Origin of the sequence: Streptomyces sp. NPDC097107 (assembly GCF_044762405.1) — a bacterium.
Lineage (GTDB): Bacteria > Actinomycetota > Actinomycetes > Streptomycetales > Streptomycetaceae > Streptomyces > Streptomyces thinghirensis.
In genome coordinates, this window is record NZ_JBIWEF010000015.1 from 112,710 (window position 1) to 164,584 (window position 51,875).

At 68.5% G+C, this 51,875-nt stretch carries 47 protein-coding genes, 5 pseudogenes and 1 riboswitch (1 of these 53 only partly in view); of the genes and pseudogenes, 34 read left to right on the top strand and 18 right to left on the bottom strand.

Going from position 1 to position 51,875, the window contains the following annotated elements:
• Window positions 1–259, top strand: partial view of a TetR family transcriptional regulator gene (locus tag ACIQ1J_RS30480; protein WP_403561844.1) — the end only. 431 nt of this gene lie to the left of the window's left edge; the window shows 259 of its 690 coding nt (coding positions 432–690); the start codon falls outside the window, past its left edge; it ends in the stop codon at window positions 257–259.
• Between the two features lie 7 nt (window positions 260–266).
• On the opposite strand, the pseudogene ACIQ1J_RS30485 reads toward ACIQ1J_RS30480, so the two are convergent.
• The 3 genes and pseudogenes from ACIQ1J_RS30485 to ACIQ1J_RS30495 form a co-directional block, all read right to left on the bottom strand.
• A pseudogene (locus ACIQ1J_RS30485) lies at window positions 267–1,246 on the bottom strand (helix-turn-helix transcriptional regulator).
• 28 nt (window positions 1,247–1,274) lie between these two features.
• Entirely contained in the window at window positions 1,275–2,135 is an 861-nt protein-coding gene (locus ACIQ1J_RS30490) for a thioesterase family protein (RefSeq protein WP_403561846.1), read from the bottom strand.
• Between the two features lie 130 nt (window positions 2,136–2,265).
• On the bottom strand, window positions 2,266–2,997 hold the full coding sequence (locus tag ACIQ1J_RS30495) for a TioE family transcriptional regulator (protein ID WP_403561848.1): 732 nt from the start codon (window positions 2,995–2,997) through the stop codon (window positions 2,266–2,268).
• A gap of 59 nt (window positions 2,998–3,056) precedes the next feature.
• Between ACIQ1J_RS30495 and ACIQ1J_RS30500 the strand changes: the two genes are divergently transcribed.
• Window positions 3,057–4,274 carry an erythromycin esterase family protein gene (locus ACIQ1J_RS30500; protein ID WP_403561850.1) on the top strand — a complete coding sequence of 406 codons (1,218 nt, stop codon included), beginning with the start codon at window positions 3,057–3,059 and terminating at the stop codon, window positions 4,272–4,274.
• 19 nt (window positions 4,275–4,293) lie between these two features.
• Here ACIQ1J_RS30500 and ACIQ1J_RS30505 read toward each other — a convergent pair whose 3' ends face one another.
• The 9 genes from ACIQ1J_RS30505 to ACIQ1J_RS30545 all read right to left on the bottom strand — a co-directional run bounded on the left by ACIQ1J_RS30505 (window position 4,294) and on the right by ACIQ1J_RS30545 (window position 14,489).
• Entirely contained in the window at window positions 4,294–4,953 is a 660-nt protein-coding gene (locus tag ACIQ1J_RS30505) for a trimeric intracellular cation channel family protein (RefSeq protein ID WP_210960214.1), read from the bottom strand.
• A 70-nt stretch (window positions 4,954–5,023) separates the two neighbouring features.
• Window positions 5,024–6,481: an ABC transporter ATP-binding protein gene (locus ACIQ1J_RS30510; RefSeq protein ID WP_403561852.1), complete on the bottom strand. Its 1,458-nt coding sequence runs from the start codon at window positions 6,479–6,481 to the stop codon at window positions 5,024–5,026.
• Between the two features lie 23 nt (window positions 6,482–6,504).
• On the bottom strand, window positions 6,505–7,602 hold the full coding sequence (locus ACIQ1J_RS30515) for an ABC transporter ATP-binding protein (RefSeq protein WP_121749299.1): 1,098 nt from the start codon (window positions 7,600–7,602) through the stop codon (window positions 6,505–6,507).
• Window positions 7,599–8,597 carry an ABC transporter permease gene (locus ACIQ1J_RS30520; RefSeq protein ID WP_403561854.1) on the bottom strand — a complete coding sequence of 333 codons (999 nt, stop codon included), beginning with the start codon at window positions 8,595–8,597 and terminating at the stop codon, window positions 7,599–7,601. Before ACIQ1J_RS30520 ends, ACIQ1J_RS30515 begins: the two co-directional genes overlap by 4 nt.
• Before the next feature lie 108 nt (window positions 8,598–8,705).
• Window positions 8,706–10,502, bottom strand: coding sequence for an ABC transporter substrate-binding protein (locus tag ACIQ1J_RS30525; protein WP_403561856.1), 1,797 nt, complete (start codon window positions 10,500–10,502; stop codon window positions 8,706–8,708).
• A gap of 70 nt (window positions 10,503–10,572) precedes the next feature.
• Window positions 10,573–11,580 carry an ABC transporter permease gene (locus ACIQ1J_RS30530; RefSeq protein WP_210960209.1) on the bottom strand — a complete coding sequence of 336 codons (1,008 nt, stop codon included), beginning with the start codon at window positions 11,578–11,580 and terminating at the stop codon, window positions 10,573–10,575.
• Between the two features lie 314 nt (window positions 11,581–11,894).
• A complete protein-coding gene (locus tag ACIQ1J_RS30535) occupies window positions 11,895–12,692 on the bottom strand; it encodes an enhanced serine sensitivity protein SseB C-terminal domain-containing protein (protein WP_403561858.1) in 798 nt (265 codons plus the stop codon).
• A gap of 282 nt (window positions 12,693–12,974) precedes the next feature.
• Window positions 12,975–13,742: an enhanced serine sensitivity protein SseB gene (locus tag ACIQ1J_RS30540; RefSeq protein ID WP_403561860.1), complete on the bottom strand. Its 768-nt coding sequence runs from the start codon at window positions 13,740–13,742 to the stop codon at window positions 12,975–12,977.
• A gap of 78 nt (window positions 13,743–13,820) precedes the next feature.
• Complete coding sequence (locus ACIQ1J_RS30545; protein ID WP_403561862.1) at window positions 13,821–14,489, bottom strand: AAA family ATPase; 669 nt, start codon at window positions 14,487–14,489, stop codon at window positions 13,821–13,823.
• Between the two features lie 179 nt (window positions 14,490–14,668).
• A riboswitch (glycine riboswitch) is annotated at window positions 14,669–14,762 on the top strand.
• Between the two features lie 157 nt (window positions 14,763–14,919).
• Here ACIQ1J_RS30545 and gcvT point away from each other — a divergent pair.
• The 5 genes from gcvT to ACIQ1J_RS30570 all read left to right on the top strand — a co-directional run bounded on the left by gcvT (window position 14,920) and on the right by ACIQ1J_RS30570 (window position 20,136).
• The gene (gene gcvT / locus ACIQ1J_RS30550) at window positions 14,920–16,053 is read left to right on the top strand and encodes a glycine cleavage system aminomethyltransferase GcvT (RefSeq protein ID WP_403561864.1); all 1,134 of its coding nucleotides are present in this window, start codon (window positions 14,920–14,922) and stop codon (window positions 16,051–16,053) included.
• Between the two features lie 136 nt (window positions 16,054–16,189).
• The gene (gcvH, locus tag ACIQ1J_RS30555; RefSeq protein WP_121749291.1) at window positions 16,190–16,567 is read left to right on the top strand and encodes a glycine cleavage system protein GcvH; all 378 of its coding nucleotides are present in this window, start codon (window positions 16,190–16,192) and stop codon (window positions 16,565–16,567) included.
• 14 nt (window positions 16,568–16,581) lie between these two features.
• On the top strand, window positions 16,582–17,844 hold the full coding sequence (gene glyA, locus ACIQ1J_RS30560; protein WP_403561866.1) for a serine hydroxymethyltransferase: 1,263 nt from the start codon (window positions 16,582–16,584) through the stop codon (window positions 17,842–17,844).
• A gap of 98 nt (window positions 17,845–17,942) precedes the next feature.
• Window positions 17,943–19,310, top strand: a complete 1,368-nt coding sequence (locus ACIQ1J_RS30565) for an L-serine ammonia-lyase (protein ID WP_403561868.1) — start codon at window positions 17,943–17,945, stop codon at window positions 19,308–19,310.
• 292 nt (window positions 19,311–19,602) lie between these two features.
• A complete protein-coding gene (locus ACIQ1J_RS30570; protein ID WP_403561870.1) occupies window positions 19,603–20,136 on the top strand; it encodes a hypothetical protein in 534 nt (177 codons plus the stop codon).
• 329 nt (window positions 20,137–20,465) lie between these two features.
• Here the strand turns inward: ACIQ1J_RS30570 and ACIQ1J_RS30575 are convergent, their stop codons facing one another.
• Window positions 20,466–20,657, bottom strand: coding sequence for a hypothetical protein (locus ACIQ1J_RS30575; protein WP_215168162.1), 192 nt, complete (start codon window positions 20,655–20,657; stop codon window positions 20,466–20,468).
• Between the two features lie 223 nt (window positions 20,658–20,880).
• Here ACIQ1J_RS30575 and ACIQ1J_RS30580 point away from each other — a divergent pair, with 223 nt between their 5' ends.
• From ACIQ1J_RS30580 to ACIQ1J_RS30590, 3 genes are read left to right on the top strand one after another with little or no spacing between them, the layout of a single operon-like run.
• Window positions 20,881–21,969 (top strand): hypothetical protein, encoded by a 1,089-nt coding sequence (locus tag ACIQ1J_RS30580; RefSeq protein ID WP_403561872.1) that lies wholly within the window; start codon window positions 20,881–20,883, stop codon window positions 21,967–21,969.
• A 7-nt stretch (window positions 21,970–21,976) separates the two neighbouring features.
• Window positions 21,977–22,378, top strand: a complete 402-nt coding sequence (locus ACIQ1J_RS30585; RefSeq protein ID WP_403561874.1) for a hypothetical protein — start codon at window positions 21,977–21,979, stop codon at window positions 22,376–22,378.
• Window positions 22,379–22,382: 4 nt separating this feature from the next.
• Window positions 22,383–23,573, top strand: coding sequence for a hypothetical protein (locus ACIQ1J_RS30590; protein WP_403561876.1), 1,191 nt, complete (start codon window positions 22,383–22,385; stop codon window positions 23,571–23,573).
• Window positions 23,574–23,840: 267 nt separating this feature from the next.
• On the opposite strand, the gene istB is transcribed toward ACIQ1J_RS30590, so the two are convergent.
• Together istB and istA are read right to left on the bottom strand one after the other, a co-directional pair.
• On the bottom strand, window positions 23,841–24,665 hold the full coding sequence (istB, locus tag ACIQ1J_RS30595) for an IS21-like element helper ATPase IstB (protein WP_403561878.1): 825 nt from the start codon (window positions 24,663–24,665) through the stop codon (window positions 23,841–23,843).
• Window positions 24,665–25,919: pseudogene (gene istA / locus ACIQ1J_RS30600) on the bottom strand (IS21 family transposase). Before istA ends, istB begins: the two are co-directional and overlap by 1 nt.
• A gap of 282 nt (window positions 25,920–26,201) precedes the next feature.
• Between istA and ACIQ1J_RS30605 the strand changes: the two are divergent.
• From ACIQ1J_RS30605 to ACIQ1J_RS30630, 6 genes and pseudogenes are all read left to right on the top strand, one after another.
• Window positions 26,202–27,197, top strand: a pseudogene (locus ACIQ1J_RS30605) (SCO6880 family protein); the annotation flags it as partial.
• 25 nt (window positions 27,198–27,222) lie between these two features.
• Window positions 27,223–27,675, top strand: coding sequence for a DUF6238 family protein (locus ACIQ1J_RS30610; protein ID WP_403561880.1), 453 nt, complete (start codon window positions 27,223–27,225; stop codon window positions 27,673–27,675).
• Window positions 27,676–27,700: 25 nt separating this feature from the next.
• A complete protein-coding gene (locus ACIQ1J_RS30615; RefSeq protein ID WP_403561881.1) occupies window positions 27,701–29,206 on the top strand; it encodes an ATP-binding protein in 1,506 nt (501 codons plus the stop codon).
• A gap of 32 nt (window positions 29,207–29,238) precedes the next feature.
• Window positions 29,239–29,934, top strand: coding sequence for a hypothetical protein (locus ACIQ1J_RS30620; protein WP_403561883.1), 696 nt, complete (start codon window positions 29,239–29,241; stop codon window positions 29,932–29,934).
• Window positions 29,935–30,063: 129 nt separating this feature from the next.
• Window positions 30,064–30,627 (top strand): hypothetical protein, encoded by a 564-nt coding sequence (locus ACIQ1J_RS30625; protein WP_403561885.1) that lies wholly within the window; start codon window positions 30,064–30,066, stop codon window positions 30,625–30,627.
• 97 nt (window positions 30,628–30,724) lie between these two features.
• Entirely contained in the window at window positions 30,725–31,486 is a 762-nt protein-coding gene (locus ACIQ1J_RS30630) for a hypothetical protein (protein WP_403561887.1), read from the top strand.
• 503 nt (window positions 31,487–31,989) lie between these two features.
• Here the strand turns inward: ACIQ1J_RS30630 and ACIQ1J_RS30635 are convergent.
• A complete protein-coding gene (locus ACIQ1J_RS30635) occupies window positions 31,990–32,871 on the bottom strand; it encodes a hypothetical protein (protein WP_403561889.1) in 882 nt (293 codons plus the stop codon).
• 624 nt (window positions 32,872–33,495) lie between these two features.
• Here ACIQ1J_RS30635 and ACIQ1J_RS30640 point away from each other — a divergent pair.
• The 3 genes from ACIQ1J_RS30640 to ACIQ1J_RS30650 all read left to right on the top strand — a co-directional run bounded on the left by ACIQ1J_RS30640 (window position 33,496) and on the right by ACIQ1J_RS30650 (window position 38,885).
• A complete protein-coding gene (locus ACIQ1J_RS30640; RefSeq protein WP_403561891.1) occupies window positions 33,496–35,589 on the top strand; it encodes a CHAT domain-containing protein in 2,094 nt (697 codons plus the stop codon).
• Between the two features lie 693 nt (window positions 35,590–36,282).
• Entirely contained in the window at window positions 36,283–36,672 is a 390-nt protein-coding gene (locus ACIQ1J_RS30645) for a hypothetical protein (RefSeq protein ID WP_403561893.1), read from the top strand.
• 8 nt (window positions 36,673–36,680) lie between these two features.
• The gene (locus ACIQ1J_RS30650) at window positions 36,681–38,885 is read left to right on the top strand and encodes a PQQ-binding-like beta-propeller repeat protein (protein ID WP_403561895.1); all 2,205 of its coding nucleotides are present in this window, start codon (window positions 36,681–36,683) and stop codon (window positions 38,883–38,885) included.
• Window positions 38,886–39,147: 262 nt separating this feature from the next.
• Here the strand turns inward: ACIQ1J_RS30650 and ACIQ1J_RS30655 are convergent, their stop codons facing one another.
• Together ACIQ1J_RS30655 and ACIQ1J_RS30660 are read right to left on the bottom strand one after the other, a co-directional pair.
• On the bottom strand, window positions 39,148–39,282 hold the full coding sequence (locus tag ACIQ1J_RS30655; RefSeq protein WP_403561897.1) for a hypothetical protein: 135 nt from the start codon (window positions 39,280–39,282) through the stop codon (window positions 39,148–39,150).
• 44 nt (window positions 39,283–39,326) lie between these two features.
• A complete protein-coding gene (locus tag ACIQ1J_RS30660; RefSeq protein ID WP_403561899.1) occupies window positions 39,327–39,713 on the bottom strand; it encodes a hypothetical protein in 387 nt (128 codons plus the stop codon).
• A 261-nt stretch (window positions 39,714–39,974) separates the two neighbouring features.
• Here ACIQ1J_RS30660 and ACIQ1J_RS30665 point away from each other — a divergent pair, with 261 nt between their 5' ends.
• From ACIQ1J_RS30665 to ACIQ1J_RS30735, 15 genes and pseudogenes are all read left to right on the top strand, one after another.
• Entirely contained in the window at window positions 39,975–40,994 is a 1,020-nt protein-coding gene (locus ACIQ1J_RS30665; protein WP_403561901.1) for an ISAs1 family transposase, read from the top strand.
• Window positions 40,995–41,876: 882 nt separating this feature from the next.
• The gene (locus ACIQ1J_RS30670; RefSeq protein WP_403561903.1) at window positions 41,877–42,236 is read left to right on the top strand and encodes a hypothetical protein; all 360 of its coding nucleotides are present in this window, start codon (window positions 41,877–41,879) and stop codon (window positions 42,234–42,236) included.
• Between the two features lie 575 nt (window positions 42,237–42,811).
• Entirely contained in the window at window positions 42,812–43,198 is a 387-nt protein-coding gene (locus ACIQ1J_RS30675) for a hypothetical protein (protein ID WP_403561905.1), read from the top strand.
• A 158-nt stretch (window positions 43,199–43,356) separates the two neighbouring features.
• Window positions 43,357–44,082 carry a hypothetical protein gene (locus ACIQ1J_RS30680; RefSeq protein ID WP_403561907.1) on the top strand — a complete coding sequence of 242 codons (726 nt, stop codon included), beginning with the start codon at window positions 43,357–43,359 and terminating at the stop codon, window positions 44,080–44,082.
• Window positions 44,083–44,173: 91 nt separating this feature from the next.
• Window positions 44,174–44,839: a hypothetical protein gene (locus ACIQ1J_RS30685; RefSeq protein WP_403561909.1), complete on the top strand. Its 666-nt coding sequence runs from the start codon at window positions 44,174–44,176 to the stop codon at window positions 44,837–44,839.
• Between the two features lie 95 nt (window positions 44,840–44,934).
• A complete protein-coding gene (locus tag ACIQ1J_RS30690; RefSeq protein ID WP_403561911.1) occupies window positions 44,935–45,375 on the top strand; it encodes a hypothetical protein in 441 nt (146 codons plus the stop codon).
• 79 nt (window positions 45,376–45,454) lie between these two features.
• Window positions 45,455–46,723: a type IV secretory system conjugative DNA transfer family protein gene (locus ACIQ1J_RS30695; RefSeq protein ID WP_403561913.1), complete on the top strand. Its 1,269-nt coding sequence runs from the start codon at window positions 45,455–45,457 to the stop codon at window positions 46,721–46,723.
• Window positions 46,720–46,950 carry a hypothetical protein gene (locus tag ACIQ1J_RS30700; protein WP_403561915.1) on the top strand — a complete coding sequence of 77 codons (231 nt, stop codon included), beginning with the start codon at window positions 46,720–46,722 and terminating at the stop codon, window positions 46,948–46,950. The genes ACIQ1J_RS30695 and ACIQ1J_RS30700 overlap by 4 nt, the downstream gene beginning before the upstream one ends.
• Complete coding sequence (locus tag ACIQ1J_RS30705; RefSeq protein WP_403561917.1) at window positions 46,947–48,119, top strand: DnaB-like helicase N-terminal domain-containing protein; 1,173 nt, start codon at window positions 46,947–46,949, stop codon at window positions 48,117–48,119. Before ACIQ1J_RS30700 ends, ACIQ1J_RS30705 begins: the two co-directional genes overlap by 4 nt.
• 152 nt (window positions 48,120–48,271) lie before the next feature.
• A pseudogene (locus tag ACIQ1J_RS30710) lies at window positions 48,272–48,373 on the top strand (DNA methyltransferase); the annotation flags it as partial.
• Window positions 48,374–48,494: 121 nt separating this feature from the next.
• Window positions 48,495–49,400: pseudogene (locus ACIQ1J_RS30715) on the top strand (DNA cytosine methyltransferase); the annotation flags it as partial.
• A 93-nt stretch (window positions 49,401–49,493) separates the two neighbouring features.
• Window positions 49,494–50,093 carry a DUF4913 domain-containing protein gene (locus tag ACIQ1J_RS30720; RefSeq protein ID WP_403561919.1) on the top strand — a complete coding sequence of 200 codons (600 nt, stop codon included), beginning with the start codon at window positions 49,494–49,496 and terminating at the stop codon, window positions 50,091–50,093.
• Complete coding sequence (locus tag ACIQ1J_RS30725) at window positions 50,090–50,860, top strand: glycosyl hydrolase (protein WP_403561921.1); 771 nt, start codon at window positions 50,090–50,092, stop codon at window positions 50,858–50,860. The genes ACIQ1J_RS30720 and ACIQ1J_RS30725 overlap by 4 nt, the downstream gene beginning before the upstream one ends.
• A complete protein-coding gene (locus ACIQ1J_RS30730; protein ID WP_403561923.1) occupies window positions 50,857–51,333 on the top strand; it encodes a hypothetical protein in 477 nt (158 codons plus the stop codon). Before ACIQ1J_RS30725 ends, ACIQ1J_RS30730 begins: the two co-directional genes overlap by 4 nt.
• On the top strand, window positions 51,330–51,863 hold the full coding sequence (locus ACIQ1J_RS30735; RefSeq protein ID WP_403561925.1) for a hypothetical protein: 534 nt from the start codon (window positions 51,330–51,332) through the stop codon (window positions 51,861–51,863). The genes ACIQ1J_RS30730 and ACIQ1J_RS30735 overlap by 4 nt, the downstream gene beginning before the upstream one ends.
• Window positions 51,864–51,875 lie beyond the last annotated feature (12 nt).

The window sequence follows — 51,875 nt, forward strand, 5'->3', positions numbered from 1 at the left end:
GGACCCCGTGTCGGCCGGCTGGAGCGACGCCGACCTGCTGATGCTCGCGGGTCTGTACGTAGACCAGATGCTCGTCACGGGCTCCCTCTTCCTGGAGGCGCTGGAGACCCAGGACGATCAGGGGGCCCAGGACGCTCAGGAGACCCAGGACGCTCAGGAGGCTCAGGACGCTCGGGAGGAGGCGCGCAGGCGAGCCGCCGACACCGCGACCCGGCAGATGCGGCTGATCAGTGTCGGCCGCAGGCATTGGCTGGACTGACAGGACGTCAGCCGCCGGCGGGCGGCCGGTACAGTTCCGCGGCGGCCGCCGCGGCCCGGGCCAGCTCCTCGCGGGCCTCGGGAGGGGCGACCACCTCCACCCGGTCGGAGAACGCGAGCAGTTGCCGGACCTCGACCAGAGCGCCGTACGTCAGCCGCACGGTCGGCCGCCCGTCCGCCTCGTCCGCGCAGACGTCCTCGGGCGGGGCGGTCAGGTACGCGGCGTTGAGGCGCAGGAACATGCCGAGGCGGTCGGGGCGGACCCGGCCGGTGACGTCCAGCCCGCCGGAGCGCTCCTCGACCTCGCGGCGCAGCACCTCCCAGGCGTCGGCGAGTTCCACGCCCGGCCGGCGCCGTACGGGGTCGGCCAGGACGGTCGCCGCGCGCGTCCGGTCGGCGCGGAAGAGGCGGGGGCTGCCGCGCCGGTCGGCGACGAGGCACCAGACACCGGCCTTGGCGACGAGGCCGTACGGGTCGACGGTGTACGTCCGGATCTCCCGCTCGCCGCTGTGCCGGTAGCGCAGACGCAGGCGGCGGTCGGCGAAGACCGCGTCCCGCAGCGCGTCCAGGTCGACGGCCGCCCCCGGCCCGCCCTTCCAGCGCGTGGCGTCGACGAGGATGCGGCGGGAGGCGGTCTCGGCGGCCGGCCGGTGCGGTTCCGGGAGTGCGGCCATCACCTTGCGCAGCGCCGAGCCGAGTGCGGCGTCCAGGCCCAGGGCGGCGTGCGCGCCCCGCGCGGCCAGTACGAAGAGGGCGCGCGACTCGTCGGCGGTCAGGCCGGTGACGTCGGTACGGAAGCCGGCGAGCAGTTCGATGCCGCCGTGCCGCCCGCGTTCGGCGTACACGGGGACGCCGGCGCCGGACAGCGCCTCGACGTCCCGGTAGACGGTGCGGACGGACACCTCGAGACGCTCGGCGAGTTCGCGGCGGGGCAGCGGCCGCGGGTCTGCAGGAGCAGCAGGATCGACAGCAGGCGGTCGGACTTCACGGCACCAGCCTGCCCCGGGGGCCGCGGGTCAGCCGAGCCGGGCGCGGGCGAGCTGGCGGGACTGGGCCACCAGTCGGTCGGCGCTGTCCCAGACCTCGGCGTCCTCCTCCAGGAAGCCGCCGGCGAGGTTGCGGGTGGCGATGGAGACGCGCAGGGGGCCCGGTGCCGGGCGGCACCGCACGTGCACGGTCAGCTCGACCGTCGGCACCCAGCCCTTGAGCCCCAGCTCGAAGGCGGTCGGGGGCAGCGCGTCCACCGCGAGGAGCATCGACAGGGGGTCGGCGTCGCGGCCGTCGGCGAGCCCGAACCAGGCCCGCATCTCGCCCCGGCCGGAGGGCTGCCCGAGCGCCCAGCCGAGCGTCGCGGGATCCAGCTTGAGCATCAGCCGGTCGGCGATGGACGAGCTGCCCTCCACGGGGGCGGGGCCGTCCTCCGGACCGAAGCACTGGTCCATCGGCGGGATCGCGGGCGGCGTCGCCGAGGTGCGGACGTCGTCGGGCAGCGTGTCGAGGTCGCCGTAGGAGGCGAGGACGCGGATGCGCTCGACCTCGTTGCCCGCGTCGTCGTGCTGGAAGAGGGAGGCCTGGCCGGTGGAGAGGGTGCGCCCCGTGCGGACGGCCTCCGTGCGCACGACCGCCGGGCCCGGCCGGGAGGCGGTGAGGTAGTGCGCCGAGATGGTGAAGGGGTCGGGGTGCGGGAGGGCGTCCCCGAGGGCGCGGCCCAGGACGGCCAGCAGATAGCCGCCGTTGACGGCGTTGATGATCGTCCAGCCGGCGGAGAGGTCGATGTCGTAGACGCCCGGGGCACGCCGGGCGACGGTGGTGTCCCGGTCGAACTCGCTGTCACCGATGGTGGCCCGCGTGGCCGCTGCGGAGGCTGCTTCTGGCATGGGGGCACGCTACAACATACGACTACTAAGCGGTAGCTTTCCCTTCCCCTCACACCTCACATCTCACACGTCACACCATGCCCCTCGCCCCCTCGCCCCCTCGCCCCCTCGCCCCCTCCTCACGCCGAGCTCATCCGCGCTCCCGGAGGTACGCCTCCAGCTCTGCGGCCCCCGTCAGCAACGCCCGTCCGCGGGCGGACACCCGGTCGTGCCAGTCGCGCAGGGTGGCCTCCAGCGGCTCCAGCCCGCCGGCGGACCGCACCTGCGCGATCACGGGGGCGATCTGCTCCAGCAGGTAGCCGCCCCGCCTGAGCTGGCGGGCCAGCCGGGCGTCCCGTACGTCGGCCTCGTCGTAGACGCGGTACCCGGTCAGCGGGTCGCGGCGCGGGCGGACCAGCCCGGCGCGCTCCCACTTGCGCAGCGTCGCGGGCCGGATGCCGAGTTCCGCCGCCAGCGGCCCGACGAACGTGCGGCCCGAACCGGACGCCACCGTCCCCGCGGGCACCGCGGTGGGCGCCAGGTCGCGCAACGCGCCCTCCACGGCCCGGAGGGTTCGCCGGTCTTCGAGCAGCTGGGCGTGGCTCTCGTCGATGAGCCGGTACGCCTCGTCCACGGCGCCCCGGTTCACGGCCCGCATGATGGACGCCGCCGCCCGGTGGCCGTGGCCGGACACCAGGGCGAGGAACGCGCCCAGCGCCCGCGCGTGCAGCGGGGTGTAGGTGCGGTATCCGTGAGCCGTACGGCCGGCGTCCGGGAGGATGCCGGCCTCCTCGTAGTTCCTGACGGCCTGCGTGGACAGACCGTACCCGCGGGCCAGATCGATCGGCCTGAGCGTGCCACCGCTTTGAAGCTTCCGAGCCATAGACCGGGACAGTATCGCCGCAAAGCTTCAACCGAAAGTTCAACGATACGGTTGAAGGCATGGCTAATGCTGGCATCAAGGACACCGCCCGCCCCGTCGAGGCCGCCGCCGTCATGAGGCTGCTCCCCGCCCGGCCCCGGCTGCTCGCCCTGGGCGAGCCCGCCCACGGCGAGGACGCCCTGCTCGAAGTGCGCAACGAACTCTTCCGGCAACTCGTCGAACAGGAGGGCTACCGCACGATCGCGATCGAGAGCGACTGCCTGGCGGGCCTGGTCGTGGACGAGTACGTCACCTCGGGCACGGGCACCCTCGACGAGGTCATGGAACACGGTTTCAGCCACCCGGACCTCGGGCTCGGGGCATCCGCGGCCAACCGCGAGCTCGTGCGCTGGATGCGCTCCCACAACGACGGCCGGCCCGCCTCCGAGCGGCTCCGCTTCGCCGGTTTCGACGGCCCGCTGGAGATCACCCACGCCGCCGGCCCCCGGGAGGCACTCACCGCACTCCACGACTACCTCTCGGCCCGGGTCGACACCGGTCTGCTCCCCTGCACCGCGGAAACGCTCGACCGTCTGCTCGGCGCCGACGACCGGTGGACCGAGCCCGCCGCGATGATGGACCCGGCCCAGTCCGTGGGACAGTCGGCCGAGGCCAAGGAGTTGCGGACGCTCGCCGAGGACCTGGTGTCACTGCTCGACGAGCACGCGCCGCACCTGCTCGCGGCGACCTCCCGGGACGACTGGGAGCGGGCGTGCCTGTACGGACGCACCGCGACCGGCCTGCTGAGCTACCACTACTGGATGGCCGACACCTCACCGGCCCGTATGAACCGGCTGCTGGGCGTGCGGGACCGGATGATGGCCCGCAACCTCCTCGCACTCGCCGCTCGGGGCCCGGCACTCGTCCACGCCCAGAACGCCCATCTCCAGCGGGAGAAGAGCACGATGCGGATGTGGCAGGGACCGGTGGAGTGGTGGAGCGCCGGCGCGCTGGTGAGCGCCCGGCTCGGTGAGGAGTACGCCTTCGTGGCCACGGCCCTCGGCACGATCCGGCACCAGGGGGTGGACACCCCGCCGCCGGACACCGTCGAAGGGCTCCTGTACGCGCTCCCGGAGGACCGCTGCGTCGTCGACGCGTCCCGGCTGGCCGCCGTCCTCGGCGGCACCCGGCCCGCGCCCCGCGTCTCCCCGTGGTTCGGCTACGCCTCGCTCGACCCGGCCCACCTGCCCGCGATCGACGGGGTGGTGTTCGTCAAGGACGTCCCGGACCGGCACTGAACGGGTCGGAACCGCGACCTCACTCCCCCTCCGACACCGTCGACCGCCGGTTCCAGGCGCGCGGCGCCCGCCAGTGGAACCGCAGGGCGAGCAGGCGCAGGACGAAGGCCGTGACCACCGCGAGCCCCGTGGTGAACGAGCTCAGGGCGTCGTAGCGGATGCACAGGGCGACCATGGTGGCGCCGACGATCGCCGGGACGGCGTACAGGTCGCGGTCCCAGCGCAGCAGCGAGGGCACCTCGTTGGCCAGCACGTCCCGCAGTACGCCGCCGCCCACCGCGGTGGTCAGGCCCAGGCAGGCCGAGGCGGTCAGGCCGAGCCCGTAGTCGTACGCCTTGGTCGTGCCGGCGACGCAGAACAGGCCGAGACCGGCCGCGTCGAAGATGTTCACGCCGGTCTGGAGGCGCTCCACATGGGGGTGGAGGAAGAAGACCAGCAGCGTGGCGAAGAGCGGGGTGATGAAGTACCCCAGGTCCGTGAAGGCCGCGGGCGGTACGGCGCCGATGACCAGGTCCCGGAACAGCCCGCCGCCCAGCGCGGTCACCTCGGCGAGGACGGCGATGCCGAAGACGTCGAAGTTCTTGCGTACGGCCAGCAGCGCGCCGGAGATGGCGAAGACGAAGATGCCGACCAGGTCGAGCGTGTGCTGGACGGTGGGGGTGAAGAGTTGCTCGTACACCCCGACATTCTCGCCTGCCGGTGAGCCCCCGCCTTACGAACGAAGGCGGGGGCTCACCGGCGGGGCGAGGTCACTTCTCCTTGGCGGGAGGCTCCTCGTCGGCGCTCTCGGTGCTCTCGGTGCTCTTGGCGCTCTCGGTGCTCTTGGCGCTCCCGGCACTCCCGGCACTCCCGGCACTCCCGGCACTCCCGGTGCTCTCGGCACCCCCGGCACCCCCGGCGCCCTCGGTGCTCCCGACGCCCTCGGCACCCCCGGCACCCCCGGCACCCCCGGCGCCCTCGGTGCTCCCGGCGCCCTCGGCACCGGCCTCGTCGCCGGTCGCGGCGTCTTGGGCACCATCGGTGCCGGCCTCGGCCTCCGCGGCCACCGCCGCCGAGGTCTGCGCCGACTCCGCCAGCGCCTTCTCGGACACCAGCTCCGCCGCCTCCTTGGCGTCGGAGAGCAGGACGACGTCCTGCGGGGCCTGGTCCTCGAAGTTCTCCGGGTGGTGGCAGGCCACCTGCTGACCGGGGCGCAGCTCCTTCAGCGGCGGCTCGGTCGTCTTGCAGATCTCCGTCGCCTTCCAGCACCGGGTGTGGAAGCGGCACCCGCTCGGCGGGGAGATCGGCGAGGGCACGTCGCCCTTGAGCAGGATGCGCTCGCTCTTGGCCGACTTGCGGGCCGGGTCCGGGATCGGGACCGCCGACATCAGCGCCTTGGTGTACGGGTGCATCGGCGTCTTGTAGAGCAGGTCGCGGTCGGCCAGCTCCATGATCTTGCCGAGGTACATCACCGCGATCCGGTCCGAGACGTGCCGGACGACGGACAGGTCGTGCGCGATGATCACGTACGTCAGGCCCAGCTCGGTCTGGAGGTCGTCGAGCAGGTTGACGACCTGGGCCTGGATCGACACGTCGAGCGCGGAGACCGGCTCGTCGGCCACGACCAGCTTCGGGTTCAGCGCGAGCGCGCGGGCGATACCGATGCGCTGGCGCTGACCGCCGGAGAACTCGTGCGGGTAGCGGTTGTAGTGCTCGGGGCTGAGACCGACCACCGACAGCAGCCGCTGCACCTCCTTCTTCACCCCGCCCTCGGGCTCGACGCCCTGGAGCTTGAAGGGGGCGCTGATGATCGTGCCGATGGTGTGGCGCGGGTTCAGCGACGAGTACGGGTCCTGGAAGATCATCTGCACGTCGCGGCGCAGCGGACGCATTGCGCCGACCCCGAGGTGGGTGATGTCCTTGCCCTCGAACTCGACCTTGCCCGCGGTCGGTTCGAGGAGGCGGGTGATCAGCCGGCCCATGGTCGACTTGCCGCAGCCCGACTCGCCCACGACACCGAGGGTCTCGCCGGACTTGACCTCGAAGTCGATGCCGTCGACGGCGCGTACCGCGCCGACCTGGCGCTGCAGCAGGCCCTTCTTGATCGGGAAGTGCTTCTGCAGCCCGGTCACCTTCAGCAGGGTCTCGCCGGGGGCGGCGTCCTTGGTGAGGGTGGCGGTGCCGGCGGCCTCGCTCCGTGTGCCGTCGCTCTGCGCAGGGATGGCCACTGCTTCGTCCTTGGCGTTCTCGCTCACAGCTTCGGCGCAATCTCTTCGGTCCAGATACGCTCCCGCTGCTCCTGCGACATGTGGCAGGCGGCCCAGTGCTTGCTGCCGACCTCGGCCAGCTCGGGGCGGACCGTGCGGGTGACGTCGTCCTTGGGCACGTCGGCGTACGGGCAGCGCGGGTTGAAGGCGCAGCCGGACGGCAGGTTGATGAGAGAGGGCGGGGAGCCCTTGACCGGGATGAGGCGTTCCTGCTGGTCGCGGTCGAGCCGCGGCATCGAGCCGAGCAGACCCCAGGTGTAGGGGTGCCGGGGCTCGTAGAACACCTTCTCCGCCGGGCCCCGCTCGACGCACCGGCCGCCGTACATCACCAGGAGGTCGTCGGCCAGTTCGGCGACGACGCCCAGGTCGTGGGTGATGATGATGACCGCGGAGCCGAACTCCGTCTGCAGATCGCGGATGAGGTCGAGGATCTGCGCCTGGACGGTCACGTCCAGGGCGGTCGTCGGCTCGTCCGCGATGAGCAGCTCGGGGTTGTTGACCAGCGACATCGCGATCATCGCGCGCTGGCGCATACCGCCGGAGAACTCGTGCGGGTAGCTGTCCACCCGCTTGTCCGGCTGCGGGATGCCGACGCGGTCGAGCATCTCCACGGCGCGGCGCTTGGCGGTCTTCTTGTCCACGTCGTGGTGGACGCGGTAGGCCTCCACGATCTGCTGGCCGATCGTGTAGTACGGGTGCAGCGCGGACAGCGGGTCCTGGAAGATCATCGACATCTGCCGGCCGCGCAGCTTGCGCACCTCGTCGGGGTCGGCGGACAGCAGCTCGGTGCCGTCCAGCCAGATCTCGCCCGAGATCTGCGCCTTGCGCCTGCCGTACTGGCCGGCGGTGTGCAGGCCCATGATGCCGAGCGAGGTCACCGACTTGCCGGAGCCGGACTCGCCCACGATGCCGAGGGTCTTGCCCTTCTCCAGCTGGAAGCTGAGCCCGTCGACGGACTTGACCAGGCCGTCGTCGGTCGGGAAGTGCACCTTCAGGTCGCGTACTTCCAGGAAGGCCTTCGGTGTGGGCGAAGTACCGGTGGGCTCGCCCACGGCGGCTCCGCTCTTGCTGAGGTCGGTCATGCGAGCCTCACTCGGGGGTCGATCACGGCGTACAGGATGTCCACCACGAGGTTGGCGATCAGCACCGCGAGAGAAGTGATCAGGACGACGCCCAGGATAAAGGGCAGGTCCTGGTTCTGGATCGCGTCCAGCACCTTCTGACCGAGGCCGGGGAGGCTGAACGTGGTCTCGGTCAGGATCGCGCCGCCCATGAGGGCGCCGAGGTCCATGCCGAGCATGGTGAGCAGCGGGGTCAGGGTCGACCGCATGGCGTGCTTGCGGATGACGACCTGCTCCTTGAGGCCCTTGGCGCGCGCGGTGCGGATGTAGTCCTCGCCGAGGATCTCCATCATGGTGGCCCGGGTGATCCGGGCGTACATCGCGGCGTACAGGAAGGCCAGGGTGAGCCAGGGCAGGATCATGCCGCCGAGCCAGCCGGTGAGGCTCTCCTCCAGGGGCACGAACTCGCCGTTGATCCAACCCAGTCCGTAGGAGAAGATCGCCAGGCTGAGCAGGCCGGTGAAGTAGATGGGGAGGGAGACGCCCGCCAGCGCGACGACCATCGCGCCGCGGTCCCACAGGGTGCCCCGCTTGAGCGCGGAGAGCACACCGGCGGCGAGACCGAAGATCAGCCACAGGACGGCCGCGCCGAGCGCGAGAGCCAGGGTCACCGGGAAGCGCTCGGTCAGCACCGGCCACACGGACTGCTCGGTACGGAAGGAGTAGCCGAAGCACGGCGCGGAGCAGTGGGTGACGTCACCACCGGCCGCGTAGGTGCGGCCCGCGAAGATGCCCTTGAAGAACTCCCAGGCCTGGACGAAGACCGGGTCGCTCAGACCCAGCTTCTGTCGCACCCCCTCGACGGCGGCGGGGTCCGCCTGCTTGCCCACGAAGCTCAGGGCGACGTCGACGCCGGCCCACTTGGGGACGAGGAAGAAGATGCCGAAGACCACCAGGATGATGACCACCAGCATCACTGCGGCGGCGAACAGCCGCCTGATGAGATAAGCGAGCACGGGTTGCGGCCCGCTGCGGATCGCGGGCCGCCGGAGGTCTTCCGGCGGCCCGCGGTCACGCCGCGCCGGCCTTCACCTGCCTTTCGTGCCGTACGGCGGGTGTACCGGTTACTTCGAGGACTTCAGACCGAGGTTGACGAAGTCGTACATACCGCTGTAGCCGTCGGTGGTGTACACGTTCGCCAGTCGGCTGGAGCGCCAGTTGATGAACTTCTCGAAGACGAAGGGCAGGTAGTACGCGCCCTCCATCACCTTGTGGTTGATCTCCGTGGCGATCTTGGTCTTGCCGGCGTCGTCCAGCTGCGTGAGGTAGTCCGCGAACAGACCGTCGATCTTCTTGTCGTCGATCATCGCGAAGTTGTTGTTCGCGCTGTCGAGGATGTAGCTGCTGTGCCACAGCGGCAGACCGTAGCCCTGGACGGACGGGAAGTCCGGGCCCCAGCCCATGATGATGATGCCGTAGCCCTTCTTCTGCACGTTCGAGGGGCTGCCGACGGTGCTGGCGTACTGGGCGCCGTCGTACTGGTCGATCTCGACGTCGATGCCGACCTTCTTCAGCGACGCCTGGAGCGACTCGGCGGTGGCCACCTCGACCGGCTTGTTGTTGCGGACGGCGATGGTGGTCTTGAAGCCGTTCGGCTCGCCGCAGGCCTTCAGCTCTTCCTTGGCCTTCTCGACGTTGCCCTTCTTGTTCGCACCGGCCATCTCGTACGGGTCGTACTTCTGACCCTCGGAGCCCGGGACGGACGGCGGCAGCATGTTGGTGCCGATGTCGCCACCGGCGACCGGGCCGCCGCGCGCGGTCTGCAGCGAGACGTGGTCGGCCCCGTAGAGCACGGCCTTGCGGCAGTGGATGTTGTCGAACGGCTTCACGTTCTGCGGGAACGAGGCGTACCGGATGTAACCCGAGACCGGGTTGTCCAGGTTGCCCTTGTGCTCCTTCAGGGCGGTGGTGCGGCCCTGCGGGGACATACCGGTCTGGGCCAGGTCGATGTCGTAGTCGCCGGCGAGCAGGCGGGCGTCCAGGTCGTTGGCGTTGGAGAAGAACTTGATCGTGATCTTGTCCGGGTACGCCTTGCGGACCGGGTCCGAATCCTGCTTCCACTCGGTGTTGCGGACCAGGGTCAGGTCCTTGCCGGGGTTGTAGGACTCGAACTTGTACGGGCCCGAGGAGAACGGGCGCAGACCGTACTTCGACTTGGTGTCCTTGTCCTGGCGGACCGGGGACGCCGAGGTCAGCGCGAGCATCTCCTCGAAGTCGGAGTTGGCCTTCGGCAGTTTGAAGACGATGGTCTTGTCGTCCGGCGTCTCGATCGCCTTCAGGCCGAGCTTGTCCTTGGACTTGTCCTTGTACGGGCCCTGGTACTCGCCCTTGGGGTCGAGGACGTCCTTCAGGTAGACCGGGCCGCCGGACAGCACGTCCTGCGCCCAGACGCGCTCGATGCCGTACTTGACGTCCTTGGAGGTGATCGGCTTGCCGTCCTCCCAGGTGACGCCGTCACGCAGGGTGTACGTGTAGGTTTTGCCGTCGTCCGAGACCTTGGCGAGCCCGCTGGCGAGGTCCGGCGTGACCTCGGCACCCGCCGAGCCCGGCTCCGTCTTGTTCGTGACGAGCTGGCGGCTGTAGTAGCGGGAGAAGTTCCACATGAAGCCGTAGTAGCCGCGCGTGGTGTCCCACGAGTCGGCGTCCTGCGTGCTGGCGAACTTCAGCGTTCCGCCCTTCTTGGCCTCGGAGGCCTGAAGGACCTTGTTGTTGGCCGCGTCGAAGCCGGCGGCGCCGTTCTTCGAACCGCCGTTGCTGTCGTCGCCGCCGCCGCCGCACGCCGCGGTGGTCAGCAGCGCGGCGACCACTGCGGCAGCGGCCAAAGCCTGCTTGCGCCGCCCTGAGGTGCGTTGGGTAGTCACGATCTCGGATCCTCCGGATTAGATGAGAGACCCCGTGCAGGTGCCACGGGTCGCTTGCCGGTACGGCAGGTCAGCGGGAGCCCTTCGGGTCCAGCGCGTCGCGCACGCCGTCCCCGAAGAGGTTGAAGGCAAGAACGGTGATGAAGATCGCCACACCCGGGATCACCATGTACATGGGATCCGACTTGTAGTAGTCGATCGCGCTCGAAAGCATCTGTCCCCAGGACGAGGTGGGCGGCTTGACGCCCACGCCCAGGAAGCTGAGTGCCGCCTCGGTCAGGATGTTGGTGGGGATCATCATCGTGGTGTAGACGATGATCGGCGCCACCAGGTTGGGCAGCAGTTCCTTGAACAGGATGTAGAACCGTCCGGCTCCCAGGGACCGGGCCGCCTCGACGTACTCCCGTTCACGCATCGAGAGTGTCTGGCCGCGGACCACGCGACCGATGTAGGGCCAGCCGAAGAAGCCGATGACCAGGATCATCATGAGCAGACGCACGCCCGTGCCGCTCAGCCCCAGCATGTCGTCGGGCATGACGGAGACCAGCGCGATGATGAACAGCAGCTGCGGGAAGGCCAGCAGACCGTCCATGACCCGGCTGATGAGGGCGTCGACCCAGCCGCCGAAGAAGCCGGCCAGGACACCCAGAACGGTGCCGATGACCACGGCGACGAGCGCGGACAGGAAGCCCACGAGCAGCGAGATCCGGGCGCCGTGGACGATACGGGCGAAGACGTCGCGGCCGTTGACCGGCTCGACACCGAGCCAGTGCTCGCCGCTGATGCCGCCCAGCGACCCCGTGGGGGTGCCGAACAGCGGGTCGATCGCATCCTCGTTGAACGAGTTGGGATCCTGCCCGTAGAGGGAGGTGATCGCCGGCGCGAGCACCGCGATCACGATGAGAACGAGCACCACGATGCCGCCCGTCAGGGCCAGCTTGTCCCGTTTCAGTCGCTCCCAGGCGATCCGGCCCAGGGAACGCCCCTGTACCGCCTTGGCGTCGGCGCCGGCAACCGCCGCTTCCTCGGCCGCACTCGGGGCCGCTTCCGCGGTCGGCTCGTGCAATGGTGCCGTCATCTGGCAGGGACCCCTCTCAACCGGCGGTAGCCGGCCCGCACTTGCCGCTGTAGCGGCGTGATCAGTCCGTCGTACACAGGGGCGAACAGCCACCCCTTGTTGCGGGAGTCTTCAACGCTTTGGCGATCAGTAGCCAGACTTGACGGGGAATGGATGCGCAACCGTGATGCTGTTTGAGGTGTTCCGTTATCCGGACACTGGGTAACGAGGGCCGGACGCGGACGAGTTGGGACATCGCGGACAGGGCGGTGTCTTACGCCCTCGTCTACGCGCGAAGATGTCCGCCCACGGTGGCGGGACGGGCCCTGCGACGGTCAGTACCGGCCCCCGGCCGGAGGGTATCCGTACCCGCCCGCGGGCGCCTGGGCCGGGGCGGCCACATGGGCCTCGCGGTCGTAGAAGGGGCGGGCGTGGGCGCGCAGCCACATGGCGACCGGGTCGTGGGTGTCGGTCATCGCCACCGTCGACACCGGCAGCCCGTCCGGCACCGCGCCGACGGACTGCTGCATCATCCCGCGCACCGCGTCGACGGCCGGCGGCGAGGTGTCGTACACGTCGAGACCGATGGCGAGATAGGGCGCGCCCAGCGCCGGCTGCACCCAGGCGCGGCGAAGCGCGCGGACCGCCGGGGTACGGTGTGCGTTCTGCGCGAGCAGGGCGTAGAACTGCGGGACCTCGATGGCCGGTTCGGACAGGCGCAGCGGTCCGGCGGGCTGCCGGTCCAGGCCGGAGGCGATGCGGCGCAGATCCAGCCAGGGGATACCGACGCCGCCGCCGGGGGCGTGCGGGTTGAGCCAGAGACCGTAGTGGTCCGGGTAGAGGGCGCGGGCCACCTCCAGGCCGTCGACCACCTCGTACGACCGGTTCCAGCCGCTGGCCGACAGCTCCTGGGCGGAGGTGACGCAGGGCGCGTAGCCGAAGCCTTCGACCTCCATGTTTCCGTACTGGGCGTCCGGGGAGCCGGCCTGGCCGTGCCAGAGCAGCATCCAGACCTGGCCGGAGGTGGGGGTGGCGAGGGCACGCAGCAGGGCCTCGTAGGCGTCGTAGCGCCCGGGCGTCACCTGGCGCAGCATGTGCTCGACCTGTCCGGTCGCGGTGCCGCTGGCGCTCACGTGTATCGCCCCTTCGAGAAGTTCCCGGTTAGGGAACCAGCTTAAGGCTCCGCCGGGTGGGGGGCGCCTATGAGCTCGGGGGGCGGTGTCCGTGGGCGGGTGCGGGTTCGCCGTGGCTTCGGGTGCGGGTTCGCCGTGGCTTCGGGTGCGGGTTCGCCGTGGCTTCGGGTGCGGGTTCGCCGTGGCTTCGGGTGCGGGTTCGCCGTGGCTTGCCGCGCCCGCGCGGCGGAGCCGCGGATGTCATGGCCCCGCGCCCCTTACCGGCGCTGGCCGCACCGGCGTTCACAGGTTCCGGTCGTAGAACGGGCGGACGTTCGCCCGCATCCAGTCGCAGACCGGGTCCTGGGCTGCTTCCAGGAGGACCAGGTTGACCTGGGTCTTCAGGGGGGCCTTGGTCAAGGCACGGCCCAGGGCGTCCAGGGGAAGGGCGCGGGCGTCGTCCTCCCAGTGGGTGAGTTCGACGCCGACGAACATGACGGGGTCGGCCGTCTCGACGGCGGCCAGGCAGCGGCGGGCGGTGCGCACGACGCCGACGGCGGCGAACTCGGCGGAGGCCGCGGCCAGGAAGTCCACCGGGTCGTCCTGCCAGTCCGGCTCGAAGAGGCGGACCCGGCCGCCGGACGCGGGTCCGTCCAGCGGGGTGCGGCCGGCCCGGCACAGCTCGGCCACGGCCGGCGGCGGCAGCGGGATGCCGACCATGCCGTCCGGATTCACGGCGATGCCGACCTGCGGGGGCAGGCCGCGGGCGAACTCCGCGGCGGGGGCGATGGTGTGCGCCATCTGCGCGCCGGCGGCCTGGCGGAGCTGCTCCTCCGAGCTGAACACCGGCACGTAGGCCTGGCCCTCGATCTCCAGCGAGGGGAGGTCGAGGGGGCCGCTGTTCGGGCCGCCCCCGTTCGGCAGGGGTATCCACAGGAAGCTGCGGCCGAGCACCTCCACGATCCGGCCGCCGGCGCCCGGCACGCCGAGGGAGGCGGACAGCACCTCCTCCAGCTCGTTGCCGGGCCACCCGCCGTGCGGGTGGGGGTGCGCCTGTGCCGGGAAGTCCATCTGCCTGCCTACCGCCTGCCTGTACCGCTGCTGTGGCTGAAAAGGCTAACCCGTTCGGCCCCGCCGCCCTACGGTGCGTCACCCCGTGAACCCGATTCGGCGGAGGGTGTCGGCCGCCGCCCGGTCCAGGAGGATCGCCGAGGTGCAGCCGGCGGGCAGGGTGCCCTCGGTCACCGCGCGCAGCAGGCGGGTGCTGGCCGTGCGGTGGCGCAGGAACGCGTACCGCGACACGCCCCGGCCGCGCTCGCGCTGCCCGGCCAGGGCCTCACCGGCGTCGACGTCGAGCAGCAGCAGGTGCAGGGTGCCGTCACGGCGGCGGGCCTCGCGGGCCAGCCAGCCGCGCACCCAGGCCTGGGTGCCGCAGTCGTGCACGACGACGCCCTCGCCGGAGCGCAGCGCCCTGCGCAGTCCGGCGTAGTGGGCGAGGCGGACGAGGGGGCGGTAGAGCCCGTACGGCAGGAAGCGCGGCATGCGGCGGTCCCAGCGGTCGCGGGTGTCCTGGGAGTCGATGCGCGGTCCGCGCACGGTGCGCTCCATCAGCGTGGACTTGCCGCTGCCGGGCAGGCCGGTGATCACCACGAGGTCCCGGGGCCCGAAGAGCAGGGCGTGCGGGCTGCGGCCGTCCCGGTCCCGCAGGTCGCGGACGACGGGTGCGGGCAGTTCGGCGCACGCCTCCGGTGCCGGGGCGACGGGCTGCTTGGGCAGCGCGAGACCCGAGTTCGTGGCGTACGCCGTGGTCCTGTTCACCGTGATCGTCCTCCCCTGGGGCGGTTCACGAGTCACCATCCCCGTCGAGTGTAAAGAGAAGGTAATGCGCAGGTCTCGCGTTTTCGTGCGCTTACTGCCACAGGCCGGTTACAGATCACGGTCTGCCATGGATCGGCCGGGCGTGCAATGATGGCGGCGCCAACTGCATACCGGCCGTTTGAATCCGCGCGGGAGAGTCCCCGGCCGCGCCGGGGCGCCGAAGGAGCAAGTCCCTCCCTTGAATCTCTCAGGCACCGTTACCGCGCGGGCGAGGCACATCTGAAAAGCGGGCCGCCCCTCGACGGGCTGCCCCACCCAAGGTGCAAGTCCTGGTCGCCGTACTCCGGTGGTCGTGGCGAACCTCTCAGGTTTCGATGACAGATGGGGAGGATCGACCTCGCCACGTCCTGTCCTGGGAGACGACCGACCGATGAGCAGTACAGAACTCCGCCGTACCGCGCTCGATGCCACGCATCGCGCGCTGGGCGCGACGATGACCGACTTCGCCGGCTGGGACATGCCCCTGCGCTACGGCTCCGAGCGCGACGAGCACGTCGCGGTGCGCACCCGGGCCGGGCTCTTCGACCTCTCGCACATGGGTGAGATCACGGTCACCGGTGCACAGGCCGCCGAGCTGCTGAACTTCGCGCTGGTCGGCAACATCGGCAGCGTGAAGCCGGGCCGCGCCCGCTACACCATGATCTGCCGCGAGGACGGCGGCATCCTGGACGACCTGATCGTCTACCGGCTGGGCGAGACCGAGGCCGCCTCTTCTCACTACATGGTGGTCGCCAACGCCTCCAACGCCCAGGTGGTGCTGGACGCGCTGACCGAGCGGGCCGCCGGCTTCGACGCCGAGGTGCGCGACGACCGCGACGCCTACGCGCTGCTCGCCGTTCAGGGCCCCAGGTCCCCGGGCATCCTCGCGTCGCTCACCGACGCCGACCTGGACGGCCTGAAGTACTACGCCGGGCTGCCCGGCACGGTCGCGGGCGTCCCGGCGCTCATCGCGCGCACCGGCTACACCGGCGAGGACGGCTTCGAGCTGTTCGTGCGGCCGGAGCACGCCGTGGAGCTGTGGCAGGCGCTGACCAAGGCGGGCGAGGGCGCCGGGCTGGCCCCGTGCGGTCTGTCCTGCCGGGACACGCTCCGCCTGGAGGCGGGCATGCCGCTGTACGGGCACGAGCTGACGACCGCGCTGACGCCCTTCGACGCCGGGCTCGGCCGGGTGGTGAAGTTCGAGAAGGAGGGCGACTTCGTCGGGCGTGCCGCGCTGACCGAGGCCGCTTCCCGGGCCGAGCAGAACCCGCCCCGCGTCCTGGTCGGTCTGGTCGCCGAGGGCCGCCGGGTCCCGCGCGCCGGGTACCAGGTCGTCGCCGGTAGCGAGGTCGTCGGCGAGGTCACCTCCGGCGCGCCGTCCCCGACGCTGGGCAAGCCGATCGCCATGGCGTACGTCGACCCCGCGCACGCGGCGCCGGGCACCTCGGGTGTCGGCGTGGACATCCGGGGCAGCCACGAACCGTACGAGGTCGTGGCGCTGCCGTTCTACAAGCGCCAGAAGTAGACACTGCACACTGGCACCGGGCGGCGGGGCCCTGTAGTCCCGCGCGCGTCCTCGCTGCTCACCAGCGGTGTCAGCAGTTCCCCTCATCAGCAGCCCCCTTCACCCGCACTCCCTCGCGTACAGGAGAATTTAGGCCATGAGCAACCCCCAGCAGCTGCGCTACAGCAAGGAGCACGAGTGGCTGTCGGGCGCCGAGGACGGCGCCTCGACGGTCGGCATCACGGAGCACGCGGCCAACGCGCTCGGTGACGTGGTCTTCGTCCAGCTCCCCGAGGTCGGCGACTCGGTGACCGCGGGCGAGACCTGCGGCGAACTGGAGTCCACCAAGTCGGTCTCCGACCTGTACTCCCCCGTCTCCGGTGAGATCACCGAGGTCAACGAGGACGTCGTCAACGACCCGTCGCTGGTGAACTCCGCGCCCTTCGAGGGCGGCTGGCTGTTCAAGGTGCGCGTCACGGACGAGCCGGCCGACCTGCTCTCCGCCGACGAGTACACCGCCTTCACCGCCGGCTGAGGAGTCACGACCGCATGTCGCTTCTGAACACACCCCTGCACGAGCTCGACCCCGACGTCGCCGCCGCCGTCGACGCCGAGCTGGACCGCCAGCAGTCCACCCTGGAAATGATCGCCTCCGAGAACTTCGCGCCCGTCGCGGTCATGGAGGCCCAGGGCTCGGTCCTCACCAACAAGTACGCCGAGGGCTACCCCGGCCGCCGCTACTACGGCGGCTGCGAGCACGTCGACGTGGTCGAGCAGATCGCCATCGACCGGGTCAAGGCGCTCTTCGGCGCCGAGCACGCCAACGTGCAGCCGCACTCGGGCGCCCAGGCCAACGCGGCCGCGATGTTCGCGCTGCTCAAGCCCGGCGACACGATCATGGGTCTGAATCTCGCCCACGGCGGGCACCTGACCCACGGCATGAAGATCAACTTCTCCGGCAAGCTCTACAACGTCGTCCCCTACCACGTGGGCGAGGACGGCCAGGTCGACATGGCCGAGGTGGAGCGCCTCGCCAAGGAGACCCGGCCGAAGCTGATCGTGGCCGGCTGGTCGGCGTACCCGCGTCAGCTGGACTTCGCCGCGTTCCGCAAGGTCGCGGACGAGGTCGGCGCGTACCTGATGGTCGACATGGCGCACTTCGCCGGTCTGGTCGCCGCGGGCCTGCACCCGAACCCGGTCCCGCACGCCCACGTGGTGACCACCACGACCCACAAGACCCTCGGCGGCCCCCGCGGTGGTGTGATCCTCTCCACGGCCGAACTCGCCAAGAAGATCAACTCCGCCGTCTTCCCCGGTCAGCAGGGTGGGCCGCTGGAGCACGTGGTGGCCGCCAAGGCCGTCGCCTTCAAGGTCGCCGCGAGCGAGGACTTCAAGGAGCGCCAGGGCCGTACGCTGGAGGGTGCCCGCATCCTGGCCGAGCGCCTGGTGCGGGACGACGCGAAGGCGGCGGGCGTCTCCGTCCTGACCGGCGGCACGGACGTCCACCTGGTCCTGGTGGACCTGCGCGACTCCGAGCTGGACGGACAGCAGGCCGAGGACCGCCTCCACGAGGTCGGCATCACGGTCAACCGCAACGCCGTCCCGAACGACCCGCGTCCGCCGATGGTGACCTCCGGTCTGCGCATCGGTACGCCGGCCCTGGCGACCCGAGGCTTCACGGCCGAGGACTTCGCCGAGGTCGCGGACGTGATCGCCGAGGCGCTGAAGCCGTCCTACGACGCGGAGGCCCTCAAGGCCCGGGTGAAGACCCTGGCCGACAAGCACCCGCTGTACCCGGGTCTGAACAAGTAGCACCCCGCATGTTCGGGGGCGCCGTGCCGGTCACGAGCGGGCACGGCGCCCCACCCCGAAGCACCACCTCTGCACCACCCCCGTTCTGAGGAGTCCCCGTGGCCATCTCGGTCTTCGACCTGTTCTCGATCGGCATCGGCCCGTCGAGCTCGCACACGGTCGGCCCGATGCGCGCGGCCCGCATGTTCGCCCGCCGTCTGCGCAACGAGGAGCTGCTCGGCTCCGTCGCCTCGGTCCGCGCCGAGCTGTACGGCTCGCTCGGCGCCACCGGTCACGGCCACGGCACGCCCAAGGCGGTGCTGCTCGGCCTGGAGGGCGACTCACCGCGCACGGTGGACGTGGAGACGGCGGACGAGCGCGTCGAGACGATCAAGTCCTCGGGCCGCATCCGCCTTCTCGGCGAGCACGAGATCGCCTTCGCCTACGACGACGACATGGTCCTGCACCGCCGCAAGGCCCTCCCCTACCACGCCAACGGCATGACCCTGTGGGCGTACGACGCGGCCGGCGCGGAAGTGCTCTCCAAGACGTACTACTCGGTCGGCGGCGGCTTCGTCGTCGACGAGGACGCGATGGGCGCGGACCGCATCGTGCTCGACGACACGGTGCTGAAGTACCCCTTCCGCACCGGCGACGAGCTGCTGCGCCTGTCCCGGGAGACGGGCCTGTCCATCTCCGCCCTGATGCTGGAGAACGAGCGGTCCTGGCGCGACGAGGACGAGATCCGCGAGGGCCTGCTGGAGATCTGGCGTGTGATGCAGGCGTGCGTCGACCGCGGCATGTCCCGCGAGGGCATCCTGCCGGGCGGCCTCAAGGTCCGCCGCCGCGCCGCCAACACCGCGCGCAAGCTGCGCTCGGAGGGCGACCCGCAGGCCCTGTCCATGGAGTGGATCACCCTCTACGCCATGGCCGTGAACGAGGAGAACGCGGCCGGTGGGCGGGTCGTCACCGCCCCGACGAATGGCGCGGCGGGCATCATCCCGGCGGTCCTGCACTACTACATGAACTTCGTGCCCGGCGCCGACGAGGAGGGCGTGGTCCGTTTCCTCCTTGCCGCGGGTGCGATCGGCATGCTCTTCAAGGAGAACGCCTCCATCTCCGGCGCCGAGGTCGGCTGCCAGGGCGAGGTCGGCTCGGCCTGCTCCATGGCGGCCGGCGCGCTCGCCGAGGTGCTGGGCGGCTCCCCGGAGCAGGTGGAGAACGCCGCCGAGATCGGCATGGAGCACAATCTCGGCCTGACCTGCGACCCGGTCGGCGGCCTCGTCCAGATCCCGTGCATCGAGCGCAACGGCATGGCCGCGGTCAAGGCGGTCACGGCGGCGCGGATGGCGATGCGGGGCGACGGGTCCCACAAGGTGTCCCTCGACAAGGTCATCAAGACCATGAAGGACACCGGCGCGGACATGTCGGTGAAGTACAAGGAGACGGCGCGCGGCGGGCTCGCGGTGAACATCATCGAGTGCTGAGGATTTAAGCCCTGACCAGCGCGTTTATATCTTTCAGCGCTGTCAGGGCCTTCCCTGCTTGCACGGCGGAAAGTCCCTGGATCGGCCCTGGGACAGACGCGAAAGTCCCTGAAAAGTCCCTGGGATATCCCTGCGCAAGCAGCCTTCCGGGGCCCGGGACCAGGGCCCCAATCCCTCGAAGGGACCGGCGAAGCCACCATTCGGCATAACGTTCAAGGCCCTCTCCTTCGCTCCACGCAGCGGGGGAGACGAACGCGGGACGTAAGCTGACGTGATCAGTCAGAGGGGGATCATGGAAGCGCCGAACGTCATCGGAGACTGGCAGGACTATCAGTCCGATGAGTGGGCCGGCCTGCGTGTACGGGTGCACACCCTCACGAGGGGAGTGCCTCCGCAGGGTCGTAGGGACGAGGCGAAGGGGCTGACGTACATCTCGTTCCAGGTGACGTTCGAGAACCACCGTTCCACACATCTCTCCATCGTTTTGTGCGACCATCCCCGCCACATTGACGTCCGTGTGGGACGAGACGGCCACGGCGCCTTCGTGGATGAGTACGGCTCCAGCGACATCCGAGGCTTCAACCTCTACCCGCAACGGCGGGCGACGGCCACCGTCTACGCCACCGCACCCCCCACGCAGTTGCGGCAACTGGACATCCAAATCAGTCCAGAGATCGACGGTGAGCAAGCGTTCGGATACGTCTGGGTCGGCGGACTTGGCATCCACGAGGGCTCAACGGGAAGGAACTCTCGCGCGTCAGCGGCTGATTCCGGCATGGCCCGCGAGGTGGAACGTTTCCTGGAGGAGACGGCTCCCGGTTCCTGAAACCACCATGTGCGACCGGGGGCGCCTGCAGCTCTGACCCTAACCGGGCCAGCACTGTCTTCAGGTTTCGAACCCGAGACCTACGCATGACGAGCACGCTAGTGATCGTGCCGGGCTGTGTCGGCTGGTGTTGCCGAGTACCGTTTTGCCTGATCAGACCACCGGTGCAGGTCCGGCGGGTGCCGGTCCGTGTTGCACTGTCCAAAGGCGTCCCCGCTCCCCGTGCGCTCCCCTGGTGGCTGCTCGTGACCGGCTATGTCCGGTCAGCGACTGGCCCGTGGCTCCGGAACGGTCCTTGTCGCCATCCCACAGACACCTGGCCGGGGAGGTCACAGGGTCCTGGAGAGGGGGAAGTGGCAGTCGAGGATCTTGCGGGCTTCCCGCCGACGGGCGCGGCGGGGGTGGAGCAGGGCGACGCCGACGATGACGATGTAGACGGTGATCCAGATGCACAGGGCGGTGATCAGTGTCCAGGGCAGGGGTCCGGTCGCGGGGAGGAGGTCGGTGAGAGTGGTGAGCATGGTGGTCTCCTGGTCGTTTGCCGGGCCGTGTGCTCCGGCGGTTCCCCTAGATCACCAGGCCCCGTGCGCCTCGCCTGGATGAAGGTGGGAGGGCTCTATGTCCAAAACTGCGTCCCGCTTCCGGCGGTGTGGGTAGGTTCGCGGCATGTCTTCTACGAATGATCCGGTTTCCGCTGATCAGCAGCTCATCGACCAAGCTCTTCGGCACGATTTGGTGGTGTCGGTGAAGCAGCTTGCGCTGTGGCGGCGGGCGGGTTTGTTGCAGGGGCACACGGTGCGGGCGCTGGGCCGGGGGCGCGGGAGTACGTCGGTTCCGAATGATGAGGCGTTCGGCCTGGTCGTGGCGCTCGCCCGGCTGGCACGGAGGGGTGCCCGGCCCTCGCATCTGGCGCTGGCGCTGTTCGGCGAGGGGCATCCAGTGCCGGAGGCGGCCGTACGAAATGCCTTCAAGAAGGCCGTGCGGGGGCACGGGACCGGCCTCGGCGAGGAGGATCCGGAGACCGGGGAGGACGAGGAAGAGTGGGCGGAGCGTGTCGCCGACGAGGTGGTCGCCTCCGGGCAGCGGGTCCGGCTGATTCCCGCGCGGGCGCGGCGGATCGACGAGGGCATCGCCCGGTACATGCGTGACCGTGGGGTGGTGTGGCCTCCCCCGGAGCTGGCCGGCCTGGACCGGAACCCGGAGCCGTCGAGTCCGTCCGGTGGGGAGGTGACGGCCGCGGCGGTGACCACGGTGCTGCGCGGGGGTGCTTCCGTCACGCCGCAGGGGATCGGTGATGTGCTGCGGGCCATGCAGCCGGCGGGGTGGGGTAACCCCGGGGCGTCCCTGGCCGAGTACACAGTCGAGGACGTTCCGGATGCCTCCCAGGAGGTGTTCCTCCCCGACGGCGGGATGAGTACCGTCCCCGACGGGCCTGTTCTCGACACCCTGGTCGGTCTGGCGGTGACAGCGAACCTGAACGATCTGCGGGGCGCCTGGGCGGCGAGCGGGGCGACCCGGGAGTGGGCGCTGGACCTGTGCGGCCGGGTCGAGACGGAGCTGGCGGCCAACGAGCTGGGCAATGCGGCCTTCGAGTGGCTGATGGGCAGGACCTTCGTGTCGGGGATGGTACTGATGGCCGAGGTGGGCGATCAGCACTGGTCCCCGTCGGACCGGGCGAGGGACTCCCTGATGCTGCTGCTGATGCGGCAGGCGCTCCGCGATCTCGACGAGAAGGTGCCGGGCTGCCAGTGGGAGCTGCTCGAGTCCCCCGGGATCATGCCGGGCTCGCTGGTGCCTTTCCTCCGGCCGCAGCACGTCTCAGAGATCCGGTAGGACGATCATGGACCAGGGCACTCGTGAGACCGTGGTGGTAGCTGTGGCCGAGATGGCGGTGCTGCGTGCTCTGCAAGTCGCTGGCCGCCGGCTGCTCGCGCGGCGGAGCCGGGCGGTACGGGGCTCTCTGCAGGCCGTCCCTCCGTGGGAGCTGCATGTCCATGTGCCGGTTGGCGATACCGATCTGGATCTTCTCCTGCGGGACGCGTGGGTCATCCCTGAAGCCGTCGGCCTGCCCTCGATGATGATCGAGAGACTGGATCAGCATGTTCGGATTCTGCTCGCTGCCGGGCTCGGGTACCGCCGGGGCGACTTGATCAAGACGGTGTCTCGTCTTCCGCTGCAACAGTTTGAACTGCCCTGGAACGCGCACGCTGGGACGGATGAGACTCATGCCCCGGGCGGGTGATCCCGTGGAGCTGAGGACGGCAAGCGTCCTCTGGCATTGCACCGGTGAGACCGTCGAACCGTATGACCATTGCCCTCGGTGTGATGACTTCCATGATGTACGGGCTGATCGCAACGGCCGCTACGACTTCATGTGCGGCAGTGACCGGGCGGTCGAGGTCACACTGGTGACCAGCAGCGTGGCCCAGCAGAACCTGAGCGCCTGGGAGCCGTACCTCACCCAGCGGGCGGTACCCGAGCTGGATCTGGGCTGGCATGTGGTGTTCGCGAGCACGGCGAAGGCGACCTACGGAGGCCGCAAGGAGAACCCCCGATTCAAGGACGCCCTGACCGTCATCACCCCGGCCCTGGCCGAGCTGGAGCGGCGGGGCGTGTCCCGCTTCGGCCCCGGCACGGCCTGTATCGAGCAGCCACTCCACGAAGAGGCGTGCCCGTACGGCACCCTGGGCACCGCTGGGGTGACCTTCGGTTGTTCCATGCGCAGCGAGACAGGTGCCGGCTACATCAGCGCCGGGTTGCTGACGGGGTACGACCAGATGCCGGCTTTCAACCCGGACCACTGGGCCAAGAAGGCTGGGAAGAACCGCCGCCAGGGGAAGCCTCCGCCGCCTTCTCCGGTCCCGGAACCTCCTCAGATGGGCCCGGTGCTGCGGTCGTTCGATCCGGGCTTCATCGCTTTGCTGGAGGGGCGCCGGGCCGAGGACGAACGGAAGTGGTCCGAGACGATGCGAGCCCTGTTTCCCGGTCGCTACACCGATGCCGAGCTGTCCGAACTGGCCCACCGGGAGGTTAGTGAGCGGATCGCATGCGCACGATCCTTGACCTGGCGGACCGCGCTTCCGGCGAAGCCGCCGCCCATCGCCGACGCCGATGGTGGAACGGAGCTGGTGGAGCTTCTGGAGGTCGAGTTCGAGCTGCACGAGGACCTGGCCCTGAAGCTCAACGCGGCTTCTGACCGGCCGTGCCGAGAGGTGTTCTTCTGGCTCAGCTGGATGCGTTCCTCCGCATGGCACCGCCTTGCCGACCCAGGCCTGCTGCCCCAGCGATCTCCGAACGTACCGGCCGGCATCACTGGCCTCTGGGTCGGCTGTCTGCTGGATAGAACCCACATCCTGCACTGGGACCGCGACGCTGGCTGGACGCGCCACCCGCTCCCTGACCCGCTGCCCACCCTCGAATTCCCTGGCTGCCCCTGACCAGGAGTCGAATGGCTTGGCGGCGTTCACGCATGCGGCCAGCAGGGTGGCCGCACTATCAGTTTGCCGTGCACCGAGGATCCGAACCCATGCAGTTTTGCCAGATAGGTATCGAACCGACCTGGTACGAGCCGATTGGGACGGTTGGTGTTGCAACATCGACACCGCCCTACTCGGACTGATGTCTCCGGAATTGTCGGCGTCGGTTGAACCTGGACCCACTTTGGGCGGTTGAAATCTGACCCGGGTGTCTTCGGTTTGGTCGTTTCAGTCGTTGTCGGTGGTGGTGGGGACGCGTCCGAGTTCGCGTCCTCGCATGCGGAATGAGTCGCCTTTGAGGGAGTGGACCTCGGCGTGGTGGACGAGGCGGTCGATCATGGCGGCGGCGACGGTCTCGTCGCCGAAGACTTCTCCCCAGCGTCCGAAGGGTTTGTTGCTGGTGACGATCACGGACGAGCGTTCGTATCGGCTCGAGATGAGCTGGAAGAACAGGTTCGCCGCCTCGGCTTCGAAGGGGATGTAGCCGACCTCGTCCACCACGATCAGCGGGTAACGGCTCAGCTTGGTGAGCTCGGCCTGGAGACGTCCGGTGTGGTGGGCGGCGGCCAGGCGGTCGACCCACTCGGCGGCGGTGGCGAAGGCGACGCGGTGTCCGGCCTGGCAGGCGCGGACGGCGAGGCCGATCGCCAGGTGTGTCTTGCCGGTGCCCGGCGGTCCCAGGAAGACGGCGTTCTCCTTGCCGGCGATGAAGTCCAACGTGCCCAGATGTGCGAGCTGTTGTCGCGTCATGCCGCGCAGATGGGTGACGTCGAGTTCCTCGATCGTCTTGATCGCGGGGAAGTGGGCGGCGCGCACTCTCGCCTCGCCGCCGTGTGATTCGCGGGCGGAGACCTCGCGTTGGAGGCAGGCGACGAGGTATTCAGCGTGGGTCCAGGACTCCTTGCGGGCGCGTTCGGCGAGCCGGTCAGCGGCGTCCAGCAGGGCCGGTGCCTTCATCGCGCGGGCGAGGAAGGCGAGGTCGGCAGCGGTCTGGGAGCCGGTCCTGCGGCCCGCTGTGGTGCTTTCGGCCGGGGCGGTTGTGGTGCGGGGCATCAGCCGGCCTCCCTGTCGCCGCCGCCTTCGATGACGGTGAACAGCCGGTCGTAGGAGCCCAGTTCGCGTTGCTCGACTTCGACGAGCGGGCGGGAGGGATCCTGGGCTGTGGCCTGGCGGGCGGCCTGCTGATGGTGCAGCTGTCCGCGCATTGTCTTGCCCGCCTCCGCGTGGTCGGGATCGGTGATGGTCTGGTGGCGGGCCCAGCAGCGGGGGTGGCGGGCGACGATCACGCCGCCGGGCGCCAGCGCGATGACCTCGTCGTTGTCGGTGAGCACGGTGACGGTGCGGCCGATCGCGTCGGGGTGCACGGAGTAGTCGTTGGTGTCGACGCGGACGTAGTGGTCGCGGCCGATCCGGGTCTGCATCCACCACCAGGCGGGCGGGTCGACGGGCGGCAGGGTGAGCATCCCGGCCCGGTCGGCCTCCCACCGCTCGGTGGGACGGGTCTGCAGTGTGCGGTGGATGCGCCGGTTGGCGACGGCCAGCCAGGTGGTCAGCTGGGTGTTGAAGTCGCCGGGGCCGCTGAAGGTGCGGCCGGCAGGAAACTCGTCTCCAGGTAGCCATTGGCCCTCTCGACCAGCCCTTTCGCTTCTGGATCACGCGGACGGCAGAGGTGGATCTTCGTGGCGAGCACGCCCGCGAACGCGGCGAACTCCGCCGTGAGCCTGCCGCGGCCGACCCCGGCCTCGTTGTCCCAGACGAGCGTTTTGGGCACCGCACCCCAGGGGGACAGCAGCCGCCAGTGCCCGTCGATCAGGTCGCCGGTAGTGCGGGAGGGCAGCATCCGTGCGGCGATCACCCGCGAGTAGCCCGACACCATCACCAGCACCGGAGGACGCCCCGTCTGCCCATAGCCGAGCGGGATGTCCCCTCGGGAAACCACAGGTCGCACTGGGCCAGCTCGCCCGGCTGATAGGTCGTGCGGGAGACCGGATCGACGGGAACGTAGGCGGGCCGCAGTTCCCGCACCCGCTCCTTGAGGACCGTCATCCCGCGTTCCCATCCGATCCGCTCGGCGATCACCGTGGCCGGCATCGTCGGCGTCTCCCTGAGCAACTCGCGGATCTGTACCTCGACGGCGTCGACCACTGAGCCCTTGGCCGGACGCTCGTACTTCGGCGGCCGGTCGCTGGCCAATGCCCGCTTGACGGTGTTCTTCGAGATGCCCAGATGCCTCGCGATCGCCCGGACCGGCATCTGCTCGGCCCGGTGCAGTCTGCGAATCTCTGCCCAGTCCTCCACGCAGATCACCCTCTCCCTCCTGACCTCAGATCAAGATCAGGTTCAGGCGAAGATCACCAAGTGGGTCACTTTTGATCCGCCGTCAGAGGGTCAGGATTCGAGCGACGCCGAAAGGAATCACTTGCCAGCACCCCCTGGGGCGATCCACGAGCAGCACAGCACCTCCGCTGGACTGCCCCTTCTCGGTGCCGGAGCCGCAGTACGGCGCGCTCTCTGTCCGACGCAGGGCCGCCTAGCAGCCTGGACCCGGAGCCCGCGAGCGAGTGCGGCGTGATGCCGCATGCCGGACAGGGCACCCAGCAGGCCAACGTCAGCGGCTGGGGACGCGCGCTGGCGGCCCTCGCCCGTACCGGACAGATCGCCCGCATCCAGGTGATCGAGCGCACCATCCCCGACTCCGGCGGCGCGCTGCGCCGCTACTGGGAAGAGCACGGCCGACCCGACACCCCGATGGCCGGCGCGATCTACAACGAGCTGATCCAGAGCGCCGGCCCCGCAGCCGCCCCGCACGAGGCGTACGTCGCGGTGTCCCTGGACACCAAGGCGGCCCGTCGGCTGATCAACCAGGCCGGTGGCGGTCTCACCGGTGCCTTCAGTGTCCTCGCCCAGCTCACCTCCACGTTCGACCAGGCGGCGCGGACCGCCGGTCTCACCCCGACGGGCTGGCTCACCGCCCGCGAGATCGCCGCCGTGGTGCGTACCTCCTACGACCCGAAGGCGCTGGCGACACTCGATCGCTGGTCCACGGCCGGTCGCCCCCAGGCCGAGCCCGCCGCCGCCGGCCCCGTCGTGGTCGTCGAAAAGGCGGACCACATCGCCACCGACTCCGCCGTGCACGCCACCTACTGGGTAGAGAACTGGCCGCGCACCGAGACGTCGGCCGGGTTCCTGCACCAGCTCCTTTTCACCGGCGGCGTCCGGCGCACGCTGTCGCTCTCCTATGAGCCGAAGAACCTCGACGCCGCCCTGCGCGACGTGCAGCGCAAGAAGTCCAGCGTGATCGCCGACGCCGCCGAACGGGCCCGGCGCGGTCAGGTCGACTCCGAGGCGGACTCGATCGAGTACCAGGACATCAAGTCTCGCGAACGCCAGCTCATCGCCGGGCACGCCGACGTCGCCCTGACCGGTCTGCTGACCGTCTCAGCCGACACCGAGGACGAGCTGCGCACCGCCTGCGCCGTCGTGGAGACCGCCGCTGTCGGCGCCCAGCTCGATCTGAGGCCCCTGACCTGGCAGCAGGCCGAGGCATTCACCGCCGCCGCCCTGCCGCTCGCGCTCGCTGCCTGACCCTTCCCTTCGAAAGAGCACCCTCATGTCCCGCACCGCCAGCCCGACCGCGCAGGACTTCGTGCCCTTCGCCACCGCCGCGCTCGACTTCCACCGGGCACTCAACATCCCGGGCGGCCCGCTGGTCACCACCCGGGCCGAGCTGGACGCTCTGCACGCCCACCTCGTCTCGCTGTACGGGCTGCTCGACGCCCACGCCGGTCGCACCGGGCAGCTCGTAGCGGTCGAGGGCGACCAGCTCCGTACCGCCCGCACCCGCATCTGGCAGGCCGCCGAGCACCTCCACGCCGCCTACCACGCGGCACCCCGGCAGGACTCCGGCGAAGTCCCCGAACCGGAGGCGTGCCAGGCCGGCCTTCCAGAGGGCGCACCGGAACTGACCATCTGCCAGCGCCACCAGCGCACCGCGCATCTCGTGCGGCTGCGCACCACCCCGGCCGACCTGCACGCCCCGTTCACCGGCCTCGTCCGCCGCTGATCCACCCCTCACCTGGAGAAACGTCATGCCCCGTACCCGCGCCAGTGCCTCCCCTCTGTTCGTGCCTCGTAAGACGACACGCGCCGAGCAGCGGGCCGCCCGAGCCGGTTTCACCGAGGCCCGCCGCCAGGCACGCCTCGCCGGAAGCCCGCCCAAGCACCGCGCCGAGCAGACCCTCGACCCGGATCTGCGGCCCACCTATCCGCTCGCCGGTCGCCCCGGTCCCGCGTCCGCCCGCGGCGGCAAGCTCGCCCTGCCCGCCCACCGGATGACCACCGCCACAGCCAGCGGCGCGTACCCGTTCGTGGCCGAGGGCGGCTTGGGCGCCGAAGGGGTGTTCATCGGCCGCGATGTGCATGCGGAGGCGGCCTTCTGCTTCGACCCGTTCTCGCTCTACAACAGCGGCAGGGTGGAGGGCTTCACCAACCCCAACGCGGTCCTAGCCGGGATCATCGGCATGGGCAAGTCGGCGCTGGCGAAGTCGATCGCCACCCGGTCGATCGCCCACGGCTACCGGATCTACATCCCCTGTGATCCCAAGGGGGAGTGGACCGGTGTCTCGCAGGCCCTCGGCGGATACAGCATCGCCCTGGGCTCGGGGCTCCCCGGCCGGTTGAACCCGCTCGACGCCCCGGCCCGCCCCACCTCCGTGAGCGAGGAGGACTGGTTCACGGAGGTCCGCAAGCGCCGTCTGCTGCTCCTGGCCAGCCTCGCCCGCACCGTGCTGAAGCGCGACCTGCTGCCGATGGAGCACACCGCCCTCGACCTGGCCCTGGATCTGGTCGTCGCTGACGCCGCCGCCCGGGGCACGGTGCCGCTGCTCGGCGAGATCGCGCACGTACTCGGCTCCCCCGAACGCCTCGACCAGGCCCTCGGCCACCAGGCGGGGCACCTCGGTTCAGCCGCCCAGGACCTCGCCCATGCCCTGCGACGTCTCGTGCATGGCGACTTGAGCGGCATGTTCGACGCGCCGAGCACCGTGTCGTTCGACCCGACAACACCGATGCTGTCCATCGATCTCTCCCGTCTCGGCGGCTCCGGGGACGACACGGCACTGGTGCTCGCGATGACGTGCGCGAGCGCGTGGATGGAGTCAGCCCTCAGTGATCCCGATGGTGGTCGGCGCTGGGTAATCTACGACGAGGCGTGGCGGCTGATGCGGCACGTCGGGCTGCTGGAGCGGATGCAGAGCCAGTGGAAGCTCTCCCGAGGGCTGGGCATCGCGAACCTGATGGTGATCCACCGGCTCAGCGATTTGCTCTCGGCGGGCGACGCCGGGTCTCGCGGCCGGGTCCTTGCCGAGGGGCTCCTCGCTGACTGCAGTACGCGCATCATCTACCGCCAGGAGCCTGACCAGCTCGCCGCCGCTGCGTCTCTGCTCGGCCTGACCGGCGTCGAGACCCAGGCGGTGTCCGCTCTGACCAAGGGCCGAGGTCTGTGGAAGGTCGCTGGCCGCTCGTTCATCACCCAGCACATCCTCCACCCGGCCGAGCGGGAGCTGTTCGACACGGACGCCCGCATGGCTGCCTAACCCAACGACCGGCACAGCAACGGGAATCGATCATGTCTGCTTCTTCCACTCCTTCCTCCGGTGACAACCAGCCGTCGCAGACCACCGACCCTTTGGCGTGGCGACGGCACCTCCCGGCACTGGCCTCGGCCGCCGCCGGGATCAACGAGGCGTGCGACGCCTGGGATGCGGTTTCGGACTCCCTCTGCGACGCGGACGGCTGGCCGCTGGACGACAAGGTCTACGGGGACGGGAAGGTCAAGCGGGACGCCGAAGCGTGGAAGCACGCCGAGGTGTTCCTCAACCACGGACCCGAGGTGCTGGCCGGGGTCCGCGCCGCCGCCGACGGCCCCGACTACGTCGAGGGGCCGATCAGTGACGACCTCCGTCGGATACGCGGGATCGACAACATCCTTTTCCGGGCGGAGGAGCTGCGGCACGAATGGGACGGCGTCATGGCGCTTATGGACGGTTCGCAGCCGAGCGTGCTCCACCTCTACAAGGAGCGTGCCGAAGAGCACCGCAACACCGAAGGCTGGCATTACTCACACGAACTGGGTGCCAAGGGGCCGGCGTTGGTGCGCGTCGGCGAATACCTCGCTCACCGAGCGGACACCGAACGGCCGACGCAGACCGAGCGGGCTCGCGTCGCCCTGACCCGCTCGCCGCACAACACCCCTGCCGTATCGCCTGCTTCACCCCAGGTCCCGCCGGCATCGCATCCGCCAGCTCCCGGTCGCTCGCGGTGATCCCTAGCACGCAGTCACGGCAGCGCCAAACTGCCCGATCACCAGATCCTCATGGACCACCGCAATCCTCAAGCTCCACGCCCCCGTCGGCTCCCGCCGTGCGGCGGGGCGTTCGCAACGGAGAACTCCATGCACCACGAAACCCCGCCCCCGAACGCCACATCCGATCCGCGTCGCCTTCAGGCTGCCCTCCGTTCAGCGCTCGGGCAGCGCGGCCTGGAGGGCACCGTCGAGTACGGCCTGAGCGACTACATCGTCCACGCCGAGCTTCCCGACGGCAGTTCGCTGATCATCTCGCCGCCGCAGGAGCCTCCCTCCGAGCACCCCGAGTCCCCGGAAAGCTGGATGGTCACCCGCCACCGGTCCGTCGAGCCTGCCGTCTACGAGGTGATCTACGACTCCGAGCCGGACGGTCCGCATGCGCGCCACGGCGTCAGCGTGCCGGATCTCCTCTCTGCTGTCGACGCCCACCTGGACCAGCTTGGCGTACCGACACGCCAGGAGCAGGAACGTTCCGGCAAGGCGCGCGCCGCCACCGTGCTCCCGCCCGACTCCGCTCCATCCCGGGCGAGGGTCGCTCTCGCCTCCTCACCGTCGGTCGGCCAGCGCGTGCTCCCGACCGGTCCGCCGCCGGAGTCTTCCGCGCGGGCCGCGCCGCCGCCGGCCAGTTCCTCATCCGCTCCCCGGCTCTGACCGACCGCGATCCAGGAGTCCTCCGTGCACCGCACCCTCAGAACTGATCCGCCCGTCGCCCGCACCTGCAACCGCACCCGCCTCGGATGGATCTGCCATGCCCAGCCACTACGACGTGCTGCCCGACCTGGCCTTCGGCCACCACCCCGTCCACGGCATCGTCGCCGCGAACCCGAAGAACCTCGCGGCCAGCACCTGGATGCTCAGGGGATTCGACTTCCATCCCGTCCCCGACCAGCCGACGTTGTACGCGCTGGCCGACCAGAACCGTGACGGGCACGGCCGTACGAGCCGGGCCATCGAGCTGCTGCGCAAGGCCGGCTACCAGGTCGATGTGGACGTCGCACTTGACCCTGCACTGGCGCCCGAAACGGCACAGGTACGCGACCGCGGTCCGCTCGGTGAACCAGACGTCGCCTTCGCCGATCACCCGCAGCTCGGCATCGTCGCAGCCCTCGACGACCGTGTCTCCGGCCTCAGCGGGCTCGCGCTGGTGGAGGACGGCTGGCGGCACAACTCGAGCCTGGACATCTACACGCTCCCCGCGACCACCGATCGCGCCGAGGCGCTAGGGAAAGTCGCCGACGCCACGGTGGCCCTGCACCGTTCGGGGCTCCAGGTCGCAGTGCAGCCCCGCCTCGCTCAAGAGGTGACGGCTCGGCCCCGCCCTGCTGCCACGCCGGCCGTCGGCCGTGAGCGCGGCCGTGGTCCCGCTCGCGCGTCTCCGTTGAGCGCCGCCGCGCTCGCCGCCAGCCCGGCCCGTGCCGGTATCCCGGGAAGGCCGCCGGTCCCCGCCGCCGTCACCACACCGGCGGTCCGGCCGGTTGACCCCCGCATCGCGTACTCCCGCGACCGCTGATCCAACTCCTCAAGGAGGCCCTTTCATGGCCGTTGCTGGTAATCCCGGCTATCAGAACTTGCGGAATGCCAGCCCGAGCGACCGCCGAGGGGAGCTCTGCGAGACGGACACAGACGGGAACGTTCAACCGCTCTTCCGCCCGTGCCATCGGCTCAAGACCCGCGAGGACTTCGGGGCCGCTGGTCCGCCGTTCTAGCAGCTAGACAGAGGGGAAAGAGAGTGAATCGCCGTCCCCAACTCTCGGCGGAATGGGCGGTATTTGTCCGTGAGGTCCACGGCGTCCGGGTCCGGGTGGCCGGCCTCCCGCAGGAACTCGACCACGTCACCCGCCTGGTAGGCGGTCCCGAGGATCTGCCCGTCATATCGAACCTTGCGCCACCCGCGCTCGTCGGGCGGGTAGACGACTACACGTCGCTCCATGCCCCAGCCTCTGAGAGGGCGGCTGGGGCCGCATCTCAGGGGCCTCCGCTCGAAGCGGTGTGCTGCGCATGCATGTTCTATTTTCAGGTGTCCCGCCCCAACTGCGCGCGCGTCTGCTTGGCGAGGTCGACGAATCCGTCCAGCCACTCCTGAGTCACGTGGCCCTCCCAAACCGGCAGGTGCAGGGACGACACCCACGGGCCGTGGACTCGACTGCCTGATCCGAGATCCCCGAAGGCACGGAACCGAGTGGGCACCCGCGCCATCTTGATCATCTCTTTGGCTAGTCTCCGGAGGTCGTCGGCGTCTGCGATCCAAACACTGTTCGACTGTGGTTGCAGTCGCCTCACCGGCTGATGCAAGCGATGCGCCGGAGGGAACAGGTAGGCCGAAAGTTGTCCGTCGAGGTCGAGATCAAAGCCCACGCCATCGACAGTGAAGTCGATGGCCCCCACGTTCGAGATCCGCACCCCGGGAAAGAATTCAACGGAGTCGACGTTGACCGGCTTAACGTCCTTGAGATTCTCGATCTTTGTGACGATGCCAACACTGCTGGCACTGACCGCTTCCGCTTCGGCCTTCGGCGTGGTGAACGCCTTGACGACCTGATCCAACTGTTTTGCGCTCAGGCCGGCACCTCGGCTCTCCGTAACCTGCCGCGCCTTCCATGCAAGCAGCTCCTCGGTCGGGTAGGACTCCTCATGGGCATCCACCCACCTGTGGTGCTTGAGGCACAGAAGCAGCAGGTTCTCCTCGGCGTTGAGCTTGCCGTTGGCCTTGGTGAAGTTCGGGTCGTACCGAGCCCCGCCGGGCTTCTCGGCCCGGATGTGCGCCACCTCTACGTTCGGGCTCTGGTGGCCACGGTGCTCCTCGATCAGAGGCTCTGAGCAGTCGGGGTACGCGCAACCCGTCGCGCGACCGAACAGGATCTTGCAGAGGCGGGCACCAGGGCTGAAGTCGCTCACCGGACTGACGATAGGTGGTCAAAGCCGCTCCGACCTGGGAAATCCAGCATCTCGCCGGGCTGCAGCCCAATTAACTGACGCACCGCCAGATCTACTCGAGTCAACCTGACGATTCCGTCCCTGCAAATCCTTAACCCCCGACGAAACCCTACGGCTTCGCCATACACTTCATCCCGTAACGCCCCTAATGGAAGGAGCACCCCTTTGGGAGTTGTCGGTAAGCTCCACTATCAAAAGTTGCGGAATGCCCTGGGGCGATGGGCGTGCCTGGGTCATCTGATCACGCGGTGCTATCACGGTCGCAGCTCGTGAATCTAAGCTTGGCCACGGCCTCGGCGACGTTGTTGCTTTCAGTGCAATGGTGACGATCTCGAGTACAGTGCCGCGTTCGTCACAGATCAGTCTTCGTGCGCTGGCCGTCCAGCGATGGGCGCATGTCACCTGCTGGTCAACACCCCAGCGCAGCCTGCTAGAGCGGGCGCAGACGCCCACAACAGCAGTCACAGACGCCGATAGGGTAGGACGTGTCGGGCTGACCGACGTTTCGCCAGCCCACTCGGCCCAACTGCCGAGTCAGGTGTGGGAGTGCGACGCCCTGCAGGGCAGAGAGCGAGTCTGACGCAGGTGCGACCCGATGAGTTGTTTCCTTCCGCTGCCGGATACCTCGACGTGCCTTCCAATCTGGACGTGGATCCCACGGATCCGACCAGTGTGGCGCAGTTGCTTGCCCATATCCGACTTCAACAGGATCACCTTCAGGACACCCCCCACGTGTGGGAGCAGTTCACCAAAGCGCTCCTGAGCGACATTCGAGGTGTTCCAGCTGTCGTTTCCCAGGTTCCTGAAGGGGCGCGTGTTGTTCTAGCACTGGGCGTCTGCTGGGCCCCCGCGCGGCTGGCGTTCGAGTGTGCGCAACCCTTAGCCATGTGGGAGTGGCTGCATCGGGCGGTGGCTACATCAGACAACGAGGGTGGATCGATCGACATTGACTTGGGGCCGGTCGACCGGGCCCTCAAAGACCCGCACTGGGCCAAGTCCGTGGAGCGAATCGTCATCTTGCTGGCGCCGATGGTGTTCTATCTGGCCAATAACCACAGTACCGGCGAGCACCTGGCTCAGGGCTTCCGTGCACCTGTATTCTCCATCTGCGCCCGCGCCTTGCCGACCGGGGACAAGCATGTGGTGGAGGCTGCCCTTCACCTGGCAAAACATTTGGTCTGGCAGGACTTGCGTCGGCCGGCGTGCCTCCTAGGACACGCCTTGGAGCTTCTCCTGCTGGCCAATCCTACTCACCCTCTCGCGGGGGCCATGGCTGCCTTTCTGGCCGGGGAACGGCCTCCGGTGACCCATCGCGACCCCACTGTAATCGCGGCGTGGGCGGCACAACATGTCTCCATGAATCCCTTCGCCGCCCTGAATCTTCAGGTGAGTCGATTCTTAGGGATGCCCAAGAACGAGGGTGACGCCGTCCTGCCTGAATTGTTGCAGCAGGTGGAGGAGGTCATCGCCATAGTGGAGAGTGAGAGCGATCCGGCGCAGGTGTCACGCGATCGAGGCATCGTTTTCTCCATTTTGGGCCAGCTTCAGTACCGGCTTCTCCAGTCAGGTGACGCGCTGCACCTGACCCAACTGCTGAGCATCTGGCGGGGTGTACCAGCGGATCAGGCTCGCAACGACCGGTGCCTTACGCTGGCGAACGCCGGAAGTAAGGTCTGGTTCCGGCCAGGTTCGGCCCCATCACCTGACCTCCCGGACTCGGGTAACCGTCTCACCACGGCCTTCAATAAGGCATTGGGGAAAGCCTTGGTTACCCGCGGCCAAGGCGACACCGCACTAACTCATCCTGCCACCGGGCGCAAAGATCTGACCCAGGCAGAGGAGTTGCACGACGCCCTGCACGCCCATCTCGACGTAGCGGATCTCGTGGAATTCGCCTTTAGTGAGGACGCCGCCGCCTTTATCTCGCTGCTGCCGAGCCTAACCCCGGTGCAAGCGATGCTGGCCCGCGCGCAAGGACCGGCCCTTCCGCTGGCCGTCAGTTTGCGAGCACCGCTGCCGGACCGTCCTGTGGAACGAGTGCAGTTGTGGTGTGGTGATGCACCGTCAGCTCGTACGGAAGCCGCCATCGTGGAGAGAGTCTTTTCCTACGCTGGTAAAACTGTCGACGCAATCACTGGCGATGACCTGTCCCGCGACCGATTCCTTGCCGAGTTCCAGCGCGATGACTACGACGTCATCTGGGTCGTCGCGCACGGGTCGCACCCTCCCTACGCGCCCGACCAATCTGCTGTCGTGCTCAGCGACAGCGAATACGTCTTCCTCGACGACCTCGCCCGCGCGACGCGGCCGCCAGCGTCAACCCGGCGCCTCGTTGTGTTCAATACCTGTGACAGCGCGGCCGCTGACACACAAGGCCCTTATGACGACCGGGGAATCGCCCGTTCCGTAGTCGGACCCGACCAAGCGGTCATTGGCCACTTGTGGCCAGTCGACGGAGATGCCGCCACCGTTTTCGGTGCGCTCCTCGCAATCGAACTCGCTGACGGAAGCGATTACGCGGAGGCATTCGCCAACGCTCTGCGTGATCTGCAACAGGATTGGGCCACGTTGGCCGGTCAGCTCGGTGACCGTGGTATCGGGTCCCTGGTAGCCGAGCCCTTGGACGGCTTCAGGCTGCCCACCATCTTCGACTGGGGAAGCGCCGCCTTCCTGGAATGACCGATGGTGCACGCAAGGGGCTACGGGGGCCAGGCATCGCCAGCGCACGGGCCGCCCAAGCTGGCAGGCTGAATTAGGATGATCCCTCATGGTTTGTCGGTAATCCCGGCTATCGCACCTTGCGGAATGGAGCTGCCGTCGGTGCAGACCGCACTGCAGAGGGTTTGCCAGCCACCATCTCCATCAACGGGGCGGCAAGTTCGTTCCACGGCCACCCTCTTCTTTCGGGCAGGCACGGTCGCGCAGATGAGCGCGGATGGCCGTGTCGAGGGGGTCGCCCCAGCCGTTGAGGAGCTCGGCAGAAAGTAGCCTGGGACGGTGGCTGGCTGGGGAGACAGGGATGCGGCTCGGGGCATCTCGGCTCTGGCGAGCCCTGCGTCCGGCCGGTCGACGGCCCATTCCGCGACCGCACTCAGAGAAGGGGACCGCGAGGGCCGTGCACCCGTCAAGGACGCGGTCAGAGGCTGGCGGGCTACTACGTCCGCAGCTCGGTCGCGGACCAGGGACAGAGGAGCGGGAGGCTCTCCCCGATGCCAGCTTCCAAGAGGTCCGACGCCATCCCCAGCGAACGGCGATCGCGTCCGACGATCACACAGGGATCTCATCCGGGGAAACGCTGCGAGGACGCTGGGTACCGTCCTACAGTGAGCGGCTGAACACCAACTTGAGCTGCCTTTTTGGGAAGTGGGGGGCATGGAATTTCGCATCAAGGTGGAGTGCGCCGATGTCGAAGATGCAACGGCGGCCGAGTTGACCGGGGAGTTCGCGGACTGGTTGGTCGAGGACCGTTCGGTTGGTGCGCATGCTGACATTCGGAAGATCCGTCCACCGTCGAGTGACGGTGGGATGTCCGGAGACGCCGTGGCCTGGATCGCGCTAGCGACGTCGTCGGGTTTCTCCGTAGCCACTTTGGTCTACGCGCACCTGGCCTTCCGCGCCTCGCTGCCGAGCAGACTCCGCGGCACAACGCGACTGATTGTCGAGCGTAATGGGGTGCGCGCGACCATCGAAGGCGAATCACCAGAGGCCGTCGCCCAACTCGCCCGGACCCTGCAAACGGGCGACTCCACCCCGCTGGTATAGGGCCAACCATGGCAGTTCCTGACCCGAAGGCGAGCCGGGCAGTACTAGTCGGCGTTCATGCGTACACCCGGCTGGAACCTCTCCCCCCAGTCGCCGCAGGAGTGACGCGGCTGGCCCAGCTGCTGCGTGACCCCTCGGTGTGGGGGCTGCCAGCGACGCACGTCACCGTGCTTGGGTCAGACGCATCCGGGGACACCATCCTCGGGGCCATTCGGGACGCGGCAAGCGAATGCACCGACACGCTGTTGGTGTACTTCGCCGGACACGGGTTGCGCGACCGCAGTGGTGAGCAGCTCTACTTGGCGTTGGCCGACGCCGATGATGACCACCCAGAGATCGGTAGTCTCAGGTATTCATCACTGCGCCTCGTCGTGGGCCGGGCCGGGTACAAAGCGCGGCGCCGGATCACCTTGCTGGACTGCTGTTACAGCGGCCTGGCTGGCGGCATGGGCGCCGGCACCCTAGCCCGCCCGGATCTGGCACAACTGCTTGATCAGGATCACTCCGACGACATAGATGACGAGACCGACGGCTACGGTAGCTGCGTCTTGACCTCTGCACCCAAGACAGGGCGATCATTCGCACCGCCGGGGGCCCGGTATCCCGAGTTCACCGGCGAGATGATCGATATTCTGGATCACGGGATCGAGGGTGCCGGGCCGACCCTGAGTCCAGACCGGATGTGGCGCCTCGTGCGCCGTCGGCTGCGGACGAGAAACAGTCCCGAACCCCAACAGTTCGGACACAACAGCGTCGTCCTACACGACTGGGTGTACAACCGTGCCCACCAGCCACCACGGATGCATGCACCCTTGAACTCACGCGCCACCGCGCCTTCACAGCCCGAAGCCTCCCAAACGCCAGAGACGCCTCTGCCTGCACGTGCGCAAATTGGTCCTCCCTCCACCATTCCTTCAGCCCGGGCCGAGGCACGCCGCTCACGCACTTCGTCCCACACCGGACGACGTGACGCTCCCAATATGACCCGCCGACGCGTATTGCAAGTGGGGACTGCAATAGCCACCGCAGGAGGGATCACCACTGCCGTCATCCTCAGCCGCGACGATGAACCTGGACCCGACCAGTGGCGCCTGCGCTGGCGTTTCACCGCCGGAGGAGGCCCCACTGCAGAACCGTCAGTGGTCGGCGGAGTGTTGTACACCAGTAACGACAACTACAACCTGTATGCGGTCACTGTTGCCACCGGCACACAGAAGTGGGTCTATAAACATAACGATTACGCCATTTCACCCCCCACGGCGGCGAACGGAAAGGTGTACTTCGGTGGGAAATACTCCCAGCTGTACGCGGTAGACGCCACGACGGGAACGCAGAAATGGGCCCTGGACGTCGGAACCGTCTCTACGGCGCCGGTCGTAGTCGATGGAGTGGTGTACGTCGGGACATCTTCGGGGAGCCCTCACGTGTACGCAGTGAACGCCACCACCGGCAGGAGAAAGTGGGCTCTTGCCGTTGAGGCGGCAATCGACGCGTCGCCTGCGGTGGCGAACGGTGTTCTGTACTGCGGCGACGCCAAGGGCAACGTATACGCGGTGGATGCCGCGACCGGCAAGCAGAAGTGGAGCACGCGCAAAGGCGACCAGATCCGCTCTTCGCCCCAAGTGGCGGGCCGATTGTTGTACGTCGCCAGCAAAGGAGGTCAGGGCCTGTACGCCCTGGATGTCACCACCGGGGCCCAAAAGTGGGTCTTCCCGATCCCAAGAGTCGACAGTCCGCCGTTCGTCGTGGCCGACGGGAAGATGTACGTAGTCAATCAGGAGGAGACGGTGTTCGCGCTGGACGCTGAAACAGGCGCGAAAAGATGGACGTACAGGATCCCCACGAACGAATACATCAGCGGTGGGCTCGCGATCGTTAATGGAGTAGTTTATCTCGGGAGCGACGACCACAATGTACATGCGATAGACGCTTCGACCGGGAAGAAACGGTGGATGTTCGCTACCGGAGGCGACGTGATGGGGACCCCAGCGGTGACGGATGGAATCGTTTACGCTGGCAGTACGGACAAGCATGTGTACGCACTGGATGCAGCTAGCGGAAAAAAGCTATGGGCATGCAAGACCGACACCGAGATCTTCTCAGTGATGATTGCTGATGGAGTAGTTTTCGCCAGAGACTACAACTCCGGCAGAGATTATGACGCGTCTATCTACGCATTGGACACCGGCCCCCGCCCATCCGTGACGAAGTAATACCAAAATTTTCCGATCGCCTTCGAGAAAGTTTTCTCAGAGAAAATCCAAAAAGCGCCACTGTCAAATTATGTGCGTCAGGCGTCAGGCCGCTACCGTTCCCGGATCGCTGCGGCGCTTTCACCATGGAGGAAAACGGCGATCACCTTGGATCGGCCAACTAGAACGCTGTAGCAGCAGTTTGCCGAGGGCACAGGATCTGCGAGGGACTGCCCACGATGGCGGCACGGGAAGCCTATTCTCGGATATGAATAACGCCGGGTCAGCGGCGGCTGACTTCTGCGGCGTAGTCGGGGCCGAAGCCCTGGCTTTCGCGGGTCCAGTTGTCTCCGGTGGACTGGTGGAATCCGAGCAGTCGGCTTATGACGACGGCGGGCAGCTCCGAAGCGATGTCCATCAGCAACACGTGGCGCGCGAGCTGGGGCGGGACGCCGATCGACTTCAGGCGCCGACCCAGGGTGTGCGGGTCGATCGGCTGTCCAGGTAGAGGCTGTGGAACAGCCACTTGGGTTCCTCGAGCGGGACGGTGGCCGCGCGGCCGTTCCGACGCTCGGCGAGCTGGCGGATCAGGTCGTCCAGGGGCGCGGGAATCTCCGCGGGTACGCGCCCGAGCTTGAGAGCGAGCATGTCGCCACGGTCGACAATGTGCTCGGTGGTGAGGCGGCTAATACGGCCAACGGGCTGGGCGAACAGCAGCAGGAGCAGGCCGGCGGCCCGGTCGGCGACCTGGAGTTGCTCGTCGTGGACGAGGCGGCGGACCAGGGCCCAGCGTTGGTCCTTGCCGATGATGCGCGCGGTGAAGTAGGTGCCGATGCAGGGCTGTTTCAAAGTCCCAGTGGTATAGGAAAGTTGCAGGTCACGGTGGTGTGACGCCTGCTGGCCGTCCCGTCTCGTACGCAACGAAGCTCCGGTTGGAGCGGGTGACCTACCAAGTCGCCCTGCCGAACCGGAGCTTCGATGTGTCGTCAGTCTGCCAGCGTCTGTCTGATCAAGTCGCCCTCGCGTCAGCACCGTGCCGATGCGGGACTGCCGCAGCGGCTGGCCACGCTGGCTGACCCGCGGCATCGGCGGGGCAAGCGTCACCCGCTCGTGAGTGTGCTGCTGGTCGCCTGCTCGGCCGTACTGGCCGGGGCCCGCTCGTTCGCCGCGATCGGGCAGTGGGCTCGCAACGCCCCACAGGACACCCTCGCCCGCCTCGGCGCCCGCACGACGACCGTGTTCAGCGCCCGGATCGCGCCGAGCACGGCGACCATCCGCCGCGTCCTGAACGCCGTCTGTCCCGGCGGACTCGCCGACCTGCTCGGCGCCGACCCGGCCGGAGCGCTCACCCTGGCCGTCGACGGCAAGAGCGCCCGTGGCTCACGCACCACCACCGACCCGGCCGCCCATCTGCTGGCGGCGATGACCGGTACCGGACAGACCGTCACCCAGTTGCGGGTGCCGGACAAGACCAACGAGATCACCTGCTTCGCCGCCCTGCTGAAGCCGTACGACCTGGCCGGCGTGACGGTGACCGCCGACGCCCTGCACACCCAGCGCGAGCACGCCCGGTTCCTCGTGGACGACAAGAAAGCCCACTACCTGCTGATGATCAAGGCCAACCAGCCCGGACTGTTCCGGCAGTTGAAGTCGCCGCCCTGGACGCAGGCCACCGCGCGGCGCTACGACCGCGAAACAGGGCACGGACGCAAGGAGACGCGGACGGCCAGGGCGCTGACCGTCACCGATCTCGGGCTGGACTTCCCCCACGCGGTGCAGGCCGCGAAAATCCTGCGCCACCGCACCGACCTGCGCTCGGGAAAGGTGACACCGCAGACCGTCTACGCACTCACCGACCTCACTGCCCGCAAGGCATCTCCCCAACGGCTCGGGCAACTGGCCCGCTCACAATGGGTGATCGAGAACCGGCTGCACTTCGTCCGTGACACCACCTTCACCGAGGATGCCTCCAAGATTCGCACCGGCCACGGCCCCGACAACATGGCCACCCTCCGCAGCTTCGCGATCAACCAGCTACGAGCGGCAGGTCACACAAATATCGCCGCCGGCCTCCGCGAGATGTCCTACCAGCCCTTCCACCGCCCGCTGGACCTCCTCGGCCTGGCCTGACCAGCGACGATCCGAGATCGTCAGACTTTGCAACAGCCCTGGGTACGAACCCGTCCGTCGATCGCGAGCCCGCTGGACAGAGACCGAGATGGAACGCTTTACAACCCAGCACCGCCGGCCCGCAGGTGGGCACGGGATGACGCTGGATTGCATGCACCTCACGGAGGCCGCAGACGTTAATTCGTACACCCACATGAGAAGCTGCCGTGATTGCAGTGAAACCGGAGGCAGATAAAGATTAGAGTTGAACCCGTCAATAGATTTGGAAGGGTTTCCGAATGGACAGTGGACGGCATCTTGTCGGCCACATCACAGCACCGATACAATCGCCCCCCATTGGGATTCGCAAAAAATTCCCCATCATCAAGGGCGGCGAAAATTGACCCTCCTCGATCATTCACTTCTAACCTTGACCGACGGACCAATCGCCGATTCCATGACATACGAGGAATTCGAGACATCCCTCATTCACGGAATACTATTCGAACCAGGATTCTATCTCATAGACGCCTACCTATTCGCCTCAGATCACCTCCGACGCCACATATTTGAATCTTCCCCTGGAAGTATCAGCTTATTCGAACTGGCAATGAGGGAAGATGTTATTTCACTCGTTTCACGGGCGCCAGCCAGCAGCTACCCCCAGCTTCTCCAAGTGTTGCAAGAAATGCAGATCCAGAGCCCTTTCTCGAATGGCGGCCAAATCGCCGACCGGCTCGCGTCATCCGTCGGCCCCCTCGCCAACCCCACGGTATGGCCGGTAGCAATGGGGGAAAGTTACGGATCACTGCTGCGACAATGCCTTCAGGGAAGCGAACCAGTCGGCCTGACTCCAGGGGTATGGCAGGGTACACGGAGATCCTGCGGAATGAAGCGTTGAACGTGGCCGAGGAGTTGAGTTCACGTCGCCCCGGAGCGACAGGTGGAATCCGGCGGGGCGAGCTGATCCGCGCGGCAGGGACAGTGCTTGGGGTATTTGACCCGCAGGAACAGGCTGTCGTAAATCGCTTTCAGATAATCAGGCGACTGACGTCTGCCGGTTATTCAACAGAGCACGGCGAATTTATTGACACCTTCTTTGACTGGATAGACCAGCTGCACCACATTAATTACGCAAAGGCGCTGGACGCAAGGGCATCAGCCATCGCCACAGGAGACCAGGATCTACCGGTGGTAGACAGCATTACGAGGCGGAATCCGACAAGATCAATCATCAACGCCGAGCGACTGTCTCGACATTGAGGTTCGAATGCCGAGCTCGCGAATCCTCCGGAACATGGCTCCGCGCGCAATTCTAGAATTGCGCAACTACGGTATCGACTGGCGAAGTTCCGCAATGAGATTTATGGAAACCCCCAGCACGACATCAAGGCATGCAGCGGAGGCTGCTCTAGCACAGTTCAGCAAGAACATTCGAGGCGTCGCCGGACAGGATTCTCTAGTTTCGGTGAAATTTAGGGCGTTCGCCTTCAAAGCTGCCTCCGCTTTGCTCGCAACGGCAGCCGATATCATTGCGCCGTCAATAGGCCCGTATCTCACAACCGTAGTCGGTACGGGATATATCGCCTACCAGTACCTGACGAATAATCGGACTAGTAAGGTTCGCATTCAGATTCGTTCGGAGTCGACCTTCGGCTAAGAACGGCCCCACGTTTCCAGGGATAACAGGAGCTACGGCTCTAATTCTTTGGCCAAATCGTCAGACGTCCGCTTGAAAGATCGGAATTAAATTCGACATATGAGTCTTTCATTCACACGCGCCGACTCAGCACCACCGGTTCCTGGCAATTTGCCCCACCCCACCCCGTTCGAGTGAAGTGCAGATAAGCACGGACTGCTGGCGCGCCTCGAACGAGGGCGACGAGCAGGACAAGGCCGCCTGGCTCAAGGCGAAGCGCGCCGAGGAGCAGACGGCGTCCGAAGCCTGGTCCGAGCAGTACCGGATGCCTCCCCTGGAGGGGACCGAGCGGGCCGTTCCCTGGGGCGTGCGCTGTCGTCACCAGAGCCTGACCAACGCCTACACCGCACTGGTCACCGAAGGCACGACCAGCGAAGCGGAGTGGGCGGAGATCGAGGAGAACGCTCGTACGGTGACCCGTGCCGGGTGGTGGATAGACCAGAGGTCGTCCGAGCCCGAAGACCTCACCGAACTGCTCCGAGCCGCCACCGGGGCCGACCGGCCGACAGGGAATCCCTTCTTCTGACCGACCGGGTGCCCTGCTGCGGCGGGGCACCCGGCTGACCGCCACCGTGCGGCTTCTACCAGCGATTCTCGGCCGGACCAAACCCCGGATGTGCCGGACGCTCTGCCCACTGGCCCACCTCCAACGGGTCCTTCGCTCCCTCTGCCCCGGAGACTTCCGTGCCTACCTCGATCACCATCACGTCCGAGTTCAGCGGCAGCGTCGTTGCCAAGGGCGCTACTGATGACCTCTCCGCGCAGCTCCTCCGTCACGCCGGTTTCAAGCAGATCGACGACTGGCACGGCCGACGCCACCGCCTGCCCACCACCACTCCGCTCGCCGACCAGGTCGCCATCGCCAGCCATGCGGCCGAGATACTTCGAGCCGCTCGCTATGACGTCACCCTTCCGCCGTCTCTCGACACGGCCCGGATGAGCCCTCCGGTGCATGCGCTGGGGCCCTACGCCGCCGGAGCCGAACTTCTCAGCATCACGGACCAGATCCGTGCGGCCGAAGACGGAGCCAGCCTTCAGCGGGCAGTTGACCACCTCCTTCACCCCGAGCACGGTGCGCTGGAGCGTGTCCGGGAGGCGCTGGAAGCAGCGGGAGAACAGGTCAACGACCTGGACGACGACGCGTATGCGCTCGCCGACCGGTTCGGCTTCGCCTCGGAGTTCGTCAGCTCGGCCCAGTCCGAACTCGTCGATTCCGAGGCCGAGCTACGCCGCGTCGGCGCCGTTTCGACGAGCTACTCCGCAGCACGGACCGTCCGTGATCACCGTGGTGCCGCTCTGACCACTTCTCCTGCGGCGAACCAGGCCAAGGTCTCCTCGGCGTCCAGTTCCCAGACGGCTCCTCTCACTACGACGGGTCACCCGCCGCGCGCCTCAAGCCCCCGACGATGACCCACGCCTCTCTTTTCGCCGTCGGCAACCAGTACGTCGCGCGCCCCCGCTCGACTCACCCGTAAAGGACCATTCACCCGAAGAGGCAAACGTGCCCAAGTATTACTCCAGCATCGGCGAGGCCGTCGGTGCGGCAATGCAGCACAACATCCGGCTCGCCCACTGCAGCGCGGCACCGGGCTCCGGCAAGCCCCTGCAGGTCAGGCACCTGCCCAGCGCTCCCGCCGATCCGTACTCGGTCTGCGGGATGACCTCTCGCCTCCACGAGGACGCCTCGCCCGATGAAGTGGCGGGCATCATCGAGGAGGTCACCGGCGCACTGGTCGGGCCTCTGCCCCAGCTGACCGAACTCGTCGCCTCTGCCGCCGACTGGACTCGCGCCCGTCTCGACTTCGACGACCCGCATCACCATCCGATTTTCGAGACGTGGACCCGACTGGCAGCCGCGTACGGGATGCTCCAGGACGTCCGTGAGCAGTTGGAAGTCGCCGAGGACGGTCTCGCTGCCTGTCCCGCAGAGCGCACGGACCCCCGGCACCACCAGATGGTCAACGTCTTGCGCAGCCGGGAGTTGCTCGACGATGTCCTCGGTGCCGAGGCTGCTCCTGTGCCGTCCGCTGCCCGGAACGTCGATTCAGACCGGCAGCGGGCGGCCCGCGCCTCCTCGCCACGCACCGGAATATCGCCGTCGCCCGGCAGTCCGCCGGCCACCGCAGCACCTCCGCCCGCGCCTCGTCCTGCTGGCCGACCCCGCTGAAACGTTCCGCCTCAGACGTCCAGGAGTACCCCCATGAGCTGCACGAGAGCCGAGCACGCCCCGCCCCTGCCCGCTCGCACACTCAAGGAACCGCCGTGCCTTCCCCGCGCACCAGCGCGCCCTCGACCACCACCGGGTCGGACGCGCTCCTCTACCTCCTGTTCGGCATCCTCGGCGCCGCCATGGCCTTCGGCTCCCTGGCCTGGCTGACCGGGAATCTCACCAACACCTTCGTCGGGAGCGGAACATGGGCCCCCTTCCGCGTAGCGGACGCGCTGCTGCACCCAGAGGTGCTGTGGCCGGCCTTGAGCACCAGCATGCTGATGGTCGGCGCCCGCGTCGTCCCCGCCCTGTTCACCGTTGCCCTGGTCGTCACCGCTGCCGTGCTGTGGATGCGCTGGCGTGCCGGGTCCAAGTCCGGCCTCGCCCGCAAGGCGGACCTGGCGCCGCTGCTGGACAAGGAGATCGTCGCCAAGGCGAAGAGCCTGCGCCCGAGCCTGGGCGGCCGGGAGAGTAAAAGAGGTCCTGCCCGCTGACCGCGGCATCCTGCTCGGCACCCTCGATCCCGGTCGTGCGGAGGTCCGCGCGTCCTGGGAGGACGTGATCGTCGCGATCATGGCCCCGCGTTCCGGCAAGACGTCCGGGCTTGCGATTCCCGCGATCCTCTCGGCACCGGGTCCGGTCCTACTCACCAGCAACAAAGCCGCGAACGACGCCTTCACCACCACGGTGGACGCCCGCGCCGAGGTAGGCACGATCTGGACTCTCGACCCGCAGCAGATCGCCCATCACCCGCGCGAGATGTGGTGGGACATCCTCGCTGACGCCCGCGATCTCGCCGGGGCGAAGAGGTTGGCGGGGCACTTCGTGACCGCGAGCGTGGACGAGTCCAGCGGCTCCGACTTCTGGTCCACCGCCGCAAGCAACACCCTCGGCGCCCTCTTCCTCGCCGCCGCGTCCCACAGGCGGCCGATCACCGATGTCCTGGCCTGGCTCGCGATGCCGGCCGACCGCACCCCGGTGGACCTGCTCACCGACGCCGGCCACCATGCGGTCGCCGCCCAACTCCAGGGCACCGTCTCCGGCGCGACCGAAACCCGCGACGGAATCTATGAGACAGCGAGGCAGTACGCGAGCTGTCTGCTCGACCCGGACGTCGCCGCCTGGGTCACCCCGAGCAAGGATCTCCCCGAGTTCAGGCCGTTCGCCTTCGCCACCTCCCGCGACACCCTGTACCTGCTGAGCAAGGACGGCGGCGGCAGCGCGAGCGCGATCATCACGGCGGCGGCCGACGCCGTGATGCGCGCGGCAGTGATCGTCGCCGAGCGCTCCGGCGGGCGACTCGACCCGCCCGCCCTGTGTGTCCTCGACGAGGCGGCGAACGTGTGCCGCATCAGCGACCTCCCCGACCTGTACTCGCACCTGGGCAGCCGGGGCGTCATCCCGATGACGATCCTGCAGTCCTACCGTCAGGGCCAGCGGTGCTGGGGCGAGGCCGGTATGGACGCCCTGTACTCCGCCGCCACCATCAAGATCATCGGATCGGGCATCGACGACGCGGACTTCGCCGACCGGCTCAGCCGTCAGGTCGGCGATCACGACGTCCAGACCACCTCGGTGTCGACCAGCGAGGGCGGCAAGTCCACCTCGGTGAGCATGCGCACGGAGCGGATCCTACCGCCGGACGCCATCCGCGCCCTACCCAAGGGCAAGGTTCTGCTGCTGGCCACCGGCATCCGGGTCGCCATGCTCAACCTCAAGCCCTGGTACAAGGAGCCCTCCGCCAAGGTGGTCGGCCCGGCTTCCGCTCGCGCCACGAAGGCCATCACCGAGCGTGCCCTCGCGAAGAGCATCGGCCAGGACGATCTTGGACTGTCGGCATGAGCCCGCCCACACCACAGCAGGAGCGGTTGGCCCACGCTCCGGTCGTCCTGCGCGGTGGCCGGTGGTGGCTTGATGGCGGGGTCGACTCGGTCCCCGCCTCCGATCCCGCCTTCACCGCCGTCCTGGACGACTTCGCGCTGTCGATAGCCGCTGCCGACCAGGCAGTCGCCGACCTCCTCATCCGGCAGGACGAGGCGTCCTGCATTGATCCCGGAGGCCGGCGGTGAACCCGCTGACGAGTGCCGAGCAGGCGGTCCTCGGTGCCGCACTCCTCGACCCCGAGCAGCTCACGCACCTGGAGTGGCTCGCTGCGGACCACTTCTATCGGCCCGTCCACCAAGCGCTGTTCGCCGCCCTCCGCAAGCTGCGCAACGACGGGTATCCCGCGCTCTCGGCCGATGGTCCGTTGCCGCTGTCGTGGGTGACCGACGCGGTCGAGGAGGCCGGACAGCACGTGCGCGGGCTGACCGCGGCGTACGCCCACACCCTGATCCAGGCGTGTCCCCGAACCGAGCACGCCCCGGTGTACGGACGCATGGTGCTGGAGGGGGCGATTCACCGCACCGTCGCCCAGCACGCGATCCGTCTCCACCAGGCGGCTCGGGCCGACGCCGTCCAGGGCGAGGTCGAGGGAGCCTTGCGCACGGCGGACGTCCTGACCGGCGTACTCACCGACCTTGCACGACGCTGGGGAACCGACCCTCGACCGGTCCCACCCACCGCTGGGCCCTCTGCCGCCACGGACATCCCGCCTCCGGCGCAGAGCGGCCAAGTCGCCGAGGACGAGCGGTTCCTCCTGGCCGTCCTCGCCGAACAGTCGGGGGCCATGGGCGAGGTGGTGGCCTGGCTGCGGCCGGGAGACTTCGCCGACCCTACCCACGGGCAGCTCTACCGGTGCCTGGGCGCGCTGCACCACCGGGGTGAACCCATCGACCGGATCACCCTGCTCTGGGAGGCCCAGCGACGCGGTCTGCTGGCCGACGGCACTGTGTCGAGCGAGCAGCTGACCGCCGTCTGCGAAGGCATGGTCCCCGGAAGCGCTGACTGGTTCGGGCAGCGGGTGATGCGCTCCTCCGTCACCCGCACCGCCGCCGCCTCCGCGCGAGCCATCCGGACTCTGGCCCAGGACGAGGTTCTGGGGCCCGGCCGGCTGATCAACCACGCCCTGCACGAACTCGGTCCGCTCGACGAGGTACGTACCCGCTGGGCCACCGCGAACAGCAGTCCGGCTCCGAAGACCACGGCATCCGCGCCGCCGACGGCCGAGCCGCCGCCCGACCGAGTGAAGGCCGCCCGCGCCCGCAGCACACCACGCCCAGGCACGTCACCCCCAGCCCCGGCCAGCCGTCTCCCCACGCTGTCGACAGCCCGACCACCCTCGCGCGGCCACCCGTGAGACCCCCTCCTCAACAGCCTCTTCTGCCCCTGGAACTCGCCTTGATCTACCCCGTCTCCGCACCCGCGCCGGACCTACGCGCCACGGCCCCGAGCCTCGCCACCCCCTTGATCGGGTCTCTCTGCTCGGGGTACGGCGGCCTCGACCTGGGCGTGCAGGCCGCGCTCGGCGGCACGCTCGCCTGGCACGCCGAGGTCGACCCGAACGCCTCGCGCATCCTGGCCCGCCACTGGCCCGGCGTCCCGAACCTGGGCGATATCACCGCCGTCGACTGGTCCACCGTCCCCCGGGTGTGCGTCCTGACGGCCGGCTTCCCCTGTCAAAGACGTCTCGGTCGCCGGCCGCCGGGCCGGACTCAACGCCCAGACCCGCTCCGGGCTCTGGCTGCACGTCGCCCGTGCGGTCGCAGCCCTCCGACCCTGCCTGGTTGTGATCGAGAATGTGCGCGGCCTCCTCACCTCCTCCGCCGGTTCCCCTGGCGACGTGGAACCCTGCCCGTGGTGTCTGGGAGACACCGCAGGTCAGCCTGCTCTGCGGGCACTCGGTGCCGTACTCGGATCCCTGGCCGACCTCGGGTACGACGCGAAGTGGCTCGTGCTTCGCGCCTCCGACGTCGGGGCCCCGCACCGCCGCGAGCGGACCTTCCTCGCCGCATGGCCCGCCGGGCACCCTGCTGAAGACGCCGACCAGCAACATCGGGAAGAACGGCGGCAGCCAGCATCCGTCGAAGCGGAAGAGCGGGGGGCACGGTCCGAACCTGGCCGACGAGGTCGAGTGGCTGCTGCTGCCGACCCCGAAGGCGTCGGACGGAATCAAGGGTTCGCCGAACCAGCGGCACGGCAATGGCGACATGACCCTGCCCAGTGCCGCTGCGTCTCTGTTGCCGACCCCGAGGGCCAGCGACACGGGCACCCCGGGCCGCCGCCCCGGGAAGGGATGGCGGCCTCCCTTGTCGGCGGTGGTCCTGCCCCTCTGGGCGGAGGAGACGCCGGAGGCGGGGGCGCGGACCGGCGATGGGGAGCGTACGGATCCGCCATCACCCGATGGGAGAGCCTCACCCGCCCGGCCCCGGCCCCCACGGACGCGGCCGGTCGGCTCCGCGCGGACTTCGTGGAGTGGATGCAGGGCCTGGACGCCGGCTGGGTCACCGCGACTCCGGGGCTCGGCCGTCCAGCGCAGCTCACCGCGCTCGGCAACGGCGTCGTCCCACAACAGGCTGCGCGCGCCTTGCAGTTGTTGGCACCACCCTTCCCCCGCTGTCCCCGCTGCGCCGACCGATAGCGCTCCACTACCGCGTTCTTCCGGCCGGACCAAACCGCTGATTCTCCGGATCCTCTCGGGCATGTCGCCGTCTCACAGATGGAGCACACCCCCATGGCCGACACCAGCCCGACCTCCCCCGGCCCCGAGCCGTACCGCGTCCCCGACGCAGACCTCGACGACCTCGCCAGCACCCTCGCCAAGACCATGACCGAGGTCAGGCAGCACGGCGTCATCCTCGACCGCCTCGGCTCCGAGCCCGGATCCGGCGCCATCCAGCCGCCGGACGGCGCTCCGGAAGCCGAGGCGGCTGACGGGAAGAAGCCCGACGGCCCCGCCTCGGTGTTCATCCTCGCCCTGGGCGGCAAGGAATATGCCGTCGAACTCGCTGCCCTCAGCGACTGGGTGAACTACCTCTTCCTGCCGGTGTACGGCCGGGAGATCAGCACGAGCCGTCCCTGGTGCGCGCACTGGCACGAACACCCCGAGGCCGTCGCCCGGCTCCACGCACTCTGGCTCGCCTGGCAGCAGTTCACCGACACGGAGGCCGGCCTGTCCGGCCCCTCGACCTGGCACCGCGACCACCTGGACCAAACCCTGGCGCACCTGCGTGCGCCCGACGGACCGTTCGCGGCCTGCACGACCAACGCAACTCGCCCCAATCACCGGGTGCTGGCCACCCCGGCGCCCGAGCAGGCGGAAGTGGCGGCGTGAACGACATTCTCGACTTCGGCCTCGACGATCTCGCGCCGGTCGACGACGACTCCGAGGAAGCGATGGAGGCCCTCTGGACTGGCGACTTGACGGTGCTGTCGCAGCACCACACCACGCCCAACGGTTCGCACAGCTTCGTCCTCGCCCACGACCAATCGGTCACCTGGGGGATACCCGGCGAGCCACAGCTCGTTGCGATCGCGGTCGCTCGGGATCTGCGGCAGTCCACGTTCACGTTCGAGACGAGCCACCACGCCACGGCGTCCTTCGCACAGAACTGGCTGGCAGAACGCGGCTGCCCGCTCGAGCCGATCGCACTGCGCGGTGGCGACTACATCCAGCCCGCCGACGACCTCACCCTCCAGGTGGAACAGCAGACCCAGAAGTCGGGCACCCGCTACGAGGTCCTCGACACCTACACCTCTGACGACAACCCCAGCGAGGCGTGGACACTCGTCAACGACTCCCAGGCCACCCAGGCACCGGTTCGCCTCTTCTACGAGGAGTGGAACCACGGTGCCGGCACGTACACGATGCGCGAAGGCGTCTTCCCGGACGTCGGCGTCGCCCAGACCTGGCTGGCCGAGCGCAGCGAACCGCTGCCCGAGCCTCCGGAGTACAGCGACCACAACGGTGCTGTCGTCCGGGCCCGCATCGCCCTCTCCCGGTCCGCTGGTACCTCTCCGACACCGCAGACCGGGCTCGACGCGCCCCGCGCGACAGCGGCGGCACCGGTCCAGCGCGCGGTCCAGGGGAGGCTGCTGTGAGCCGCGCCCGCTTCGCCTTCGCCGCGCACCCTGACGCCATCGCCGACCTGCGGGAACTTCCCTCTGGAATACGCGATTTGGCCTTGCTGGAACTGCAGAACCTCGTCCACGGAAGCGACGACTGCTTGCCGTTGAAGGGCCGACTCGCCGGCTTCCACAAGGTGTACGTCGACCCGGAGGTCGCCTACCGGCTGGTCATCCAGTTCCGTCAGGCCCCACCGACCTCGACTCACAAACGCGAGATCTACCTCGTAGCCGCTGGCAGCCGGAAGGACTACGCGGTCTACCGCACGGCCCACCTGCGTACCGACCCCCAGCAAGAGGTCGGCCCGGACTCCGCCACGGAGGCCCGCGTGCAGGCCGCCCGGTCCCGCTCGACGCTCACCGCCGAACGGCCGACAGCAGGCCGCGCGACTACCCCCTCAACAGCGCCACCCTCGGCCGCTGCCCCCCGAAAGGCCGCCAGGCAATGACCAACGACCTTACTGCGCTGACCCGTTCAGGGCTGGCGGAACTCCTCACCGAGGCCGCTCAGGACGTTGGCGGCATTCCTGCCGCCGAGTACCCGACGGCTGCCGCCCGCTCCTACCTGCATCCCGTCTTGGGGCCGCTGGCCGCTGGGCCCCGTGTGATCACCGGGCTGAACGACCGGTTCGAGGGCTTCGTGGCCGCCGAGCCACGCCCCACTGGTTCGGCGGGCCTGTTCGCTCTGGCCTCATACGCCTCCGCGCTGGGGTGGCTCACCGAGTCGTTCGCCGAGCTGACCTCCTCGGTCGACGAGATCTGCACCCGCGTGGGCATCCCCGCGCAGCGCTGCGCAACGATCGGCGCCCCGACCGGCCGAACCGATCAGGACGAGGAGTTCGACTTCGCCTTCAGCGCACTTGAGTTGGAGGCGGTCCGCAACGCAGCCGAGGCCGCCGGCCTAGGGCCTGTTGCGAAAGTGACGGTAGTTGCCGCTGTGAGTGCTGATGTGGCTGGCTGCTACCTTCCGGAGCCATGACCGACAGCGTGT

Bases quoted from the DNA above. Each gene is read 5' to 3' on its own strand.
- ACIQ1J_RS30585 (WP_403561874.1), top strand. From the start codon at position 21,977: ATGGACCAGGGCACTCGTGAGACCGTGGTGGTAGCTGTGGCCGAGATG.
- ACIQ1J_RS30625 (WP_403561885.1), top strand. From the start codon at position 30,064: ATGCACCACGAAACCCCGCCCCCGAACGCCACATCCGATCCGCGTCGC.
- ACIQ1J_RS30530 (WP_210960209.1), bottom strand. From the start codon at position 11,580: ATGACGGCACCATTGCACGAGCCGACCGCGGAAGCGGCCCCGAGTGCG.
- ACIQ1J_RS30570 (WP_403561870.1), top strand. From the start codon at position 19,603: ATGGAAGCGCCGAACGTCATCGGAGACTGGCAGGACTATCAGTCCGAT.
- ACIQ1J_RS30490 (WP_403561846.1), bottom strand. From the start codon at position 2,135: ATGCCAGAAGCAGCCTCCGCAGCGGCCACGCGGGCCACCATCGGTGAC.
- ACIQ1J_RS30575 (WP_215168162.1), bottom strand. From the start codon at position 20,657: ATGCTCACCACTCTCACCGACCTCCTCCCCGCGACCGGACCCCTGCCC.
- ACIQ1J_RS30495 (WP_403561848.1), bottom strand. From the start codon at position 2,997: ATGGCTCGGAAGCTTCAAAGCGGTGGCACGCTCAGGCCGATCGATCTG.
- ACIQ1J_RS30620 (WP_403561883.1), top strand. From the start codon at position 29,239: ATGTCTGCTTCTTCCACTCCTTCCTCCGGTGACAACCAGCCGTCGCAG.
- istB (WP_403561878.1), bottom strand. From the start codon at position 24,665: ATGCCCCGCACCACAACCGCCCCGGCCGAAAGCACCACAGCGGGCCGC.
- ACIQ1J_RS30700 (WP_403561915.1), top strand. From the start codon at position 46,720: ATGAGCCCGCCCACACCACAGCAGGAGCGGTTGGCCCACGCTCCGGTC.
- ACIQ1J_RS30615 (WP_403561881.1), top strand. From the start codon at position 27,701: ATGCCCCGTACCCGCGCCAGTGCCTCCCCTCTGTTCGTGCCTCGTAAG.
- ACIQ1J_RS30655 (WP_403561897.1), bottom strand. From the start codon at position 39,282: ATGGACATCGCTTCGGAGCTGCCCGCCGTCGTCATAAGCCGACTGCTC.
- ACIQ1J_RS30720 (WP_403561919.1), top strand. From the start codon at position 49,494: ATGGCCGACACCAGCCCGACCTCCCCCGGCCCCGAGCCGTACCGCGTC.
- ACIQ1J_RS30610 (WP_403561880.1), top strand. From the start codon at position 27,223: ATGTCCCGCACCGCCAGCCCGACCGCGCAGGACTTCGTGCCCTTCGCC.
- ACIQ1J_RS30540 (WP_403561860.1), bottom strand. From the start codon at position 13,742: ATGGACTTCCCGGCACAGGCGCACCCCCACCCGCACGGCGGGTGGCCC.
- gcvH (WP_121749291.1), top strand. From the start codon at position 16,190: ATGAGCAACCCCCAGCAGCTGCGCTACAGCAAGGAGCACGAGTGGCTG.
- gcvT (WP_403561864.1), top strand. From the start codon at position 14,920: ATGAGCAGTACAGAACTCCGCCGTACCGCGCTCGATGCCACGCATCGC.
- ACIQ1J_RS30500 (WP_403561850.1), top strand. From the start codon at position 3,057: ATGGCTAATGCTGGCATCAAGGACACCGCCCGCCCCGTCGAGGCCGCC.
- ACIQ1J_RS30650 (WP_403561895.1), top strand. From the start codon at position 36,681: ATGGCAGTTCCTGACCCGAAGGCGAGCCGGGCAGTACTAGTCGGCGTT.
- ACIQ1J_RS30645 (WP_403561893.1), top strand. From the start codon at position 36,283: ATGGAATTTCGCATCAAGGTGGAGTGCGCCGATGTCGAAGATGCAACG.
- ACIQ1J_RS30515 (WP_121749299.1), bottom strand. From the start codon at position 7,602: ATGACCGACCTCAGCAAGAGCGGAGCCGCCGTGGGCGAGCCCACCGGT.
- ACIQ1J_RS30735 (WP_403561925.1), top strand. From the start codon at position 51,330: ATGACCAACGACCTTACTGCGCTGACCCGTTCAGGGCTGGCGGAACTC.
- glyA (WP_403561866.1), top strand. From the start codon at position 16,582: ATGTCGCTTCTGAACACACCCCTGCACGAGCTCGACCCCGACGTCGCC.
- ACIQ1J_RS30630 (WP_403561887.1), top strand. From the start codon at position 30,725: ATGCCCAGCCACTACGACGTGCTGCCCGACCTGGCCTTCGGCCACCAC.
- ACIQ1J_RS30695 (WP_403561913.1), top strand. From the start codon at position 45,455: ATGGCCCCGCGTTCCGGCAAGACGTCCGGGCTTGCGATTCCCGCGATC.